Origin of the sequence: Trichocoleus sp. DQ-A3 (assembly GCF_039961975.1) — a bacterium.
In the GTDB taxonomy this organism is placed as follows: domain Bacteria; phylum Cyanobacteriota; class Cyanobacteriia; order Cyanobacteriales; family FACHB-T130; genus FACHB-T130.
Window position 1 is genome coordinate 1 of the sequence record NZ_JAMPKC010000032.1, and the last position, 51,864, is coordinate 51,864.

Genomic DNA, 51,864 nt, shown 5'->3' on the forward strand with positions numbered 1-51,864 from the left:
ACTGCTTGGTGAATGTTGTTTGTGGACTGATTGCCTATGCTCACCAACCGAAGAAGCCATCCATTGCGATTGATTACAATTTACTCCCGCCCACTTAACCCGAACTCACGTTAAATAGATTATTGGCTGCTTCCTTTCCCTACTTCATCGGGAAATTTGCTGGATATCTCATTAACTGGCATTTGGCTCTCAGTGCGATCGCGGAGTTTCCACCTTCTCAAACACCGTTACTGTCCGTTAATCAACCTAAAATTAGGCTGCATATCAGAAACCCGGTTTCTTAAAGAACCGGGTTTTCAACCACTTCCATCACTTCTGCGTCACCATACTTCACCGAATCGTTTCAACGGGTGAAGGTTGTCGATTGCTCAATACCGCAGCCGAGGCACCATAAAGTTCCTAATAGTGCTGAGCTTTTGGCAACAAGGGCAGCAGCCAATCAAGATGGCTGAATTAATTTCCCCCTATCAACCCAAAGCAATTAATTTAGCCATTCTTGTTGTCTTAGTTGCCGGTTTTAGTAACGAATTCGAGGGTCAATGTAAGCATTGATGATATCAATCAAAATGCTAGCAACTACAACAATCGACGCAAAAAATACCATGATTCCCTGCACCGTAGGGTAATCTCGTAAAGAAATGGCTTCATAAAGTCGATTTCCTAAACCAGGCCAAGAGAAGGTAACTTCTGTTAAAACTGCGCCGCCAAGCAATGCGGCTAAAGTCAGCCCCAGGACGGTAATGACTGGAATCATGGCATTTTTCAGGGCGTGGGCAAAGAGAATCCGCGATTCTGGAATGCCTCTGGCTCTAGCAGCTTCTACATAATCTGCCTTAAGGGTTTGCTTCAAGTTCACCCGGACAATCCGCTCGAAAATCCCGCTGAGGAGGATTCCGAGGGTCAAGCTGGGGAGGGCGAGATAATGCAATGCGGTGAAAAAATGCTCAAAGTTACCGCTGAGGAGACTATCAATCGTATAAAGACCCGTGATGAGTGGCGGGGGTGCTGTAGTTAGGGGAAAGCGCGATCCTAAGGGAAACCAGCCTAGCTGAACCGAGAAAATCAACTGTAGAATCATCCCTACCCAGAATATCGGGAGCGAGTATGTGATGATGCCAAACAAACGACCGCTCGCGTCTAAAGCCGTGCCAGGGCGGGTGGCGGAAAGGATGCCAACGCCGACGCCGACTAGGAAAGCAATCGCCATACTAAATACTGCTAATTCTACTGTCGCGGGAAAGTATTTCTGAATCTCACCCCAAACATCTTGACCCTGACTGGTCAGCGAAGTCCCCAAGTTCAAGCTAAGTAGGGAACCCAAATAGCGAATATATTGCAACGGTAAGGGATCTGATAGCCCCAACTGTTGACGATATTGCTCTTTGACGCTTTCTGGGGCGCGACCGCCTAAAACTGCATCCACCGGGTCGCCTGGGGTGGCACGGAGGAGCAAAAACACTAGAGTGATGATGATCCATAGCATCAAGGGTGCTAGGAGAAGGCGGACGAAGATGTAAGACTGTAGGGCTTTGGAGCGTGACATTACTGTTTTAACGCAAAGGTTCGCAGAGGTTTACGCAAAGGTAGCGCTGTCGCGCCGCTTTCGTTACGCAGAGTTAAACCTCTGCGTAACGAAAGCGCTTCCCTTTGTGTTCCTCTGCGTTTAAAAGGGAATTGTAAAACTAAGCGATCGCTACTTTTTAATTGTCCAGAAGGCGAAATCCTGGGTGGGGTTGATGCGGAGACCGCTGACGCCTTTTTGGGTAAAGGCGAAGTCTTTACTTTGCCAGAGTGGAACGTAAGGTACGTCTTTCGCCAGTAGGTCTTGAATATCCGCAAAAATCTTCTTGCGGGCTTCGGGGTTTTGCTCTTTTCGTTCTTGGGCAATCAGCTGGTTCATGCGATCGCTGTAATAAAAGGAACCCTGATTCTGGCTTGCGCCGTCTTCACAGCCGTTTGCCGCCGATCCTTTCGGACACTCCAGAAATGGCTGAACATAGTTGTCAGGGTCGAGAAAGTCTGGATACCAATCCAGTAAGACGGTCTGATAAAGACCTTGGGAGACGCTTTTAAAGAAGGTAGCAGAGTCTACGGTGTTGACTTCAAATTGCAGCATTCCTCCTAGCTGTTGATCTGCCACTGCTTTGAGGGTACTAGCAGCGAGTCGGCGAGTCGGTGAACTAGAAGGATACCAAATTTGCAGTTTCAAGGGATTGGTAGGAGAGTATCCCGCTTGCTGCAACAGTTGTTTTGCTTTTTCGGTATTGCCGTCCCCGTATTGGTCTTTAAATACTGGCTTGTAGACATCAAAGGTAGTGGGCACCATGCTGTAGAGAGGTTCGGCTTGATTTTTGAGCGATCGCTCATTCACCAAAGGTCGGTTGACGATGGATGCGATCGCACCGCGCACGACTGGGTTATCTAGCGGCTTACTCTTGGTGTTCAGCACCAGAAAGCTAGCAGCACTCCCCTGAGACTCGATCGCTTGCCAGCTCCCTTTGGTCGCCCCATCTTTCAAGCTGGCAATCTGGTCGGGATCGAGGGATAGGTAGGCGACATCCACGCCTCCCGTGCGAAATGCGTTAAACAAGTTGGCTGAATTACTCAGCACTTGCACGTCAATTCCTTTATTTACTGGTTTCTCGCCCCAGTATTGGTCAAAAACATCCAATCGCTGCGACTCACTGCTAAACTGAGCCAACTTGTAAGGGCCAGTACCCACAAATGTGTTTGGCTTGAACTTTCCAGCGCCAATTTCATAAGCTTTCGGTGAAACCGCAGCGGCACCGGAAAATGCCAGCAGGGCGGGAAAAGCAGCAAACGGCTTTTTCAGCTTAATCGTTAACTCATAGTCGCCAGTTGCCTTCACTGAGTCCACCGCATCGCCGAGAAGAAATGACGGCTTTCCTTTATTTTCGATAAAGCGTTGCAGGGAAAATTCCATCGCTTTGGCGTTAAAAGGAGTGCCATCGTGGAAGACGACGCCCTGACGCACAGGAATGGTGTAAGTTAACCCGTCTGGACTCACTTTCGGCATTGCCGTCGCCAGTTGCGGCTTGAGTTGGGTGCTTCCCAATTCGTAGGTATACAGGCGATCGCTCAGGTTATAGAGCAAGTAGACGGCTGCTAGCTCGTAATTATCTGCCGGGTCCATCGTCCGTGGCTTCTGGGTGGTACCGATGGTAATCCGACCCGAATTGGTACCACCAGGACTGGGAGAAGTCGCTGAATCAGACGCCGGTCGCTTCCCACAGCTGATCGCGAGAAAACAACAAAGACAAAACAGACAAAAGAATTGTCCGATGAACCGCCACCGATGAATAGACAGGCGTCCCCACTTCATAACTTAACTATGCGCTCTTTCAAATCGACTTAGATATCTAATTAAAGCCGATTCAGCTGAAAGCTGAGTGTTGACGCCTGAAGTGCTAGATCGAAAAATACAGCGGGAAAGATTTCGCATCCTTTGGTTTGACGAATACTCGCTGTTGCGGCTCCAAATTTAACTCATCGAACCGCTCTCGCGTGATGTGAGCCATGACGACCTGACCATCGTCTAGGATTAATTCTGCCTGAATTTCCCAGCCGAGATGAATCAAGCGGTTCACTCGTGCGGGTACGGAGCTGCCGTTGGGATTCGTCTCTACGACGACATCATGGGGACGCAGGAATATCTCAGCTTGGGTCGAATCAAACCCGTTTGCCTCGAAAATGCGGGAAGTGCTGGGCAACACATTCACCGGGCCAATGAAACTCATGACAAACGGTGTCGTTGGGCGATCGTAAATCTGCGCGGGTGTGCCAATTTGTTCGACTCTGCCTTTGTTCATCACCACAATTTCATCGGAGACTTCCATTGCTTCTTCTTGGTCGTGGGTGACGAACACGGTGGTGACGTGGACTTCATCGTGCAGGCGTCGCAACCAAGCCCGCAAATCCTTACGCACTTTGGCGTCTAAGGCTCCAAAGGGTTCATCTAGCAGCAATACTTGGGGTTGAACTGCTAGCGCTCTGGCTAAGGCAACTCGTTGTCGCTGACCGCCGGAGAGTTGGGAAGGGTAGCGATCGCCTAGTCCGCTTAGTTGCACTAACTCCAGCAATTCTTCTACCCGCGCCTTTACTTTGCCTTTGGGAGTTTTTTGAATCTCTAAGCCAAAGGCAATATTTTTGCGGACGGTGAGGTGTTTAAATAGAGCATAGTGTTGGAATACAAACCCGATGTTGCGGTCTTGAACGCTCTGATGAGTAGCATCTTGACCAGTCAACCAGATTTTCCCGCTATCTGGCATTTCCAGACCGGCGATCAGTCGCAGCAGTGTAGATTTACCAGAACCCGAAGGTCCTAAAAGCGCGACCAGGGAGCCTGATTGAATTTCTAAGTTGACTTCGTCAACGGCTTTAAAACTGCCGAACTCTTTAGAGACGTTTTCAACAACAATGCCCACTACTTTCGACCCCTAGACAAGAATATTTTTTTAGCTATCCTAATCTGGGTTTTCATTGACCCATCAAAGTTCAGGATAGACAAATCTCCGGTTTATCGATGAGATTAACGTACATATATACCATACCTAAAATCTATTTGCATTAATTGACATTTGCTAGAAACCTGGGGGTCAACAAAACTCGCAGGCAAAATGAGAACAGTTAGATTTTGCCTGCTCTCCCCCACAGCATTCTTAAATTAAGTTGAAGTCGGGGGGTAACAAAAAGAAGGATGAATGTTTTATCCTCCGCAACTCCCGCAATCTGCGACTCCACAATCTATCCCAGAGCCACAATCTGCGACTCCACAATCTAAGGAAGCAAAATCCATTTCAGAGAAACAATCTAGCGCTTCACAGCTCAGCTCTGAGACACCTGAGACACAATCTACAGCACCATAATCATCACAGTTGCAGCCCCAGTTTCTATTTCTGCGTTCGCGCTTGGAGCGATCGCTATCAGCTTGACTGCTATACCTGGCTTGCAAAATTTGGTTTGCGATTTTACAAGCTCGGAATCGTTGGCGCACGGTGGCGATCGCCGCTACCAAACCCTGTTGTGCAATCATGCGCTTGGCGTACTGCGAGCAAGATTCCCCCTTGTAAAGCAATCGATGAGCGCAAGAAAACCCTTTGCGGGGTGAAATGTGCCTCTGATAGCCGCCGATAGAAGCGATCGCGATTTGCCGAATTGCAGAATCGAGGGAAGGAGCATTCATAGAGTTGGAGCAAAAATCTCTGGAGTGATTGGGAGTAGCTACAACCCCAGGAACCGCGATTTAGTTTTCAATGTGTTAAGCTCTGTTGCAATTCAGTCACAACCTGCACGATCCTGCTGGGACAACCGAAAAGTCCGTGATACCATCTCACCTTGTAGCCGTAAGAGAATCGGGAGAATAGCTTTGGTACTACGGGTTGCTGTTGTGGGATCGGGTCCGGCGGGTTCCTCTGCTGCCGAAACGCTAGCAAAAGCTGGAATTGAGACTTACCTGTTTGAGCGCAAGCTAGACAACGCAAAGCCTTGTGGCGGGGCAATTCCGCTATGCATGGTGAGCGAGTTTGACCTACCGCCTGAGATTATTGATCGGCGGGTCAGAAAAATGAAGATGATCTCACCTTCCAACATTGAGGTAGATATCAACATTGAAAAAGAACATGAATATATCGGTATGTGTCGCCGCGAGGTATTGGATGGATACCTACGCGATCGCGCAGCTAAATTGGGTGCAAATTTAATTAACGGCACTGTTTATAAACTCGATATTCCCACGGGCAATACTGACCCTTACACCTTGCACTACGCCGATCACTCGAACGGTAGCGCTGAAGGGGAGATGAAAACCCTGAAAGTCGATCTGGTGATTGGGGCAGATGGGGCGAATTCCCGCGTTGCGAAGGCAATTGATGCCGGGGATTACAATTATGCGATCGCCTTCCAAGAGCGCATTCGCCTGCCAGAAGACAAAATGGCTTATTACAACGACCTGGCAGAAATGTACGTCGGGAACGATGTTTCCACCGATTTCTACGCCTGGGTATTCCCCAAATACGACCACGTCGCCGTCGGCACCGGCACCATGAAGGTGAACAAAGCCGACATCAAAAATCTGCAAGCAGGCATCCGCAAGCGTGCCGCTAGAAAACTTGCAGGCGGCGAAATCATCAAAGTAGAAGCTCACCCAATTCCAGAGCATCCCAGACCCCGCCGCGTTGTCGGTCGCGTTGCTCTAGTGGGAGACGCCGCCGGAACGGTTACAAAGTCTTCTGGTGAGGGAATTTACTTTGCCGCTAAGTCGGCGCGGATGTGTGCAGAAACCATTGTCGAAACTTCCAACGGTGGCACCCGCATCCCCACAGAAGCCGATCTGAAGCTGTACCTGAAGCGTTGGGATAAGAAATACGGCATCACCTACAAGGTGCTGGACATTCTGCAAACCGTCTTCTATCGCTCTGATGCCACTCGCGAAGCCTTTGTGGAAATGTGCGCCGACAAAGATGTGCAGAAGCTTACCTTCGATAGCTACCTGTACAAAACAGTCGTTCCGGCAAATCCCTTGATTCAGATGAAAATTACTGCCAAAACGATTGGTAGCTTGTTGCGGGGTAACGCGCTAGCTCCTTAGTGGTTTCTATCGGTAAGCAGAATTTGAAAAGCAAAAAAACCTAGAACATTAACAAATGGTTTTTCAGCCAGCGTTGGATCTTAAGAATCCAACGCTGGTTTTTTTATCCTCGTAATATTCAGATAGCGCTCCTCTGAGAGTTTTGATTGACGACAGAAGAAGACCGACCGCTACTTGAACTTAGAACAGTCACAACTAAACTTAGTAAGCGACTTAGTAAGCGAACGATTGATAAACCTCAACCTCGGATTTATCGTTTACGGATTCCACAATCGGATTAAAACGCAACAAGTGACGGGCGCGTTCGGAGAGTGTATCTAGGGTTGCACGCGGAATATTAATCGATACCTCAGGACGAAACATCCAGCGGCGACTATAGCCAATTACAACCATCGGACGCGGTGTTTCTGTGTAGTTAGGAGTGCCCCGGTGCAGACCCCGAACATCCCGGATCATCACATCACCCAGTTGCATTGTGACAGGTTCTAACTTGGCTTCTCCAGACTCCATGCGGCGCAGTCCTTCCTCTTTGGAAATCATGTGCGTACTGCGCGTAATCTCCATTGGCCCGTTTTCCAGAGTGATATCTACGAGTGGAAAGTTGACAGCTAACTGGAATGGCGGCGTTTCTGTACCCATTTCGGGGAAAAGTGGCGGCGCATCTCGATGCACGTCTTGATATTCAGACCCCAGCAAAGGTGTGTCAGTTGCTAGTTGGCACATCACTGCATCTTTGCCTACTAACAACTCTACAAGTGCCAGAATATCGTCATCTTCGTAAATACTAGGATCGGCAAAAGGAGCAGTGAAAGGAAGGGTTACATAATAGCGGGCTGAACCGCGATTGCGAAGCTTGCCTTCGCGGACAATGTGATCTTCTAGCAAAGGCGTGAAAGCTTCACGCCAAGAATTAAGTGTTACCGGGGAAAAGTGATTGGGCAACACACAATAGCCATCGTTCAGAACCGCTTGGGCGAACGATTCGATTTGTTGGTGGTTATAGCGCTTTGTCATCATCTTTTGATTTTAGCGATTGAGTATAGCGAATGGCTGTAGTTTAAAGTTTTATTTATGATAATTAATAATCAATAATTAGGCGCTTTAAAACCTTGCACATGGAGGTGCATCGTATCTTTTTATAAAATTAAGTTTTTTATGAATAAACCTATCAATATAAATTAGAAAAATCTACTCATCTACTATTTTTCTAAACATCTCTTCTCCTCGAATTGCGCTAAAAGCTTCATCGGTTTTAGCAATCTCTTTATACATAGGCTCAATATCAATTGCCCATTGTAAGTTTCCGACTGCTAGATTGAGGCGGTATTGCATTGCATAGCAGCGAGCATTGTTATATCGAGCTTCCGAAAAGTTTGGTTCAATCTTAACCGCTAAGTTGTAAGATTGATTTGCCTCTAAATATCGACCTTCAGAAAAGCAAGAGTTGCCTAAAATCAAGTAATCATTGGCATTTAAATCAAGATTTTGATTGACAGATTCTGTTTCTGTCACTCTTTGCTCAGACACTGCATCGTTTGTTTGGGCTACAGGCTCCGATAGGGTATCGGAAAGCAGTTCATGATTGTGATAAGAATGCTCAAAGTTAGAGGTTTCAATTTCTCTATCTATAACGGTCGGAATTTTAACAGCTTGTGCGTACCTAAATTTTGCAATTTCTTGTTGTACACTTTCTTTCTGTTCTTTTAAGTCTTCTAATATAATCTGAGCTTGGGTTAAAATTGTATTTAATTGACTTAAAGTATCCGTTTCCAAAAAATTAGCTTCTTGCGGTAAAGCAGATTGTTCTAATTTTAAATTAGCCTTAGCGGTCTCTTCTATTTGTCTAATAAGTTGTTCTTGTAGCTGCGTGAATTCCTTTTGAGCATCTGAAATTATTTGATTTGTCATACTGCGACGAAGCAGAACTACACTAACAGCGATCGCAATCGGAAACAGCGTCAGAACAAGTACCAAAGTATTGAGCAGCGTAGTGATGCGGCTAAAGGCGCGGTCAACTTCAGCTTGGACGCGATCGCGTATTTCTTTCTCTTGCCGCAGTCGTTCTAGTTCCTCTCGTTCTTGATTCGACAAGGTTGGAGGTGAATTAGGCTGGGGTTGGGCAGTGGTAGCAACGGCAGATACTAGCAGGGAAGAAAGCGCCAGTGCAGGAAGCGCAAGCTTTGCGATCGCAACCAGATTGGGAATTTTCATTTTTCATCCTGTTAGCTTTCAGTCTTAGTATTCCCAATCCGTGCCAAAACTATCAGCCGATGTGCATTTAATTTGCAGATTAGTCGCAGAGGATTGGAAATGGGGAATGGGTAAAGACTTTTTGAGTGATAACCCTTGGCTTCGCTCAATGCCAGGGGTTTGAATTTTGAATTAAAGAATGCTCTTCTCACTCAAAACTCAGACGCGATTTATCGCGTCTCTAAAACTCAAAACGCTAATTTCCCCTTCCCAGTCCCAACCCATCGGCACATCTGAAATGTAAAGGTAGGGCGATCGCTTTTAAACCACCTGATAAATAAAGCTGAGTGTTGCCCAGCTTCTCACATCTAGAGCGTAGGAGTCAGAAGAGACAGCAATCGTTTCGGTAGGGACTGAAGCGATCGCTTCGGTTTCCCCTTCATGCCGCTTCCCTAACGTACTCGCCTGATGCAAGTCTTGCAGCACCGCCTGCGCCACATTCAGCGGCTTAAACAACTCGCCCACTCCCTCTCCCTTCAACCCGCGAATTGATGCTACAGCCGCCATCGTCTGGGTAAAGGGTGCCGAGGAGCAAATTAGAAGAGTTTCTTCTAACCCACTAGGACCGCGAATCGTCAATTCAAAAGAGCCAGCAGGTTGTGGCACGATCAGGGTAGCACCCGCCTCCACAACCAGCTCTTTGACCGTTGGTTTCGCATCCGGACTGTCCCCGATTTGGGGAAATTGCAACGGATAGAGAGCAACACCAGCACCGCCGCTATCAACGCCGATAAGCATCAAATAGATCGGGTGATCGCTATAATTTTGGACTCGGTACTGGATGCGGCTACCGATGGGGATGGTGGGGATGCCTGCATCGGAAGGAATTTTTGAGTCGTCAAGACGCGATGACTCGCTTCTAGAATTAGAATCCACAATGGCGTCCCCTGTCATCCGCAGCGTTTCTCGTTTTAGCAGCACCTTTTGATTGGGATAAATCATCTCCAACGTTGCTCCCACTCCCAAGCGGGAAGACTCTTCATTGACCGTCAGACGCAATAATTTCGCTGTCAGCAACGTTTTCAGTTTGGGCACTAACCGATTCACAGCCGCCTTCACCGCCTCACCCGATTCCCCAACGGTATTGGGAATCAAATCCCGACCGAGAGAAAATAACCCATATCCCCCCTGATAATCGGGTGTCTGCGCCTTGCCAAACAAATAATCGGCGGGTTGCTCTCCTGCCGTTACCACGGATGATACAGAGCGAACGCTGGCAAAAGCACTGGTGGCATCCACCCGTTCAATTCGCTCCAGTCCGGCGTCTAAGGCAATCGTCAAGCCTATATTTTTGGGCAACACCCGGACGGATTCGTGAACCAGTTGCCCCACTTGGAGGCTAGAGAGGCTAGAAGTGTCTGTGCTGCCGATAACTCGCGCCTTGGCGGTGAGACCCTCCTTGGAACGAATGTGGAGTTGCAGTTGAGTCGGAACTGAGGAAACTTCACCTGTCGCGTTGCTGTCTGGAGTCTGAGCTTCCGACATCGGTAGGGAAGCACTCAGCTGAGAATTCACTCCGTAGTATTCCAAAACGGGTGCAGGTAATCCTGCTAGCCACAGATGTACCGTTTTACCGCCCTCTTCCACCGCTGTAACGACGCCATCCGCACCGATACTAATTTCCGGCTGATAGGGTAACAAGGAAGGCTGGTTACTTTTTTGACCGCTCAACTGGGGTTGTTGCTCTTTCCCCGCCAGCTGCTCGACGATCCCAGCTGCTCGACTGAAACTGACTTGAACCGTAATGGGAGGAGTCGCCTGCCAGAGATGTTGCGTCAGGGCATAGGTGAACAATCCAGCGCTGAAACCGCCCCAAGGAGCCTCTGCCGCCAGTTGACTGGGTCCAGCCGCTGCCAGCACGATTCCAGGCATTTGACCGGGCTTATACTGCTTATTGAGCTGTTCCCGCGAAGATTTGAGACGCAGCAGGAGTTTTTCCTGAAAAGCGAGTTCCTCGTCACTCGCTTGCTCTGCTAGCGGTTGTCGGGCAGAACGAATCCGCAAGTTGCCGTGGAGGAGAGTATCGGCGTCAGTGTAACTGGTATCCAGTACCGTTGTGACTTGGTCTGTGGGAAGCGATCGCAACAGCAACAGCAGTGTCTCTTCCAATAAATCATTCGCCGGTGCCCCTTTTGTCGGCAGCACTCCATCTACTGGCACTAAACTGTTTTGAGTGTTGATTTGAGTGTTCAAGACTGTAGGCGCTAGCTGTGCAGCCGCAACGCTTTCCCCTTCCCCAAGGGTAGACTCAGGACTGAGTGAAGATTGATCGGCACCCAAAGTCCTCAGTCCTTTCTCCTCAGCCCCAATTCTGACGCGGCTACCGCAGCCGCTGAAGTGGAACAAAACAACATCCCCCGCCGCCGCCTGCTCTGTGAGATGCTCCAGAAAAGCAGTTTCAATATTCTGCCGCGTTGCTTGGCTATCTGTCAGCGTCAAAATATCGCTAGGGTGAAAACCAAAGCGATGAATCAAAAGTTCCCGTTGCAGTTCCACATCTGTGACACAACCTTGTAGAGACGGAAGCGATCGCGTCTCTGTCCCACGCGGGTACTGATTAATTCCGACCAGTAGCGCCAACTTTCGCCCACTCGGTTGTGCCAGCGCCTGATAATAGCGATCTAGCAGAGGCACCGCAAAGCTTTGATCTCCCAGTAGAGATAGGGCCGTTTCGCTCACGCCCAGCGCCGCTAGCGCCAACCCCGCCCGTTGCAGAAAACTTCGCCGATTCAATCCCATATCAGCCATTAGCCATTAGCCATTACTCGATCAGCCTACCAGGGGCTAGGCTTTAGAGAATAGAAAGAATGGCAAGTTTTCAAATTTAAGTCGCCTCCCCTCTCAAATTTCAAATTTGAAACTTGCAATCTTAAATTTGCTTGCTTCCTCTGGCACCTGCATCGCCCTTGCCAATTCTGCCGCAACTTCTGGGCGAGAAAACTCTGGTGGTGGCAATTCACCCCGACGTAGCATTTCTCGCACCTTCGTTCCCGATAGATGAATGCGTTCAGCGGGAGTGCTGGGACTCGTCTTTGTCGTCGCCATTGTCTGCGTGCGCGTGCAGTAGAAGGCGTGTTCAAACTTCATCGGCGTGATGCCCAATTCACCCGGCTCAAACTCATCAAAAATGTGCTGAGCATCGTAAGTTCCATAATAATCGCCGACACCCGCATGGTCGCGTCCAACGATGAAGTGCGTACAGCCGTAATTCTTGCGAAGCAGGGCATGGAAAATTGCCTCTCTAGGGCCAGCGTAGCGCATCGCGGCGGGATTAATTGCCAAAATTACCCGGTCTTGGGGGTAGTAGTGTTCCAGCATAATCTCGTAGCAGCGCATCCGAATCTCTGCCGAGATGTCATCATCTTTGGTGACTCCCACTAAGGGATGCAAGAACAAGCCATCTACGGTTTCTAAAGCGCACTTTTGGATATATTCATGCGCCCGGTGGATGGGGTTGCGAGTCTGGAAGCCGACAATCGTTTTCCATCCCCTTTCTTTGAACATGGCGCGAGATTGAGCGGGATCGATCTGGTAATTAGGGAATAAAGGATGAGAGTCGCGTTGCAACAGCCAAACTGAACCCGCGAGATTAATTTCCCCTTGCTTGTAGACAACCTTAACGCCTGGGTGCTTTTCATCATGGGTACGATAAACATTCACCGCCTCGCGGGTTTTGTCGTAGCGATACTTTTGTGTGAGTTCCATAACCCCCACAAATCTACCTGTCGGGTCATCCAGACGCACCAAACTGCCTTCTTTGAGATTCGCCGCAATCGACTCATCCACCGAAAGCGTGACGGGAATTGCCCACGGTAGCCCATTGGCAAGCCGCATTTCAGTCACTACGCGATCGTAGTCTGCTTGTTCCATAAAGCCAGTCAGCGGACTAAATCCACCAATGGCAATCAACTCTAAATCCGATGTTGCTCGTTCGTCGAGTTGCACTCTGGGCAGAAAGTCGGCTTTATCGAGAAATACTTGTCCTTGTTCTGGTGTTGCGATGCGATTAATTAGCTGACCGCCGTGAGGTGCTATGCCGTCTGGACGCTGACTCATATCGAATTGTTAATTTTAGCTGCAAAAAACATCGTACCAATATATAGAACCGGACGGTGAAAAACCTAACCCCCCAGTTCCCTTCTCTTGGGGTTGAAGAGGAGCGATTTTTCAACTAATGTGTTTGCGCTCATTATGCGATCGCTTCCCATTCATCCCAGGTAACTTGAAACTCTTTATAGACTTGTTCCATCGCTAACTCCTCTGTTTCAAAGTAACCTTCTTCGGAAGATCCCCGCTCCTGCGATATTTGGAAGAGATAGAAACCAGAGTCAGTTGTGTATTGCACAATTCTAATTTCTTGAGGTGGAGATAGCTCTATTTTTTCCCCATTTACATAGCGATACCGACGCACGACTCTGGTAGATGTATGCTGCGAACTTAGAAACACACGATGCTTTAAGATGGGCAATCGTTGTTTGAATAATTCGAGTAGCTCAAAAAAAACATCTAGATCTTTGGCTTCGTCTCCAACTTCTTGCAAAATAATGTTATTCCATCCTGCTGTTGATGATTCCCAATTGTAATATCTAGCAATCCAATCATGAAATTGTCCAAATGGAGGAATTTCTTCTAGAATAGCAACATTATTTGTTTGTCTAGCAAAATAGTACCCGGAAATAAATGCCTTTAATAAGGTAATAGACTTCTTTCCCAAGTACATACCAGGTCTAGGTTTTATTCTTTCCAAAAGCTCATAGATAGGCATTTTTGAAGGGATATAAAGGTACCAGACAGTATCTTGCTTTACCTAGAAACAGGACAGAATTTTGAATTCAACCGTTTTCAAGAGTCGATGCAGGAAATGTATAACATTACGGCACGGATAGAATAATATAATTAGCTTCTATTCTGCGGCTGCAAGAGATGCCTCGGATAACTTTTTGGTGCTGTTTGAATAATTTTAGAATCTGTAATGGCTTCACTTATCCAGTTTTAACCAGAAAAAAGTCTAAATTAAATTCATGATTTTCCCACAAAATTACCTCTGTAGCTGATTAAATATGGATAAAAAAGAGGCAAAAGACTTTATCTTTGCCTCCAAATAAATTATCTATTTCTTGCGGAGGACGCTAAGTATAATTCCCTTTGCGTATCTTGGCGAGCCTTTGAGTTTCTAATTACTCAAACCTGTCGATGATGCCACCGCCGAGTACAATGTCTCCATCGTACAAAACCGCAGCTTGTCCAGGGGTAATCCCGAACTGAGGTTCATCGAAGACAAGCTTGATTCGCGAATCTTCCAGAGGAATTACGGTGACTGGCACTGCCTTTGAACGATAGCGGACTTGCACTTCGGCGCGGATGGGACTGGTGGGTTCTGGGATAGAAACCCAGTTTAACCGCGCTGCGGTGCATTCAGGCTTGTGAGTGCTAGCGCGATCGCCTACAATCACTCGATTCCGTACCGCATCCAACGCCACCACATACAGCGGTTCCGCCGCCGCAACACCAATTCCCTTCCGCTGTCCAATGGTGTAGTGATGGATACCCGTATGCTGACCCAACACCTTCCCGGACTGGTCAACAATGTCACCCGTTTGCTGAGAAATGTACTTGTCTAGAAACGTTTGCATGGAACCGTGGGATTCAACCAAACACAAATCCATACTTTCTGGCTTATCAGCGGTTTTTAAGCCGAATTCTGCGGCGATACGCCGAGTTTCTGTCTTGTGTAGTTCTCCCAACGGAAACATCGATCCCGCTAGCATTTCTTGGCTCAAATCGTACAAAAAGTACGACTGATCCTTAGATAAATCTACAGCCCGACGCAGCTGATAACGTCCGGTTTCTGCGTCATACCCGATCCGCGCATAATGACCCGTGGCAATTTTATCAATCCCCAACTCTTCACGGGCATAGCGCAGCATCGGGCCAAATTTCACCGCCTTATTGCACTGAGAACAAGGCAACGGAGTAATCCCCGATTCGTATCCCGCAACCAGGTAATCGACAATATTTTCCTGGAAAACATCCCGGCTATCAACAATGTGATGGGGAATGCTCAACTGTTCGCAAAGAGAAGCCGCATCGACCATTCCCTCAGAACAGCATTGACCTTTACCCTTCATTAGCCAGAGGGTAAGACCAACAACTTCATATCCTTGATGATGGAGGGTGGCAGCTGCGACGGAACTATCAACTCCACCGGAGAGGCCGACGACGACTTTATTCATAGAACGAAAAAGTGAATTACTGAATTATCAGTTTTTTCTTTTCTAGACTAACACTTTGATAATCGTCATTCGTCTAGAGTGATTAGTCCTTTGTCTGTAGGCGTTATCAAGTTAGAACGTTCCAACCTGACAATATTCCAACGTTTTAATCACTAATGATGAAGGACTGATGACTAATTATGCTAGATTGACTACAAATTTTGTCCGCACAATTCCTGGAAGATCGCCGAGGAGAGCTGATTTTAAATGAGGAGCAATCAGCAGCGTTTACTCACTCATGGCAACAGAGAAAGAAAAACCTGTTGGCTGTTGTCCCTTGCCTCGTGCTTGTTCTGGGGTGGATATTTGCTCATTCCACACCCGATTCCAGCAGCAGCCAGACCTCTCCCTACACCACCTGATGTGCTTCCTGGCTTACCTACATCACCAAATACTCCGCCAGCGTTTCCTCAAGATACTTTGCCCTCGATTTCACCGAATCCTTCGGGCAGGCGTGAGATTGAATTTCAGGCACCACCACCAATTACACCTAGCAGAAGGACACCCAGCAGAAGTAGAGATGAGAATTCTCCCCCGGTGCGTCGGAATTCTCGTCTCTTTGGGGTTTTTATTAATGGGGATAGCCCGCTGTTGTTAGCCCAAGTCCGAAAAATAGAACCCGAAGCTTTTGTGCGGTACGGCGGGGGTGTAATCCAAGCGGGAGTATTTGCTGATGAAGTTAAAGCCCAGCAGCGGATTCGGGATCTGGAAGAATGGGGCATTCGGGCGAAAATTAGCGCTTATTCTGAGGAGAATTTTGATGCTGATGCAGAGAATTTCGATTCTCGTCCAGTCACCCGTAGGGAAGAAGTGGAGGAAGTTACCTATTTCGTTGTGATTCCAGGGAGTCAGGAGTATTTACCTGACATTGCTGCCCACATGATCCGGCTGGGGTTCCCCAAGGATGAGGTGTTTCAAAGAGAAGTACCACGCGGACCCCACGTTGCGGTCGGCCCTTTTGAGAATCAGTCACAAGCAGAACGCTGGAGTCGCTTTCTTCGCTCTAATGGTATGGATGCGCGGGTGGTTTATTTTGGTCAATAGCGTGCCCCTGCTGTAGGGGCGGGGAGACTTTGCCCATGCTCATGCTGAGTAAGATAAAACTTAGAACTCACAGAAATCAGCACTGAAATTGGCACAGATGCAACAGAGGCAGGAAAAGATTCAGCAAATCGTGGTGACTGCCCAGCAGATGCGCGAGATTGAAGGGCGCATCTTTGCGGCTGGAATGCCAGTGGCGGCTTTGATGGAAAAGGTCGGGGGTCTGATTGCTAGTCGAGTTCAAGCGCTTTATCCTTGTTTGCCCCCCTTATTCCCCCGGTCAACGGGGGGAGGTAAGAATAAACTGCGTGTAGGCGTTTTGGTGGGACCGGGTCATAATGGGGGCGATGGGTTGGTAGTCGCCCGTGAGTTGCATTTTCAGGGTTATGAAGTTGTTATCTATTGTCCGATTGCCAAGCTGAAGGAATTAACTTCGCAACACGCCCAGTATGCTGAGAGTTTGGGCATTCCCTGTGTTGAGCAAATTGAGCCGTTGCAAGGGTGCGATCTAATTATTGATGGTTTATTTGGGTTTGGGTTAGAAAGAGCGATCGCTGAACCGATATTTTCTGCGATTCATCAACTTAATCAGTGGTCTAAGCCTGTTATTAGTATCGATTTGCCTTCCGGTTTGCACACCGATACTGGGGAAGTTCTGGGAACGGCCGTTCGTGCAACTCACACGTTTTGCTTGGGCTTGTGGAAATTAGCATTTCTGCAAGATCGAGCCTTGGAATCTGTTGGAAAAGCCGAACTGATTGATTTTGGTATTCCGGTGGCGGATATCTCGGCGGTACTGGGTGAGACGCCCAACATTCAGCGGGTGACACCGGCAGTTGCGATCGCGCATCTTCCGATTCCTCGCGCCGCCGTGACTCACAAGTACAAACAAGGTCATCTGCTGCTGATTTGCGGTTCTCGCAAGTATGCGGGAGGGGCAATTTTATCCGGTTTGGGAGCCAGATCCAGTGGCGTCGGGATGCTCTCAATTGCGGTGCCAGAATCCCTGAAACTTTTGTTGGTGGCTCAATTACCGGAAGCGCTGATTATCGGTTGTCCGGAGACAGAGACAGGTGCGATCGCATCTTTGCCAGAAGAAATTGATTTGAGTTCCTATAATGCGATCGCTTGTGGTCCCGGTTTGACAAAAGATGCCACGTCAGTCGTGGAAAAAGTATTAGAAAGCGATTTGCCGATTGTTTTAGACGCTGATGGCTTGAATATCCTCGCCCAGTTCAATACAATTTCAACCCTATCTAAACGACAAGCACCCACTGTTCTCACGCCTCATACAGGTGAGTTTAAGCGTTTGTTTCCAGATGCACCCGATGCCATGAAAGATCGGGTGAGTGCAGTTCGGGAAGCATCCCAGCAGAGTGGGGCAGTGGTACTCCTGAAGGGGGCAAGGACTGCGATCTGCCATCCTGGTGGCTCAGTATGGATTGTTCCCGAAAGCACTCCCGCTTTAGCCCGTGGCGGTAGTGGAGATGTGCTAACGGGGCTAATGGGTGGATTGGTCGCAACGGCATCTCAGCAAGAGTTACCCATCGCAGAGATGGTGCAAAGTGCGGCTTGGTGGCACGCTCAAGCCGGAATTTTGGCAGCCGAGGAGCGGACTGAGTTAGGAGTTGATGCGTATACTTTGACTCAGTATTTGATGGCAGTTGTGCATAGAGCTTACGGCACTGCGATCGCCACGGCGTTCTAGTATTCTTGGCAACAGAAGGAAACAGCGCGAAATTTAGCCGTATCGCAGCGGTATTGCTTTTAGCAAATGGCTTCTTGTCACTGCAATTCTTCTCTGTTATCAGCCGAATTTAGTTGAAAATATTGTCGGGTGGTTGTGGGAAATGATGATGGAAGATTAGAGAAATCGCCGTTGTTTTTTATGAAGCGCTTGGAAGGCGATCGCTTTCTCCTTACTCTTCTCCTAACGTCAGCAAACCTGCTTTTCTATCTACTACTAACCGCCGATTTTCTAGCCAGGGTAAACCCAGTAAAACCTCGGTAATTTCTTCACCCCCTAAAACGGGAATAGTAAACTCTTTACCCTCCATAACAACAGTTCCTCGATAAAGATTAAACGTTGCTTCTCCCCTTGCTGTCTGCATTTGCTCTTTCTTGACAAATGACCATCCCAAACTCTCTACATCTTGGATATCCATTACCAACCAGTCAGTGAATCCGGTGTCTAGCAACGCATTCACTGTAACTAATGAACCATCATCCGCGATTAAGTCAATCTCAAAAAATAGCTCGCCCTTCTCGCCAAAATAGCCTTGGATCATATTTTGCCGCAAGTCCCGGTTTCATTCAGGCGCATTGCCATCAGCACTGCTGTAGGGTGCTTCTGCTTGGCTTTTTGGAAACTGACTTCTTCATCGGGGTCAATGAAATAGTCTCCGCTTTCTGGCTCAATATGTATGAACCAGTCGTAATGCTCCGCGACTAATTCCGGGTAAACTTGGTTAAAAATTTCCCGACATCGCTTGCCAAATGCTTCATCCTCAGCCTTGCGTTTTGCTATCTCTTCTGGAGAAAGCGGGGGGCGATCGGGAAAAATTCGGCTGCCACGCGGTACTCGTCTGTGGGTTTTCTGGGTCATGATTACCGTTCCGTAGTCGTGTAACTATTTAATAGTATATCTTTATGTAGGTGTGGCGATTTAATGGGCGCGATCGCTTAATTTCAATTATTTAAAATCGACAGGATTATGGAAGCGATCGCATTTTAAAATAACTGAAACGGATTAGTAATAAAAAAGTGATTATTCTCGTCATGGGCGTATCTGGTAGCGGCAAATCTACCGTCGCCCAGCTACTCGCACAAGAACTAAACTGGGATTTTAGCGACGCCGACTGCTTCCACACGAGCGCTAATATTGAAAAGATGAGTCGAGGCATTCCCCTCACCGATGCCGACCGAATGCCGTGGTTGCAGGCAATGCAACACGCCATCGACCAATGGCTACAGGAAGGTAAGAATCAGGTACTCGCGTGTTCTGCCTTAAAAGAATCCTATCGTCAGATGCTGTGGCGAGATCCCCAACAGATGCAACTTGTTTATCTCAAAGGGAGTTTCGAGGCGATCGCGCAGCGGCTGGAGGAGCGTCAAAGTCACTTTATGACCAAAACACTCCTGCAAAGCCAGTTTGACACCCTTGAGGAACCACAGAATGCCCTCTGGGTGGACGTTTCCGAGCCGCTGGACGTAATTGTGCAGCAGATTCGCAGGCGTCTAGAAATCTAAAGCGAGCGATCGCATATCATTTCAAATCCACTGTCTCGCCACAGGCAATCCTAAAATCTCAAACCCACACCACCCTGGACTGAAACAGCAGTACCACCGCCATCGCGGTAGGCATCAAAAGCAATAATCGCATTGCCAAAAAGAACAGCATTGCTGTTGGGAACGACGTAATCAATCCCCGGTTGAATCGCAAAACTGGTTTTATCCCCTACCGGCGAAGGCGTCCGATTCCCACTGCCAAAAGCAACGCCTGCACCCACATAGACATCTGTTTGCCAGTTAAGGGGGATATCATAGGAAATCGTTGGCACAACCGCTGGACTCGCCCCAATTAGCGCTTGTGCCCTTAAGGAAAGGGGAGCTTGCAGGAGTTTGTAGCGTACAGCAACCACCCCACCGATTTGGCGACCTTCTCCAAAATCATTATCATTAATCCCCACCGTAGCACCAACACCCACATAGCTGCCGTATGCTGCTTGAGCCGATGCTGGCTGACAAAAAGCAAACCCTATCTTACCGGAAGCCGAATCGGTTACGGGAAGCAAAAAGTAAAACGCAAAAAATAAAAAGTAAAAAAGGCTTTTTTTTACCTTTTTCCTGTCACCTTCTAAGGCGACTCCTTCTTGCAGAAATAAATCCTTGAAACGCTCCATTTCCCCACTCCTCAGCGCCCATGAAGCAAAATGCTCCATGTTTGTGTCGATTGTATTCTAATTTATCCTGAATTTCCTCAGTACCAAATTATTCATAGCCAGAGATAAAAAACACCGCCCCAAGCTTTCTCGGAACGGTGTTTATTCTTTTGAAACGTTAGCGTTACAAACGATGACTCTGTTTCACATCTACTTGGTCGGCATCGGTGGCATAATCACCTTGTCAATCGCATGAATGATGCCATTAGTGGCTTCGATGTTAGCCTGAGAGACATTGGCGTTGCCCACCATCACGCCATCGTTTCCAACCTTAACGGTGACTGGGCTGCCTTCAACTGTCGTCACTTCTCCAGATTTCAACTGGGAAGAACTCACTTTGCCGGGAATGACGTGGTAGGTCAAAATCTGAACCAGCATCGCTTTATTTTCTGGTTGCAGTAACTTTTCGACAGTGCCTTCGGGTAAAGCTGCAAATGCTGCATCAGTCGGTGCAAAAACCGTGAATGGTCCTTGTTGTTCGAGGGTTTCGGTCAAACCTGCGGCTTCCAAAGCAGCAGTCAGAATTTTGAATGAACCATTTTGGGCAGCAAGCGCAACCAAATTGCTACTTGAGGGCATCGTCCCTTGTGTAGCAGCCGGGTCAGGACCTTCGCCGGGGGCTGGCATCATCCCTTCTGTGGCAGGGGGCTGAGTGCTGTTGCTGGGGGATTGCATCATCCGGTCGGTAGAAGACGGCTTCGGCTGAGCGCCTTGGCTAGGGATAGCGGTAGGGGATGGTACAGTTCTTGGGGTTGACTGAGCGCTGCGATCGCGATTGTAGGGCGGCTTGCTGAAAACGTCTGATTGAAGAATTTCAGGGTTGGGATTCACCTGGGCACCAGCTGGCAGACCCATAAGGGTACTAGCACCGATAACTCCCATCAGGCTAGCCAGTTGTTTAATCAAACTGTTGCGTTTTTGATTGGTCATTGCTAAGGGTTTCCCTAAAAACTTAGACTTAGTTAAGTTCACATTTTGTTACATATGTTTACCTCTGCCTAAAGTGTGAGTTCCTCTGCGAACCGATGGGGAAACCGGGACAACACAGGGGGATTGAACAATCTAAGTAGCTAAATAGGCGAAAAGGTGCAACTTATTTCTTATTAAGAATGTCAGCGTTAGCTTTCTTCGTGGCGGCTTGTTAAGAGTTAGAGGTTGCAAGGCGGCTGGTATGCTCTTCAGACTAAAAGGAGAATTTTGTTGCGATCGCGCCTACGTTTACCTACGCTCATCTAGGCAGAAACCATTCCTGTCTCGGAGCGATTCCGACTTTTCTCCCTCCTGCCTACTTTCTGTTAGGGGAGTAAAAAGTTCGCGCGTCTGACTAAATAAAGCTTTGTTCTCCGCTTTGCTGAGGCTAGCACCGCCCTCTCCACTGGGCGAGTTGAGTCATGATTGCCGTTTCTGGCTTCAACCGCCCTCAGTCAGCCAAAATTTATTGCAATCCGGTTAATTAACTGGAAATACTACTTCTTTATATATAAACAAACTTAAGCAATAGCTTCATTATCTATGCCTTTTGATTATACCCTCTGATAGAGGTGGACAATTAAGCCAGCTTGTTATTCTAATAACAACAAAAAGATAACAACATCAACAAAAAACATTAATAAGAACGGAGCAAAAAAATGGGAATTATTGCTTGGATTGTTTTAGGTCTGATTGCAGGTGCGATTGCTAAAGCCATTTATCCCGGTCATCAAGGTGGCGGTATTCTCGCCACAATGGTATTAGGTATTTTAGGTGCCCTGGTTGGTGGTTATTTAGGACAAGTTTTACTGGGGTCATCGGGAGGCGCAGCCTACGGAGCGTTGACAGTACCGAGTATTGCTTTTGCTGTTCTAGGTGCAATGGTTCTGCTATTCCTGTGGGGCTTGTTAACTCGCCAGAGAGCTTAATTAAGGGTTCCCTTTTATTACCATCTAGCATTTAGAAAGCACCCCAGCTTAGCCTGGGGTATTTTTATTGGATCTATTTTGTGTTACAGCCGTCGTTATTTGGCTGCATTTAACAAAGCCGATTCGCTCATTTTTTATTAAAAAAATAAAGCCATTTGAACTCAACTTTTAATTTGGCAAAGTTGTAATTTTTCAAGCTGTATTTTTTATAAGCAAAAATAAGTAATTTAATAAGTACATCTGCCCAAAAACAATAATTTTTGCTTTTAGTTCCACCGATGCAAATAATAACAATAGTAGGCTAAAAGCGTTAGATTAACAGTGTTACTTAAAAATAGAAGGAGATAAAAAATGCTGGAGTTGTACCAATTTGAGCTATCCCACTACTCCGAAAAAGTGCGACTGCTGCTGGATTATAAAGGTCTGCCCTACCGCAAAATTGAGGTAACACCAGGAGTGGGACAGGTAGAATTGTTCCGGATGTCTGGTCAACGACAGGTACCTGTCCTGAAGGATGGCAACACAGTAATTGCTGATTCGACAGCGATCGCTAAGTACCTCGATAAGCAATATCCCGACCGACCCCTAATCCCCGTTGACCCGAAACAAAAGGGACTGTGCTTACTGATTGAAGCCTGGGCAGATGAATCTATCGGTCTCAAAAGTCGTAAGGTGTTGTTTGGGGCACTCAGCCAAAATCAGAGCTTCCGCACCTCGATTTTACCCAGCAACACGCCAGATGCTCTCAAGACTCTCGTGGGGGCACTGCCTGGTGAAGTGCTGAATCTCCTGGGTCTTGGCGTCGGATACGGCCCCGATGCCGTACAAGCGGCGACAGAGGATCTTCAGCAAGACCTAGAGAGCCTATCCCTGCTACTATTGGAAAGCCCTTACTTAGTCGGCGACTATCCAACCTTGGCAGATTTTGCCGTCGCTGGGCTGAGTATGCTGATTAAATTTCCCTCTGGCCCCTATCTTGACCTTCCCGAAACCCTTAGAGGCAAAGGAATCCCTGGTTTGGCTGACCGTAGCGCTTACGAGACATTTTTCAACTGGCGCGATCGCCTTTATGCCGATTATCGCAAACCCCTAAGTGCCAACACAACCGCCGGAGCCACAGGCTCAACGCCAACATCAATTGAGATAGATTAGGAAATCCATTTTAGATTTTAGATTTTGGATTGGTTGAAAAATCCAAAATCTAAGATTGAGCGAATAGTTAGGCTCCGAGAATTAGGGTAAACTTTGGATGCCTAAGTGTTCTGAAGCAACACTAAAAAGACTCCAGAAGCGATTATGGAAATGCCATTAGGGTCGGTAATTCAAGGCTCCCTCAGTCAGGGACTAGAAGTAAGACTACATCCCGATATTTCTGTAGAGGATATGCGGGTTGGCAAATTTCTGGTAGTCAAAGGTGCCCGTTCAGACTTCTTCTGTATGCTCACAGACGTTTCGCTGGGCACCTCCAGTCAGCGAATTGTTGCCAATCCTCCCAGTCCAGAGGACACTTTTTTGCAAGCGGTTTTAGCAGGGAGTGGCACCTATGGCACCATCAATCTGACGCCGATGTTAATGCTGACACGAGAAGCAACAAAGTCAGTAGGCGCTTATGTGGTGGGTGCCGAAAATCCTAACTCCAACGGCAAATCCAACGGTGCAACTCTGGGATCGTTTCAACTACAAAGCAGTGCTGATACTGAGATGGAGTTGATGCCCGTTAAGACAATTCCCAGTCATTTCAGCCAGGTTTATGATGCGACGGAACGCGATTTTCGCGCCGTCTTTGGCTGGGAAGATGACCCCACTCGGTGCAACTTCGCCATCGGTCAACCTTTAGATATGGATGTGCCCGTATGTCTAGATTTACACCGATTCGTGGAACGCAGCAATGGCGTCTTCGGAAAATCTGGCACCGGCAAATCCTTTCTCACCCGCTTACTCTTATCTGGCATCATCCGCAGACAAGCAGCGGTCAATTTAATTTTTGATATGCACTCGGAATATGGCTGGGAAGCTGTCCGCGAAGGCAAACACTTCAGCACTGTCAAAGGCTTGCGACAGCTATTCCCAGGACAGGTGCAAATTTACACCCTTGACCCCCAATCTACCAAGCGGCGGGGGGTGCGTGACTCTCAGGAACTGTACCTCAGCTACGACCAAATCGAAGTCCAAGACATCATGCTGGTGCGGAATGAGTTAGGTCTTTCCGAAGCAGCTTTGGACAATGCCAATATTCTGCACGCCGAGTTTGGCAACTCCTGGATTGTCCAACTGTTGAATATGACCAACGAGGAAATCCAGCTGTTCTGCGAGGAGAAGAAGGGTCATAAGGGTTCAATTATGGCGTTGCAGCGCAAGCTGATGCGCCTGGAAAATCTCAAATATCTGCGAACTGCCTGTCCCCACAACTACGTCAATCAAATTTTGCAATGCCTTGATGCAGGTCAGCACGTGGTGATTGAGTTTGGTTCTCAGTCAGATATGCTCTCCTATATGCTGGTGACGAATATGATCACCCGCCGCATTCACAAAGCTTATGTAAGTAAGTCTGAATTGTTTTTGCAGACCAAAAACCCCATCGATCGTCCTCAGCAGCTAGTCATTACGATAGAAGAAGCCCACCGCTTCCTTGACTCCGCCATCGTGCAAAGTACCATTTTCGGTACGATTGCCCGCGAGATGCGAAAATACTTTGTCACCCTTCTGGTGGTAGATCAGCGTCCCTCTGGAATTGATAATGAGGTGATGTCCCAGATTGGCACCCGCATCACTGCTTTGCTAAACGATGACAAAGACATCGACGCCATTTTTACTGGCGTCTCTGGCGGCATGAGTCTGCGTTCCGTTCTAGCAAAATTGGATTCCAAGCAACAAGCTTTAATTTTGGGTCACGCGGTTCCAATGCCTGTGGTGGTGCGGACTCGTCCTTACGATGAAACGTTCTACAGAGAAATTGGCGATACTTGCTGGGAAGAGATGCCAGACGATGAAGTGTTCGCTGCGGCTGAAGCCGCTAAAGCTGATATTGGTTTTTGATCGTGGTTTTTAATTCGTAGTCAATAGTCCAATGACTATTGACTACGGACTTCTAGGCAAAAATAGTTCGGTTATCCCACAAGGACTAGAGTACCCGTTGAAGGGTTTTCCGTGGATGATTATATGTATAGGACACAGATAGGACGCTTTTAGCTAATGATTTTCCGGGTGGTACTCAAGGGTTAACAGGAATTTGCCAGAGCAGCAAGTTTAACCCAATCGGATGAACCTTTCAACCTGGAGCGTCGTCTATCATTAGTGATACGATAGAAATGTAAAACAAACTCATACCGACTTTGACTTTTTAGCCTTGATTACTTATCAGGAGTGGCTAAATGGGGGTGATACCAGCTCTTTAAGGCATCCCCCAGCCGAAAGGTTTGACGATTAGCTTTTTGTGTGTTATGTTTGCCTATTCAATTGGGTAGGCGATCTTTACAACTTTTGCAGGATGTGTTCCACTAATTGACCTAGCTACTCTCATTGTAAGAGCTGGCAATCTCCCGCTAAGGTCAACCCCTGCTACAGAATTGTTGCTTGTTTACGGAGTCACCACTCACTCATGCCCACTGCCAACACCCTAAAAAAGACGACTAAACAACCCACGTTTACGGCTGATATGGTTCGCACCTATCTGCATGAGATTGGGCGCGTGCCCCTGCTGACCCACGAACAAGAGATTGTCTTCGGCAAGCAGGTGCAGCAAATGATGGCGCTGCTGGAGGCGAAGGAGACCTTGGCTGAGACATTGCAGCGAGAACCAACTCATCAAGAGTGGGCAGACCATGTTAGCTTGAGTGAACCCGAACTTGACCGGATAATCAAACTGGGAACGCGGGCAAAGCGCAAGATGATAGAAGCTAACTTGCGTCTAGTGGTCGCGATCGCGAAGAAGTACCAGAAGCGTAACATGGAATTCCTGGATTTGATTCAGGAAGGTACTCTCGGCTTGGAACGCGGCGTCGAGAAATTTGACCCGATGCGCGGTTACAAGTTTTCGACCTACGCCTACTGGTGGATTCGCCAAGCGATTACTCGCGCGATCGCTCAACAAGCCCGTGCGATTCGTTTGCCCATCCACATCACCGAAAAGCTTAATAAAATTAAGCGGGTGCAACGGGAACTAGCTCAGACGCTTGGTCGCAGTGCTACCCCCGGTGAAATCGCTAAGGCGCTGGACTTAGAACCCGCGTTGATCCGCGAGTACTTGAATATCGCCCGTCAACCGATTTCTCTGGATGTGCGCGTTGGCGATAACCAGGATACCGAACTGCAAGACCTTCTGGAAGACGAAGGCCCAACCCCTGACCATTATATGACCCAGGAGTCGCTGCGGCAAGACCTAGACGATCTTCTGGCAGAACTAACCCCACAGCAGCGGGAAGTGCTAACTCTGCGCTTTGGCTTGGAAGATGGTAACGAGCTATCTCTAGCAAAAGTCGGCGAACGCCTAAGCCTCAGCCGCGAACGGGTACGCCAGCTAGAACACCAAGCCCTCGCCCATCTGCGCCGTCGTCAGGCGAATGTCCGCGAGTATATCGCTGCTAGTTAATTGTAAAGGCGGGATCGACCCGCTATGCTCCTGCCTCCCACATCATCCTATAGCGATCGCTCCTAAAACCCGTCCTTACAGCTAAGTAAGGGCGGGTTTTTCAGTCATTTCAATCCCCGCTTTTAGCCCCTGTCGAGTAGATCTGTCTACCTGTTGAAGTTTTTTGTAGACATCTAAAATCTGTTACTGCTCTTTTTTTATATTTTTGTAAAGTTTCGTAAAGCAGTTCGGGAACTCGAACGGGTGCCAGTGAAGTCATCCACAGTTAAGGAACAAGTACTACAGACAAGCCCACACTGACCCGATTTGGGAAAGCTCATAAAACGGGTGAATAAAGTGAGTATAAATACGCATTTTGATTTTAGAAGGCAATTTAATAACCGGGAATCAAAGATGAATGCGTTGCTTGTCTTAACAAAAAAAACTCCTTTCGGATGACCTACGGTTCATTCAAATGGGTGAAGCTTTACACCTAAGGAATTAGGTACTTTGTAATTAGATGCTTGAGGGTGTCTGCTCGTAATTGCTAGGGGGGAAAAAACGGTGCTTAACAAGTTTTATCAGCAATTTATGTCTCGGCTTCCGCTTGAAGTACCTGCCCTAGGATTACTTCTAACGATGAGCTTCGCAACCAGCACAGTTGCATTGCAAGCACCAACATCCTTTAGTAAGACGGGAATCGTTGGCACAAATTCCGTTTCCCTTGCACAAATGCCAGCATCAGACACTTCAGTGGCTGACGGTATTTATTTGTATGGTAGCTCCCAAAAGACAGAAGAGATTGGTCAAGAATATATAGTATTTGAGGCGCGTCAGGGAAAGGTAAGGGGTGCGTTTTATATGCCTTCCTCAGAATATAGTTGTTTTTCCGGCAAGGTTGGGGCACAGCAAATCAATCTAACCGTTCAAGATCCCTACGACAGTACAACATATTCTCACTCAATTGCCCTCAGCGAAGCCCCCCCAGTCGCCTCTGCCGATAGTCGGTTGCCCATTGAAGATAGTTTACGGCTCCAGGGGTATCACCCAATTAACAAAATTAGCGCTAACGACCAGCAAATCTTGAACGCTTGTAAAGTTAACTTCTAACTAGAAGTAAGCTTTGGCGGTGCAAATCAAGGTAGTTGTCAGTAGTTTGTTGCTACTAACCCATGACTAATCACCAGAAAAACAATTAGCTCCTCCAAAAACCCGTTTTCTTGAAGAAAACGGGTTTCTTTATTTTTTGAACTTCAAAACTCGATTCCTGGCTGCGCTTTGACGCCCTGTTCCCGGAACGGATGCTTAACGAGGGTCATTTCCGTTACCAAGTCGGCTCGTTCAATTAGGGCTGCTGGGGCACCTCTGCCGGTGAGAATAACGTGAGAATCCGCAGGCTTTTCCTCCAACCCAGCTAGCACTTCCTCAACGCTCAAATAGCCGAGTTTTAAAGCTACGTTGATTTCATCCAACAGCACTAGCTTAAATTCAGGATTGCGGATAAAGCTGAGTCCAGTTTCCCAAGCCTGATGCGCTTTCTGGATATCTCGCTGTTGGTCTTGAGTTTCCCAAGTGAAGCCTTCTCCCATCGCGTGGAACTCTAGCTGACCTTCCCAGCGACCGAGGACAGCTTTCTCAGCGGGTTCCCAGGCTCCTTTAATGAATTGTACGATCCCGACTCGATAGCCGTGACCAAGCGATCGCATTACCATTCCCAAAGCAGCAGTGGTTTTTCCCTTGCCATTGCCTGTATTAACAATAATTAAGCCTTTCTCTTGAGAAGCCTTGGCCACCCGCTGCTCTTGAACTTCCTTGCGCCGCTGCATCTTGCGCTGGTATTGTTCTGGAGTTAGTGATGATGTTTCTGTCTCCAGTAAGTCAGCAGATTCTAAATTTTTATTTAAATCAGTCGGGGTAGGAGTTGTCATCAAGTCTGCCTAGAAAAAACTTTCACACCTATTAAAATAGCCCCAAAGGGATATGCATCAGGATAAGCCATCGGCAATTCCTTCTAATTGCAGGGAATCGCTCCCAGTCATCACTTCAAGACAGAGGGCATAACCCCCCTTCCATTTTGCCTATAGATTCAGCAACACTGATTTCAGTATAAATTTACTTACCTTCTTTTAAGATTTATGTCTTTAACCTTATCAATCTCTTCTGAACAAGGTGCAGAGCAACTTAATCTGAATTTGGAGTCTACATTGCAGGGATTAACCCTGTATGAGGCTTGCATTGAATACAACCACACAGCCGCAGAGGTTCTCAGGCTTTTCGAGGAAAAACCGCTACTACCGGGTTTAATCCTCATGGATAAAAACCAACTAGTCGGGATGATCAGTCGCAGGCGTTTTTTTGAATATCTGAGCCGTCGTTACAGCTTGGAGTTACTGTCGAAACGAAGTTTGCGATCGCTCTATCAATTTAACCATACCGAAATTCTAGTTTTTCCCAGTTATACTTCCATTACCGCAGCGGTGCGGGAGTCTTTGAAGCGCTCGCCTGAATTGATCTATGAACCAATCATCGTACAAACAGCACCCGGAATTTATAAATTGTTAGACGTGCATCAACTTCTGCTGGCTCAGTCAGAGGTGCATGAAATTACAATGGCAGCCTATAAGCAAATGGGATTGGCGCTGCAACAGGCAAAAAACCAACTTTTAGCCGTCTTAGATGCCGTGCCTGGATTTGTCTCCTGGATTAGCTCGGATTTACAATACCTGGGCGTCAACCAGCATTTAGCTGCATCCTTTAACTTGTCTTCAGAGGAATTTGTCGGTCAGGAACTTAGCTGTTTTGACAGTAGCCCCAACTTTAGTGAATTTGTGGAGCAATTCTTTGCTTCCCCGACGAAAACAACTTCTCAGGAAGTGACCGCAGAAGTTGACGGCAATATCAAAAATTATCTTATGGTGGCGCAGAAATACAACCAAGATCAAGCGGCTGTCACAGTAGGAATTGATATTACCAAACGAAAGCAATTAGAAGAAGAACTGCGAGCATCGCTTGAGCGAGAAAAAGAACTCGGCGACCTAAAATCCCGCTTTATCTCCATGACTTCCCACGAATTCCGCACTCCCCTGAGTACGATCCTCTCTTCTGCCGAATTATTGGAACATTACAGTAACAATTGGTCTGAAGAGAAAAAACTCATCCACCTGCATCGCATTCAAATCGCTGTTAAGCACATGATTGGACTGCTTGATGATGTATTAATCATTGGTAAAGCCGAAGCCGGACAGTCGGACTTCAAACCTGAACCGCTGCATCTGGAAGAATTTTGTATTGAATTAGTGAAAGAATTGCAACTGAATGAGGGCAATTCCCGTGCAATTAACTTGATTAATCATTGCAAATCTACCTCCTTTAGTCTAGATGAAAAATTGCTGCGACATATTCTTAGCAATCTCCTTTCAAACGCGATAAAATATTCGCCTGAAGGGAGTCCAGTCAGATTTGAAATTACCCAACAAAAAGATGCAATCGTCTTCCAAATTGAAGACAAAGGAATTGGGATTCCTCTGCAAGAGCGTCAGTGCTTATTTGAAGCATTTCATCGATCCGCGAATGTCGGCAACATCCCTGGAACTGGTTTAGGATTAGCAATCGTTAAGAAGTGTGTGGATCTTCACGGGGGTGAGATTACCGTTAAGAGTAAAGTGGGTGTGGGCACTAAATTTAAAGTAAGACTACCCCTGAAGAGTGCTGTAGAGGCAAGGTCTACCCGCCCGTGCTAAGGTAAGCTTTCTTGCAAGATAAAGTCTAAAGTCTTTATTTAAAAGGAAAGTTTGGGTGTATAGAAGAAAGTGCCCCGAACATACTCAAACCTTATTAAAGCTGCTCGGTTGTTGTGCATTGAATTTGGACAATCCTAGCGAACATCTTGTTTGCAGTCCTGGGAGCTGACATTTTTAATTTTTAATTGCTTACCTGCTAGGCGATCGCTGATATGGCAAAGATTCTGGTAATTGAAGATGAAATATCTATCAGAGAGAACATTCTGGAGTTGTTAGAAGCAGAGGGATTTGACGCTATTGCAGCCGAAAATGGTCAAATAGGGTTGCAGTTAGCTCAAGCAGAAATCCCCGATTTAATTCTCTCCGATGCGCTAATGCCGGAACTCGACGGTTATGGCGTTCTGAAGGCACTTCGCTCTAACCCTGTCACGGCAACGATTCCCTTTATCTTTCTCACTGCTAAAGCAGCGAAAACCGATTGGCGTCAAGGGATGGAATTGGGTGCAGACGACTACCTCACCAAGCCATTTACGAGAGCGGAATTACTGGGAGCGATCGCAGCGAGGATGGAAAAACAGGCGGCGATTGAGCGACATTCGCAAAAAAAACTCGATGATTTACGCAGCAATATCTCTTTCTCCCTCCCTCACGAACTCCATACTCCCCTCAATGGCATTTTGTGTTGTTCGCAAATGTTAATTGATGAAGCCGACTCCCTAGAACCGCAAGAAATTCTAGAAATGGCAGTCGATATTCGTACCTCTGCGGAACGTTTATCTAAGTTAGTCCAGAATTTTTTACTCTTCGCTCAATTAGAGCTAATCGGAACCGATCCGCTTCAGATAGCGGATCTTAGACAAAACAGCCGAACTGATTCAGCGAAGAGCGCGATCGCAGAAGCGGCGATTAAAAAAGCCAAGCAAGTTTGCCGGGAAATGGATTTGGAATTAGACCTCCAAGAAGCTGCCGTCTTAATTTCAGAGCCAAAATTGCGAAAAATTGTGGAAGAACTAATCGATAATGCCTGTAAATTTTCGTCTCCCAACACCGCAATTCGCGTTGCCACTCGATGTAAAAATAGCACTTTTGTACTGTCCGTGAGCAACTTCGGACAGGGGATGACACCAGAGCAAATTGCGACAATTGGAGCCTATATGCGATTTGAGCGCAAACTCGCTTCACAGCAAGGCTCTGGTTTGGGCTTGCTCATTGCTAAACGCCTAGCCGAACTACACGCTGGCGAATTATCAATTGAGAGTATTCCCACTCAAAAAACCATTGTGCGTGTTGCCCTGCCTATGTGAACGAATTTAAAACTATGTGCAATTTGTAGCACAACTATTATCAGTAAATAGATATAAATAAACTGCTAAATTAAATCTCTCCCCTTGCTGAGGAGAAATCAAAGTTTTGATTTTACATATCTAATTGAGAGCCGATCGCTAATCGCCCATAACTATTAACAATTAGCCACGAGCGATTAGCCATTAGCGATTATCTGGTCTTAATTCAACCACGGAAACTGGCTGGAAGTAGCATCGGGTTCTTCAACTAAATGAGCCATATCGCCCTGATAGTTCTCGTTAATGAAAACCGCTTTACTCTTCAAATGTTCGGGTACATAGCGGAGGTTTACAGGGATACCATGCGCCAGCAGAAATTCTGCCAGATGATCGGGATGAATGTACAAACCTTCTGCATGAAGCCGTTGCAACATTTCCTCAAAGTTAGACCAATGATTATGGTGCTGGCTCTGAGATGCTGATTGAACTCTAAGTGGATTGCGAGAGGAAAGATTGCTTGCCATCTTGTCATATTGACTGGACTGAGACAAAATCCTTCTCTGGATTAAAGCCACGAGAATGACCTTTTTCCAGTTTACAAAAATTTGAGATTTATCGAATTGTGGCGATCGCTTTTGCGATCCCCGCAGGGAGCTTTGCAACACCCCTATGATGGCAATTATGACTCAGCCGGTCTTGGTCAGTTTTTTGTGCTAAGGGAAAAATCCCATGATTTTAGGCAAAATTGCAATCGTTCAAGGCGATATAACTCAGCAAAAGGTAGATGCGATCGTCAACGCAGCGAATACCTCCTTACTCGGTGGTGGCGGCGTCGATGGGGCGATTCACCGCGCCGCTGGACCAGAATTGTTGTCAGAATGTCGCCAGTTGAAGGGCTGTGCCACGGGTGAAGCAAAGATTACAAAAGGTTACAATCTCCCCGCCAAGTGGGTAATTCACACAGTTGGTCCAATTTGGCGAGGGGGCGATCGCCAGGAAGATGAGCTGCTAGCTAGATGTTATCGCAATTCTCTGGCTTTGGCGGAGCAATACGAGATACGCAGCATTGCCTTCCCAGCTATTAGCACGGGTGTCTATGGGTTCCCGATAGAACGCGCCACTAGAATTGCTGTAACTGAAGTGAAGAAGTTTCTGGAGCGCACTACCTCGATAGAGCAGACGATTTTCGTTTGCTTTGGGGATACTGCCTATAATTCTTACTCGGCTGCGATAAAAGAAATTATTTAAGACAAGGTAGCGCTCGCCTGAAAAAATCCTAAGTGCTGTAAGGGCAAAAAGACCCCACCGATACTGAGTAGAATTCAATCAGATAAGGGATGGCGCTAGAGCGATCGCTGCTTACCCGACAAAATTATCTGCGTGAGGATGCAACGAGTGCGATCGCTCTCGCTCTCATTTATCTTTTCCCCACACTTATATTTTTCCTGCTCCAGTTGGGTTTCTGACTCGCTTTTGCTGGTTATAGTTGACAATGCGGTTCATTCTTTTAAAAGTAAAAAATGTCACAACTGCCCGGTAACAAAATCGCACCCGCCCCCATGCCGACAGCAATTAATGTTGTCGATCTAATTGATGGTTACTTCAGCGCCTACAACTCAGCGCGTCTGCGGGAAATGTGTCACTTGCTCAGCCGAGAGGTCATGCGTGAGGGCGTCACCGTCGGAGTCAGTCTATCAGGCGCGATGACCCCCGCTGGGATGGGTGTGGGAATTTTGGCTCCCCTGATTCGCCACGGTTTTATTGACTGGATGATCAGCACGGGTGCCAATCTTTACCACGATATGCATTTCGGGCTGGGTTTCGACCTTTACGCAGGGAATCCGTTTGCAGATGATGTGAAACTGCGCGAAGAAGGCACCATTCGCATTTATGACATTATCTTTGGCTACGATGTGCTGCTGGAAACTGATGCCTTCATCCGAAAGATTTTGCAAGCAGAACCGTTCCAAAAGCGGATGGGAACTGCTGAATTTCACTACCTGCTTGGAAAGTATGTTCGGGAAGTGGAAAAGCAGTTAGGAGTGAAAAATTCCTGCTTATTGGCGACAGCTTATGAATGTGGTGTGCCTATTTATACTTCTTCGCCGGGGGATAGTTCGATTGGGATGAACGTAGCAGCATTGTCCTTGGAAGGCTCAAACTTAGTGCTAGATCCAGCCATTGATGTGAATGAGACAGCTGCGATCGCCTACTGCGCTCGTGAAACCGGCAACCCAGACGTAGAAGGCAAAAGCGCCGCCGTGATTATTGGCGGTGGTAGTCCCAAAAACTTCCTGCTGCAAACTCAACCGCAACTTCACGAAGTGTTGGGATTAGAGGAACGAGGTCACGATTACTTCGTACAAGTCACCGATGCGCGTCCTGATACCGGCGGACTCTCTGGTGCAACACCCAGCGAAGCCGTTAGCTGGGGCAAGATTGACCCCGAAGAGTTACCTAGCACCATTGTCTGTTACACCGACAGCACAATTGCCCTACCTCTCATCGCCGCCTACGTGATGAACCAATGTCAGCCCCGCCCCCTGAAGCGCTTGTACGATCGTCGAGAAGAGATGTTCTCAAAATTGCGGACGGACTATCAAGCAGCAAAAACCCAGCCTTCCGATGAAATTCCTGCCGCTGTTGTCGAAAATGCTTCTGAACAACCTGTAGCAACTTATCCCTGCGGCAGGCTAATTCCTAATACCCAATAGCAGGCTGCTTTTGGATCAAATCCCCCAAGTTGCATCAACCTGGGGGATTTTTTATTCCGTTTTATGCTCAATAAACTATCTTAATTGTTTACTCAACTAAGACTCAGTTTACTATTATCAAAGCGAAATCAAATTGTTTGCTCGTATCTTAATAAAAATTATTAAAATAGGGGGTTTTCGTAAATTTACGGAACGCCTAAAATTCTAAAAATATTTCAGTAAAATTACTGAGACTTGTTATTTCTATATAGTGCTATTAATTAAATTAATAGGCTTTTTTATCAGAAATATTTATAAATGTAAACTCTGGTTTTCGCTAAAGTCAAGCGAACTTTGCAAGAAGGAATCAAGAATTATGACCGCCCAACCTATGACGATTACTGCTTTTGCTAGCAAGCTGACTACTTTGAAGGAAGCTCGCTTTAGTGGGCGGCTGTTCCTGAAAGGTACTTTGGGGCGAGAGTGGATTCTTTACTTCTACCTGGGTCGGATTTTGTACGCAACTGGAGGAACTCATCCAGTTAGAAGGTGGCAAAGACATTTAGGAATAAATTGTTCTAATGTTAGTCCGAATCAACTTAGTTTACAAACTGATATTTCTGAAACTTCTTCCGATCTTAGCAAAAACTGTCGAGAATATTATTTGTTATGTTTATGGCTGAAGCAGCAAAAAATTACCCGTGAACAAGTTGTAAAAATAATTCAAGGCATTGTTCTTGAATTATTGTTTGACATTACTCAAGAAGTACCAAAAGCATTACAAATCAAGCAAGAAAATGCCTTAGCCCCCCAGTTGTTATTGATTGATGCCGAACAAGCGATCGCGAAAACTCAAGAAATTTGGCAAGCCTGGAAAATCGCTAAAATTTCTGATGTGCTTCCCAATCGAGCGCCATCGATCAAGCAACCAGAACAACTCCAACAAAAAACATCGCCTACCGTTTATAAATCTCTGACATTGTTATTAGATGGGCAAAGAACCTTACGAGATATTGCAGTTCAAACTAAGCGCAATGTTGCGGAAGTAACCCGCTCTCTATTGCCTTACCTTGAAACTGGATTAGTAGAGTTAAATGATATTCCTGATTTAGCAAATCCGGTTTCCCCGACTTCTTCAGAATTAACTGCTAAAAATCCTCCGACTTCTTCAGGCAAAACACCCGCTCAAGCGGCAACTCGAAAACCACTCATTGCTTGTGTGGATGATAGCCCGTTGGTTTGCAAAAATATGGAAAAGATTCTTACGTCAGCCGGGTATCAATTTTTGGCAGTACCAGATTCGATGCGAGCGATCGCTACTTTATTAAACCGCAAACCTCATATCATCTTTTTAGACTTGGTAATGCCCAATACGAACGGCTATGAAATTTGTACCCAATTGCGTAAAGTTTCTGCTTTCCGAGATACCCCAATTATTATTTTGACAGGAAATGACGGTATCATTGACCGAGTCCGAGCTAAGGTTGTCGGAGCTTCAGATTTCATGGGGAAACCAGTCGATGCAGAAAAGGTGCTAGCGATAACCAACAAGTACCTCAAGCACCTCAAAAACAGTTCCCTCGTGGTCAGTTGATTTTTGTTTTTCCTAGGAGCCTTAATACAATGCATACTGCTTTAATCGTTGAAGATACCCTAACTGAAAGGGAAACTTTTGCTAGCTGCTTGCGACGAGGTGGGTTAAATGTTTTAACAGCCAATACTGGAGAAGAAGCCTTAGAAAAAATCAGTAGCCATAAACCTGATGTGATCATTTTAGACGTTGTATTGCCCGGTCGTAGCGGCTTTGAACTCTGCCGCGAACTCAAAGCAGATGCAGAAACCAGCAAAATTCCAGTCGTGATGTGTTCCACCAAAAGCACTGATATGGATAAATTTTGGGGCATGAAACAAGGAGCAGATGCCTACATTCCAAAACCAGTCGATCAAGAGGAACTACTGCGTACTGTTAATCAATTAATTAAAGGTTAGGAAAAATCTTCGTCAGCACCGTCAAGAGACAAGCAATGGAATCTGAATTTTTGTCTGGAAACAAAGCTTTAATTCAACAACTTGAAATCCCAACCGCAGAACATAAAGCAGTCGTGGAAGAGCAATTTTTGCGGTTTCATCTTTTTCCTGACATTACCGCACTATTCCCCATGCACCAAATGACAGAGGTGCTGACAATTCCAGTTAGTCAGATTGTCCCCATTCCTCATATGCCAGCTTGGGTGATGGGAGTTTATAACTGGCGCGGTGAGATTTTATGGATTGCGGATCTCGGTCATTTGGTAGGGCTGACTCCCTTATACTTACAGGCAATTAACCGATCAACCTACACAGTCATTGTGATTCATGGGGAACAGCAAATCCTTGGGAAACAGCGAACTGGTAGCCAAATCACAGGAAAAAAGATGCTGGGATTGGTAGTGAATCGAGTCGAAGACATCGAAAGCTGCGATCCAGATTTAATTCAATCTCCTCCACAATCATCTGTCACCCCGGAATTGGTGCCATTTTTACGGGGATATTGGCTGAAATCAAATGGTGAAATACTGGTGGTTCTAGAGGGAGAATCCATCATGGCTGGAATGCCTAAGCCAGAAGTTTGAATGGCTGTTTGAATATCCAGATGTCTTTCTTTGGGTCTGGAATTTCAATTTTTTAACCTCTATCTGTATCCCTTAATCAACTCAACTCGCCACACTCATCTACCTTTAGCAAAGTTTAAACTATGAAGACGCCTTCCGATCCTCAATCAGATACAACAAAAGCCAATATTAAGCGTCGTCTCCGGGGTCGCAAGACAGGTGTTAGCCATCAACCCCCTCCTCTTAAGCTCATTCCGAACCAACAAGATTTAAACGGATCTCAAAATCTTGAACAAAAGGTAGAGAACAAGGGAAAAGAGCAGCTAGAGCAAACAGAGCAAGACCAGCTTAACCCGCCGTCTCCACAACTGAATCTATCTAAAAGTCCCACGCTCCGCAGCCAATTGTTGAGGACAATCTTACCTGTGGTACTAGCACCGCTAGCGATCGCAGGTATCGTGAGCTGGGGGATGACGAATTATCAAGCATCTGGGCGCACCGAGACGAAATTATGGAATGACGCGATGCTATCCTCCAACTTGGCTGGCGTAAAGGTCAAGGATGCTTTGATTTCGTCGTCTTTGACAGAAAATTCCTTAACTATTGATGTTGCGCGTGCTGCTAACTTTGACGAACTAGCGGTGCCGTTGGAGCATGTGGGACTGAGTAACACTGAAAAAATTCAGATTTTGGCTCCGGCAAGCAAAGCCGTTATTAGTACCATTACATCTAACGGAGCGATCGCGCAGAAAGAAGTGTTGGGTGGCGATGCGGTTTTACAAACAGCCACCGCTCTGTTAGCCGAACTAGAAGTACAAAAGGCTAATTTTGGGGAAAACGCTCCCCTTGGGAAAAAGCCAAGCTACGTTGCCACGACAGGTCAACTCCAGGGACTTACCATTATCCCTTACGTTCACCAAGAGGGACAATTAGTTCTGAGTACTTCATTCGATCGGGACGGCAGAAAGTATAGCCTTGCCGCAGTTCCAGGCATCGATTTGGTCAGTGTCACCTCAATTGAGCTTTCGGAAATTGCTGCGGCTGGAAATGAGCATGGACTAATTTTTGTCCTAATTTTTCTTTCCTTGGGAGCCGTAGGTGCAGGCATTGTGGTGAGTTTAGCACGTCGCTGGTCTGCTCCTTTGAAAGAATTGACGGGTACATCAGAGCAGGTTGCTGCTGGAAATTTGGATGCCTACGTTGAACCTCGCGGGACTACTGAAACCCAAACTCTAGCTGTCAGCTTCAATAACTTGGTGGCACGAGTTAAAGACTTATTAAGCAAGCAAGAAGTTGAAGGCAAGCGATTACAACTGTGTGCCGATATTGCTACCAGTGCCAGAGAATCTCTCGATATCCATGAAGTATTCAAGAAAGCAGTTCAAGGCACGCAACAAATCCTGAATGCAGAACGAGTATTCATCTATCGCTTCAATCCAGACTGGAGTGGCTATGTTGTTGCCGAAGCCGTAGCGCCCGGATTGCCGACCTGCATGAAAATCAAGGTAGCTGATACCTACTTCACCTCTTCCAAGGTGGGAGTAGAACTCTATCGGAAGGGCCGCGTTTTTGTCATTGATGACATCTATAAAGCCAATCTCACACCTTGCCACATTGAGTTGTACGAGCGATTAAAAATCAAAGCCAATGTAATTACCCCGCTGATTAGCGGCGACAAACTACTCGGCTTGATGTGTACGCAGCAGTGTTCTAATCCTCGGACTTGGCAGCAGTCTGAAGTCGATTTCTGTACCCAGGTGTCCACTCAATTAGGGCTAGCCATAGATCGGATTGGCTATTTGCAAAAGCGGGAAGTTGAAGCTAAACAACAAGAAGTTGAAGCCAAGCGATTACAGTTGTGTGCCGATATCGCCACCAGCGCTAGAGAATCGTTAGATGTCAAAGAAATTTTCGAGAAAGCCGTTCAAGGAACTCAACAAATCCTCAAAGCAGAACGGGTGTTTTTGTATCGCTTCAATCCAGACTGGAGTGGAGATATCGTCGCGGAATCTATTGCTCCAGGTTGGCCTTCCTGCTTAAAAATGACCGTCACGGATACCTACTTCACCGACTCTCCCGCAGGGGTAGAACGATACCGCAATGGTCGCGTGTTTGTCATCAATGACATCTACAAAGCCAATCTTACGGGTTGCCACATTGAGTTGTATGAGCGATTAAAAATCAAAGCCAATGTGATTACCCCGATTGTCAGCGGTGATAAACTATTAGGTTTGCTATGTACGCAGCAGTGTTCAAATGCTCGGAATTGGCAGCAGTATGAAGTCGATTTTTGTTCGCAGTTGTCTACTCAAGTCGGCTTAGCTCTAGACCGAATCAGTTTCTTAGAACAGAAGGAAGCTGAAGCAAAACAGCAAGAAGTTGAAGCTAAGCGCATTCAACTGTGTGCCGATATTGCTACTAGCGCTCGTGAATCTCTCGATGTCAAGGAAGTATTTGAAAAAGCCGTTGTTGGCGCTCAACAAATCCTGAATGCGGAACGGGTGTTTTTATATCGCTTCAACCCAGATTGGAGTGGGGATGTAGTTGCTGAATCAGTAATGCCGGGTTGGCCTTCCTGTCTAAAAATGACTGTTACCGATACTTACTTCACCGACTCGAATGTGGGGGTAGAAAGATATCGCAATGGTCGAGTATTTGTCATTAATGATATTTATCAATCTGGTTTGACTTATTGCCACGTTGAGTTGTATGAGCGATTAAGAATTAGAGCCAATGTGATTACCCCGATTGTCAGCGGTGATAAACTATTAGGCTTGCTGTGTACGCAACAGTGTTCTACTCCTCGGAATTGGCAGCAGTATGAAGTAGACTTTTGCTCGCAGTTATCTACTCAAGTCGGCTTAGCTCTAGACCGAATCAGTTTCCTAGAACAGAAAGAAACTGAAGCAAAACAGCAAGAAGTTGAAGCTAAGCGCATTCAACTGTGTGCTGATATTGCTACTAGCGCTCGTGAGTTGCTAGATGTCAAGGAAGTATTTGAAAAAGCCGTTGTTGGCGCTCAACAAATCCTGAATGCAGAACGAGTGTTTTTGTATCGCTTTAACTCGGATTGGAGTGGAGATGTTGTTGCGGAAGCGGTGACAACTGGCTTACCTTCGTGCCTGAAAATGACCGTGACCGATACTTACTTCACCGACTCGAATGTGGGTGTAGAAAAGTATCGCAAGGGTCGCGTATTTGTCATTAATGACATCTATCAAGCCAATCTTACAGGTTGTCACATTGAGCTGTACGAGCGATTAAAAATCAAAGCCAATGTAATCACCCCGATTGTCAGCGGTGACAAACTATTAGGCTTGATGTGTACGCAGCAGTGTTCTACTCCTCGGACTTGGCAGCAGTATGAAGTAGATTTTTGCTCGCAGTTATCTACTCAAATCGGCTTAGCTTTAGACCGAATCAGTTTCCTCAAACAGAAGGAAGCGGAAGCCAAACAGCGAGAAGTCGAAGCCAATTTGACACAATTGTTTGCAGATATTGCCAACAGCGCTCGTGAATCTCTCGATGTCAAAGAGGTTTTCGAGAAAGCAGTGATTGGCGCTCAACAAATCCTGAATGCGGAACGGGTGTTTTTGTATCGCTTTAACCCGGACTGGAGTGGGAATGTAGTTGCGGAAGCGGTGACGCCCGGATTACCGACCTGCATGAACATGAAAGTAGCAGATACCTATTTCACCGACTCAGAGGCGGGGGTAGAGTTGTACCGCAAAGGTCGCGTGTTTGTTATCGATGACATTTATCAAGCGAATCTCGCCCCTTGTCACGTTGAGTTGTACGAGCGATTAAAAATCAAAGCCAATGTGATCACCCCGATTGTTAGCGGTGACAAACTACTGGGCTTAATGTGTACCCAGCAGTGTTCAACCCCTCGGACTTGGCAGCAGTCTGAAGTCGCTATCTGCACGCAGTTGTCCACTCAAGTTGGTTTGGCGATAGACCGCATCAGCTATCTGGAACAGAAAGAAGCTCAAGCCACGCGATCGCAACTTTTGTCGATGATTACCCTCCGCATTCGGGAATCTCTGAAGCTGGAAGACATTCTGAATACAGCGGTCGAAGAGGTGCGACGCGCATTTAAAACAGATCGCTTAATCGTCTATCGCTTCGATGCGAACTGGGATGGGACGGTAATTGCAGAATCTGTAGCGACGGGTTGGATGCCCACTCAAGGAGTCAAAGTTGAAGATACCTGCTTGAAAGAGACGCAGGGGGGAAGCTACAACAAAGGGCGCATTCGTGCCATTGAGGATATTTATCAAGCGGGTCTGAACGAGTGTCACATTAAAATGTTGGAGCGCTTTCAAGTCAAAGCCAACTTGGTCGTGCCCATCGTAGTAGATAACGAGCTATTCGGCTTGATGATTGCTCATCAATGTTCGGGGACTCGCATTTGGCAGAAGGGTGAAATCGATTTGTTCACCCAGTTGACAACTCAAGTGGGTATTGCCCTCAACCAAGCGACGCTGCTGGAACAGATTCAAACTTTGCTGGCGGCGCAAGAGGAAGCGACCCGCCAACAATCTGCAAATGCCGAACAGCAAAGGTCAGCCAAGGAAGCCCTGCAAAAACGAGCGCTGGAACTGCTGCTGGAAGTCGATCCTGTCAGTAAAGGAGACCTCACCATTCGGGCGCAGGTGACTGAGGATGAAATTGGCACGATTGCTGACTCCTACAATGCCACGATCGGTAGCTTACGGAAAATTGTTAGCCAGGTGCAAACCGCCGCCAAACAAGTGGCAGCAACCACCAGCAGCAATGAAGTCTCTGTTCAAGAGCTATCGGCAGAAGCTTTACGGCAATCAGAGGAAATTTTAGCTGCTCTGGATCGAATTCAGGAAATGTCCACCTCGATTCGAGCGGTTGCTGCCAATGCCGAACAAGCGGAAGCTGCGGTTCAACAAGCGACGCAGATTGTGAAGGAGGGTGACGCTGCCATGAACCGCACGGTGGACGGGATTCTAGCGATTCGGGAAACTGTCGCAGAAACCTCTAAAAAAGTCAAGCGTTTGGGCGAATCTTCGCAAAAGATTTCCAAAGTGGTGAACCTAATTGGCACCTTTGCCGCTCAAACGAACTTGTTGGCGCTCAATGCTTCAATTGAGGCGGCACGCGCTGGGGAAGAGGGTCGAGGCTTCGCCGTCGTTGCGGATGAAGTGCGATCGCTAGCGCGGCAATCGGCGGCAGCAACGGCGGAAATCGAAAAGCTGGTTGCAGGCATTCAAGCAGAAACTAATGAGGTGGTAGCGGCGATGGAAGCGGGCACTGAGCAGGTCGTTACAGGGACGAAACTGGTGGATGAAACCCGCCAAAGCCTGAACAAAATTACGACTGCCAGCGCCCAGATCAGCGCCTTGGTGGAAGCGATCGCCCAAGCGGCTGTCGTGCAATCCAAAGCTTCCGATGCAGTCACCAAAACCATGACCGACGTAGCAGCGATCGCCACCAAAACCTCAACGGGAGCCACCGATGTATCGGCATCCTTTAAGGAATTGCTAGCGTTGGCGCAAGAACTGCAAGCAAACGTGGGTCGATTTAAAGTTAGCTAATGGGTAATTGGTAATGGGTAATTGGTAATGGGTAATTGGTAATGGGTAATTGGTAATGGGTAATTGGTAATGGGTAATTGGTAGGGAGAAGAATCCAGCCAATTATTAATTACTAAACCCCTTTTCCCCAATTATCAATTATCAATTCCCAATTCCCATACGCCTCTTCCCCAATTACCAATTACTAATTACCAATTACCAATTCAGTATTATGGCGCTCGACTCTGATATCCGCGACCAAGCCTATCAGTTCTTCATTCAAGAAGCTCCAGAGCTGTTGCAGGTCATCGAATCGGAACTGCTGACGCTCAAGACAGAGCGGACTACTGCTAAAATTCACAGTCTCATGCGTGCGGCTCACTCGATTAAAGGGGGATCTGCTTGCGTGGGACTCGAAACAATCAAAACGATAGCTCATCGCCTTGAAGATATCTTTAAGGCGCTCCACAACAAAGAGTTAGAGATTGATGCCGAACTAGAAAGCTTATTGCTGCAAGCCTATGATTGTCTCCGCCTCCCTTTAACGGAGCAGATTCTGGCGGGTCATTTCAACGCAGAACAGGCGATCGCGATCGCCGAACCCGTGTTTGCCAAAATTGAGGCACAATTAGGAGATTTCCTCACCGGAGAGGAAGTTTTACCCAATGCGGTGGAATTGGGAATTGATATCACCTTATCGATATTTGAAGTGGACGTGGCGCAAGAACTAGAGCGCCTCACTCATGTTTTAGCCCATCCTGAAAGCAATCAAGTAGCCGGAGAATTGCGGGCACTCGCTGATGTATTTACCGGCATCGCAGAATTATTAAGTTTGCCAGGATTTGGAGCGATCGCGCAAACTACTTTGGCGGCGCTCGATGCTCATCCCGAACAAGCCTTGCAGATTGCTAAACTGGCATTAGCTGATTTTCTGGCAGCGAGAGAAGACGTACTCGCAGGCGATCGCTTGCTTGGCGGTTCTCCCTCTACCGCTTTAACAAAACTTGCTGCTACTTCTCCAGTTCAAACTTCCCCTGGATCAACGGTTACAGGCGTCCAACTGGCTCCCGAATTAGAGCTACTGACACTGACTGAAGATGAAGAGGAATCAGCGCTCTCCTTTTCCTTTTCTTCTATTGAAGATATTTTTGGTAGCTCTGTCCTCCCTTCTGAAATCAATGAAGATTTCTTAGACGTTTCGGCACTATTCACATCTGAAGAAATTTCCGAAACCGAGTTAGGCATTCCAGGGGAAACGCTAACTTCTATCGCTGCTTTCGACGAAATTCTTGATTTCTCAGATTCCAGCCTATCAACTCAAAATCAACTCCCTCTTCTCAAAGTTGATGAACCTGAGCATCTAACCTTAACTACAGATGAGGAAAGTCTCAAACCAAACTTAGACGAGCGAAAACAGAAACAAACTTCAGATAAAATTTTTAAGGATTCAAAATTAACAGCAGAAATTACAGATTTTTATAATAATTCATCTTTCAACGGGCTGAAACTTCCGGCGCTACCAGCAGCTAATCTAAATCAAGAATTTGAGTTAATCGCTCAAGAAGAAATCCTCGCTTCCCCTCCTTCTCTAGATGAAGTTTTTGGTAGTTTTGCCTCAAATTTACCAGAGATAGAAATTGAAAACTCATCTTCTTTTGAAGTAGCTGAGCCGATGGCGCTGATTGAGGAAATTCCTGAATTAGAGCTAGCTGTTGAAGAAACTAACCTAGTTACTATTTCTCCCCCAGCTCCAGAACTACACTCAGAATTAATTGCAACAAAATCCTCAACGAATATTCAAGCAGTTGTTCAGGAAATCGAGCAATTATTTGATAGTTTGCCTTCCGTAACCGAGCTTCCGGTCAATCTAGTCAACACAGAAAATTCGCCTCAGATAATTCAGTCTGAAATCGACAAAGCAGCGCCTAAAACTTCTAGACCCGCTAAATTGCCTGCTGCCAAAGACAAGAAGAAAGAAACCATTGTCCCTACCAATTCTACTCCCCAACTTTCTGTTCGAGTTGACTTAGATCGACTGGAACGAATGAATAACTTGGTGGGTGAACTTGCCATTAACCGAAACGGTCTTTTCCTCCAAAACGAACAACTGCAAGCAACGGTACAAGAACTGCTGCGGCGGTTTACTAAATTTCAGGAAATCGCCAATCATCTGCGCGATTTATCAGACCAGATGATAGTGGCTCCAGAACGCCATTCTATTGCGTCAGACCAGCAAATCGCATCTCGAAAAGCAGAAAAGCCGGATGTAAAAACGCGATTTCCTGCGTCTGAAACCGAGGAAAATATAGAGCAAAATCTCCTGTCTTCTAGCACCTCTACACCCCTAACTTCTTCGTTTGACTCCCTAGAGATGGACAGCTATGGAGCATTGCACTCAATGGTGCAAGAGAGCCTCGAAGAGATGGTGCAACTCGAAGAAATCGTCGGGGATGTGGCACACTTAGCTGGACAGTCAAGCCAAACTTTAGAAAGTCAACGTCAAATGATCGCCCACTTGCGGGATGATTTGATGTGGGCGCGGATGCTTCCCCTGCGCGAAGTGTTGAGCCGCTTTCCTAGAGTTTTGCGCGACCTTTCCACAAAATACAAAAAGCCAGTCGAGCTGAAATTAAGCGGGACGGGAGTTTTAGTTGATAAAGCCGCTTTAGAAAAACTCAACGATCCTTTACTGCACTTGCTCCGCAATGCCTTCGATCACGGGATTGAGCCACCAGAAGTACGCCGTCAGCAAGGGAAACCGGAGCGGGGTCAGATTGAAATTCAGGCTTATCATCAGGGGAGTCACACGATTATTGAAGTACGGGATGACGGTCAAGGAGTCAACCTAGAACGCATCCGTTTGAAAGCACTAGAGTTGGGGTTGCTTTCACCAGAACAAGTGGTTACAACTTCAACCACTCGACTTTTAGATTTACTATTTGAGCCAGGATTTTCCACTGCGGCTCAAGTCAGCGAACTGTCGGGTCGAGGTGTGGGATTAGATGTGGCGCGATCGCAACTGCGATCGCTCAAAGGTACCATCACGGTCACGACCACGCCTGGAAAAGGTACCACCTTTACGTTACGCATCCCGCTGACGCTGACGATTGCTAAATTACTCGTCTGCTTGGTTGGTTCCACTGCTTACGCCTTCCCCGCTGACAGCATTGAAGAGATCGTCATTCCGAAAACTGACCAGATGAAGCACTCTGGAAAACAGAGATTCTTGCACTGGCGCAAGCGAATCGTTCCTGTCTATCACTTATCAGAATTACTGGACTATAGTTGTCCGTTGCCTGAATCAATTCCCAGCCAAGCTTTAGTCGCCGTTCCCACTCCCGAAGCTTGGGCACCACCGATGCTGCTAATCCGCCGAGATAACCAAATTCTTGCCTTAGAAATCGATCGCTTGGTCACAGAGCAAGAATTGGTGATCAAACCCTTTGGTGCAGCGATCGCGCCTCCAAGTTATATTTACGGTTGCACGATTTTAGGAGATGGGAGCCTGATTCCGGTAATTGATGGGGCAACGCTTCTCACCCAGATGGTTGGGCAAAGTAAGAACGCGATCGCTACGACTACTTTCACCGATCTGCCAACTGCTTCCCCCATCCAAACTGCATCAATTGACAAAACTAAAGTATCCGCAAACACAGCTAAATCGCCTTTGATATTAATCGTAGATGACTCGATTACCCTCAGACAAACTTTAGCTTTAACACTCCAAAAAGCAGGATACCGCGTCTTACAAGCAAGAGATGGACGGGAAGCCATCGAACAGTTACAGCAAAATTCCAACATTCAAATGGTGGTTTGCGATGTAGAAATGCCGAATCTAAATGGCTTTGAATTTCTCAACCATCGTCGTCAAGATCCGCAGCTATCAAAAATACCCGTAGCGATGCTGACTTCCCGTAGTAGTGAAAAACATCGACAATTAGCAACTCACTTGGGAGCCAGTGCTTACTTTAGTAAACCTTACTTAGAGCAAGAATTCTTAGCAGCCCTCAAAGCCCTTTTTGAAAAAAGTGGATCTTTAGGAGCTGCCGTTCGTAGCTCATAATAATGAGAGCATCTCAATGTTTTTAAAGACATCAATTACAGTCCAGAAACCCACCCCAACCCTCTGGGTGAATCGGGAGGGATGAATCCTACTTTCCCCTGAAAAAAAAGGCATGAACAGCACTTTAATCAACTCAACCCCCCCGGATTTCGATCGGTTAGATGTTTCCGCGTCTGTACCCGCTATTAAAGTGCTTGTGTTTAGCATTGGTAGCTTAAACTTGGGTTTGCGGATTGAGTCTATCTACAAAGTGCTGAATTCTACCCAAATTTTTGGCAGCGGACTGAATGGAGTCGGTATTGCTCATGTAGGCGATCGCGAAGTGACTGTTTTGAATCTACAGCAGCGGTTATTTTCATCCAACTCAACCCACGAAACCCCTCAGGGAGCCTACCTGATCGTTCTTCAAAATACCGAAAGAGAGTTGTATGGTATCCCCGTTGAAACCGTTCCCGCTTTGATAGATGTACCCTTATCCACGATTCGAGTCTTACCCGAATCCTTTCGTCACGCTAACACTCTGGGGATAGCCAGTCACGTTGCTGTCATTTCTCAACCAGAAACTTCTCTAACCTTATTTCTGTTAGATATTGATACAACAACGAAACTTTCTTGGGGCAATTTCGCTCTGCCACCTGCTACGGACGAGGAGACACGGCAGCCTCAATAATGCTATGTTTATTACCCTATAAAGGCGATCGCTAGCTCATCTGGATCGCTTTGGGAATTTAGCTCTATATATCTACTCATCAATTAGAAGATGAGAGCGATTGCGCCTTTCAAACCCCATCATATTGAAAGGTGAACTGAAAGAGATCGCGCCTATCACTCACTGTTATATAGAATACAATCATCGCAAGCCTTGGCAGGTGAAAGCAGCCCAGTAGTGAAGAGGTGAGAAAGGACATTCATCTTGTGAATTCTTGAGTGCGTGAATCTGATTCGTAACTCCCGCGTACTTCCGATATTCACAATTCCATTTCAAAAAGTCTGCTGAACCTGGTTGGTATTGGCTGCGCTTGCTTCTAGCTTCTTTCCGTCCAGCTTCTGCTTGTGTAGATAGTTCTTGTATATCCTCTCTTTTCAAGAGTTCCTCTTTTCTTAATTCACGCAGTTTAATTTGAGCTTGTCGCAGAGATTCGGGGCGGCTTTTATCTGGTTGTCGGTGCTGATAGTAGAAGATGGAAAATAATGCTGTGGCTAAGTCATCGACTGACCAAAGAGTGCTGACAACACTTCTGGCACCAGAACATAAAAAGCCGGTGGAAAGTGTTAGAATATCATCCGTTATTTCTGGCAAACCCAAACCCGTTTCGCAACAAGAAAGAAACACATCAGAAAGATTAGGCAGCCGCCAGCCTGGAGTCATCAACTGCCCCAAGGTGATATTACCATCAGCCAATTTCAACTGGGAGTTAAGGGGATTATCGAGGCAGAATTCAGCATGATGGCTGGAGTGAAGCACTTGAACTCGTGAAGCCAGCTGACGATAGTTGCTTGTTGTAGCTTGGCTGCGACCTCTTAAGCGAGCGCTTTCAGGAATGTTGTAAACTTTCGCAATTTGTTCACCCTCAAAATTTGCAAAGGGCAGGTCTTCGGTAGCATCTTCCACGGTGCCGTAGGTGAGATTTCCTTCTACTTCGCCCCGTTGTTGGCAAAATTCTAAAACTTGGCAACTAGGAGTATAGCGAATGAGAAACTTATCTCCTAAATATTGACCCTCTCCAAGGGGCAGAGCAGCAAAGGGAATTTGATGCAGCGCCAAGTGAGGCACTAAAATCAGTTCGGTAATGTCCTGTAGATGCTGAGAAATAAGGTCATTGATTTGCAAGCGTTCAGCCAGTTCGGCTAAGAAATTAATAATTTGGGACTTCCAAGTGTTTTCCTCTTCGACGTAGAGTTTTAACCATTTCTGGGAAATCCAGTTTTGTAGAGTCTCAATTCCTTGCCCAGTACAAGCGTGGCAGGCGAGCTGGTTTTTCCGCAGTACAAATATATGAGTATTGTTACTGGTGCTATAGAAGCTGAGGATAGCAGTAGTCGGTTGGTCGATGAGCTTCTGCATCGCCGAAAAGTCAGGAGCTATAACTTGAATCTCACCAGCTAGTACTGGGTCTAAGCGTCTGAGTTGTTCCCAAATTTGCTGTTTCTCAGCTTCTAAAGATGCGATCGCTTGCGTTTTAGCTTGGAAAGAAGCGCGATCGCTTGTTCTACTTCCCACTCCTATCAGTTCTCGATTATTACCAGAGCTGTTTTGAGAGCGCTCTTGGTCAATTCGCTGTTGCAAGTCATCAAACTGCTGCAATAACTTCTTAACTTCTAGGGGGATTTCGCCGCTTTGGTAGAGGTCATTACTTGCCATCAAGTCTACAAGGCGTTTGGAACGCGATCGCTCGACAGTCTCAAGGGCTTTTTCCAGTTGCCCATCATTTATGCAGGCTTGCACCATGTTTTCGTAAACATCAAAAGCCTCTGCTAAAATCTCTTGACGGCGAGATTCAGAAGCTGCCCAACTGCGACTGGTTTCCACAGCTTCTATCACAGCTCCAAAGCCCTCAATAGCTTCTTGCCACAACGCTCCCTTGAAAGCGGCGTAGCCCAAACCACGTCCAGTCACTATACATGAGATAGGGTCTGCTGCCGGAGTGTAAATTTTCAGTGCTTGTTGAAACGCTTGGACTGCCTGTGGAATCTGTTGTAGTTTGAGGTAAACATTACCAAAATTGTGTTGGAGCATTGCCCAATCTCTGGGAAACGCCTCACAGGTAAGAACTTGTAGTGCCGCCTCGTAGAAGCGAATCGCCAACTTTAAATTCCATATTTCACCTACCATTGACCAAGCGATCAGTTCACCTAGTGTTCCTTGGGGAATTGCTAGTTCCAGCTCCTCCGGCAATCCTTCCGAAATACGATAAGAATATGCAAAGCCCAAATTATGTTGGAGCATTGCCCAATTTTGAGGAAACCCTTCGGGGGTGAAGACTTGCAACGCTCGGTCGTAGCAGCGAATTGCTAACTCCAGATTCAGCTCCTTATCACCATAGATGCGGTCAGTGTAGGCAACGCCCAGATTATATTGAAGCATTGCCCAGTCTTGGGGAAACACCTTGCTGGTATAGACTTCCAATGCCGCCTCGTAGCAGCGAATCGCTGACTCTAGATTCTCCGCTTGGTTGCCTAAAATACGGTTACGATAGGCAGTGCCTAAATTGTTGTGGGTCAATGCCCAGTCTTGAGGAAAGGTATCACGGATGCGGATTTGCAGCGCTGCTTCGTAGCAGCGAATCGCCTGTTCCTGATTTTCTGCTTTATCCCCCAAAATGCGGTTGGTGTAGACATTTCCCAGATTGTTTTGGGTAGCAGCCCAATCTTGAGGAAAGGTGTCACGGGTAAGGACTTGTAGCACTGCTTTATAGCAACGAATTGCCTGCTCTAGATTATCCGCCCGATTCCCCAAGATACGGTCTTTGTAAACATTCCCTAAATTGTTTTGGGTCATTGCCCAATCTTTTGAAAACGCCTCACGAGTGTAGATTTGCAGTGCTGCTTCTAAGTATTGAATTGCCGACTCTAGATTCTCCGCTTTATCCCCCAAAATACGGCTGCGGTATGTAACACCCAGATTGTTTTGGGTATCTGCCCATTTTTCGGGAAAGGTGTCACGGATGTAGATTTGTAGCGCTGCTCCATACCAATGAATTGCCCGTTCTAGATTATCCACCTTGTCTCCGAAAATGCGGTTGAAGTAGGCAACTCCCAGAGCATTTTGGGCCATTGCTAATACTTCCGGAAACGTATTGCGTGTAAAGATGGTGGTGATAATTTCATATCCAGTAATAACAATTTCCAGGTTGCTGGCTCTGCTGCCCAAGGGGAAGTTCTGAATTATATTGCTGAATAGAAAGATATCTAATGCAAGCCTTTGCGCTTGCTTAGGCTCCACTGTTGACAACTTATCCCTTGCCAAATTGTGCAGCAACTGAGCAAAGTTATCATCTAATTTATCCAAGTTTGCTTGTAGCAGTGGGTATATTACTTTGGAATTGCCGTTACTCTCTTGGGTTGCTTGCAATACCTCAAGTAAGAAATTTACATAGGATTTTTGATATTGTTTACTCTTTTTTGGCTTTCCAGTACCGAATCCTTTTGCCATATCGTTCACTTAACCTTGAAACCTTAGTTATCTCAGGCACTTTGACGGGAGTGCCATCCCAATACTGGCTGCCACCCAACAGTTACTAACTCTTGAGTGGGGCGCAAAATGCCTCTACTGAAGTCAATTCCCACGGCTTCTAACTGCTCAAATCCATTTTTGTGGAACGGATGGCGAGGGCTGGTAACTTGATTTCTCATCCACAAATAGGGATTATTCCGACTACGACCTTCCCAGTCATTAGAAGCAGGCCATTTGCCGCAATCCAGGGGACTGACCCAGCCGTTGAATTCCAAAGCTAACAGACACCAAGCTCTCGCTCCCCATTCATCCGGTGTCGGGTCATCTGGCTTAACAACCCCATTACTGTTAAACCAATTCATCTGAGGAACTCCCAGACCTCCATTCTGCCGCCACAGGGCGATGTAACCATCTGGCTTGACCGCAAAATGACCAATTTCATGCAGGACATTCCACCACTTCTCATACCCAGGCGTGATAGTAATTCTACTAACGCCAATGCTATGACAAAACGCCTGAACATCAGCAACTGTGGGGATAATCAAATTACCCTTGTCTCGCGTCATATTCTTTCCTTGTGATGCTTTTTATCTAAAGTTTAGAATCCAAAAAATATAGCTTTATAAACAGAGAGTTAGCAGATTTTGCTCTGAAGATTATTGCAAAACATCGGCTAATTTCTCTAGCAAACTTTCTGCTAAATCTAGTAGTTCGATTTCATCATTTTCATCGCTGGAATTGCAGTTAATACCGACCGCCGCAACGCTACCAGCTAAGAGATTCTTGACAGCACAGAGTCGGTCATCTTCTTCTGGGATGGTCAGGCATTTTTCCAACTCGGCGGCAATTTCAGAAAGCGATCGCGCTCCCAATCTCTCCCGTACCTGTACAGCCACCGAGTCATCACTCTCCAGAAACGCCGTCACAAATTTGATGACCGAGACATCTTTGTGCGAGAAGTGCCGAACCGCCGCCTGCACATATTCCCGCAGACTCATCCCCTCTGCCTCAGCTAGCTGGACAACTTCCGCGCCTAAGTCTACCAGCACCACCTCTTCGTTATCGCTTACCTGATAGAGTTCGTCTCCCTGCTTGACAGCCACCAATAAATCCGCACCCAAAGTATGTAGGTAGTGCAGCACCGACTCCAACTCATGATCCTTCAGTGCCGACTCCAGCTTAGACACCGCCGCTTGCT

General features: G+C 46.8%; 39 protein-coding genes and 1 pseudogene. 19 read left to right on the forward strand and 21 right to left on the reverse strand.

Features of this window, described 5'->3' with window-relative positions; translation table 11 throughout:
* Window positions 1–339: 339 nt before the first annotated feature.
* From NDI44_RS25390 to yidD, 5 genes and pseudogenes are all read right to left on the reverse strand, one after another.
* Window positions 340–435, reverse strand: a pseudogene (locus tag NDI44_RS25390) (DNA adenine methylase); the annotation flags it as partial.
* Window positions 436–517: 82 nt separating this feature from the next.
* Window positions 518–1,543: an ABC transporter permease gene (locus tag NDI44_RS25395; protein ID WP_190412954.1), complete on the reverse strand. Its 1,026-nt coding sequence runs from the start codon at window positions 1,541–1,543 to the stop codon at window positions 518–520.
* Window positions 1,544–1,693: 150 nt separating this feature from the next.
* A complete protein-coding gene (locus NDI44_RS25400) occupies window positions 1,694–3,343 on the reverse strand; it encodes an ABC transporter substrate-binding protein (protein WP_190412955.1) in 1,650 nt (549 codons plus the stop codon).
* 85 nt (window positions 3,344–3,428) lie between these two features.
* Window positions 3,429–4,445, reverse strand: coding sequence for a TOBE-like domain-containing protein (locus NDI44_RS25405; RefSeq protein WP_190412956.1), 1,017 nt, complete (start codon window positions 4,443–4,445; stop codon window positions 3,429–3,431).
* A gap of 281 nt (window positions 4,446–4,726) precedes the next feature.
* Window positions 4,727–5,203: a membrane protein insertion efficiency factor YidD gene (gene yidD / locus NDI44_RS25410; protein ID WP_190412957.1), complete on the reverse strand. Its 477-nt coding sequence runs from the start codon at window positions 5,201–5,203 to the stop codon at window positions 4,727–4,729.
* A gap of 183 nt (window positions 5,204–5,386) precedes the next feature.
* Between yidD and chlP the strand changes: the two genes are divergently transcribed.
* On the forward strand, window positions 5,387–6,607 hold the full coding sequence (chlP, locus tag NDI44_RS25415) for a geranylgeranyl reductase (RefSeq protein WP_190412958.1): 1,221 nt from the start codon (window positions 5,387–5,389) through the stop codon (window positions 6,605–6,607).
* 213 nt (window positions 6,608–6,820) lie between these two features.
* Here the strand turns inward: chlP and NDI44_RS25420 are convergent, their stop codons facing one another.
* The 6 genes from NDI44_RS25420 to mnmA form a co-directional block, all read right to left on the reverse strand.
* Window positions 6,821–7,624, reverse strand: a complete 804-nt coding sequence (locus NDI44_RS25420; protein ID WP_190412959.1) for a phytanoyl-CoA dioxygenase family protein — start codon at window positions 7,622–7,624, stop codon at window positions 6,821–6,823.
* A gap of 171 nt (window positions 7,625–7,795) precedes the next feature.
* Window positions 7,796–8,818, reverse strand: coding sequence for a hypothetical protein (locus tag NDI44_RS25425; RefSeq protein WP_190412960.1), 1,023 nt, complete (start codon window positions 8,816–8,818; stop codon window positions 7,796–7,798).
* Between the two features lie 300 nt (window positions 8,819–9,118).
* Entirely contained in the window at window positions 9,119–11,596 is a 2,478-nt protein-coding gene (locus tag NDI44_RS25430) for a caspase family protein (protein ID WP_190412991.1), read from the reverse strand.
* Window positions 11,597–11,698: 102 nt separating this feature from the next.
* Window positions 11,699–12,913 (reverse strand): sulfate adenylyltransferase, encoded by a 1,215-nt coding sequence (sat, locus tag NDI44_RS25435; RefSeq protein ID WP_190412961.1) that lies wholly within the window; start codon window positions 12,911–12,913, stop codon window positions 11,699–11,701.
* Window positions 12,914–13,046: 133 nt separating this feature from the next.
* On the reverse strand, window positions 13,047–13,622 hold the full coding sequence (locus NDI44_RS25440) for a hypothetical protein (protein ID WP_190412962.1): 576 nt from the start codon (window positions 13,620–13,622) through the stop codon (window positions 13,047–13,049).
* Window positions 13,623–14,034: 412 nt separating this feature from the next.
* The gene (gene mnmA, locus NDI44_RS25445) at window positions 14,035–15,090 is read right to left on the reverse strand and encodes a tRNA 2-thiouridine(34) synthase MnmA (protein WP_190412963.1); all 1,056 of its coding nucleotides are present in this window, start codon (window positions 15,088–15,090) and stop codon (window positions 14,035–14,037) included.
* A 246-nt stretch (window positions 15,091–15,336) separates the two neighbouring features.
* Here mnmA and NDI44_RS25450 point away from each other — a divergent pair, with 246 nt between their 5' ends.
* Together NDI44_RS25450 and NDI44_RS25455 are read left to right on the forward strand one after the other, a co-directional pair.
* On the forward strand, window positions 15,337–16,173 hold the full coding sequence (locus tag NDI44_RS25450; RefSeq protein ID WP_190412964.1) for a hypothetical protein: 837 nt from the start codon (window positions 15,337–15,339) through the stop codon (window positions 16,171–16,173).
* A 97-nt stretch (window positions 16,174–16,270) separates the two neighbouring features.
* Window positions 16,271–17,878 carry an NAD(P)H-hydrate dehydratase gene (locus NDI44_RS25455; RefSeq protein WP_190412965.1) on the forward strand — a complete coding sequence of 536 codons (1,608 nt, stop codon included), beginning with the start codon at window positions 16,271–16,273 and terminating at the stop codon, window positions 17,876–17,878.
* Window positions 17,879–18,089: 211 nt separating this feature from the next.
* Here NDI44_RS25455 and NDI44_RS25460 read toward each other — a convergent pair whose 3' ends face one another.
* Complete coding sequence (locus NDI44_RS25460) at window positions 18,090–18,458, reverse strand: aspartyl protease (protein WP_190412966.1); 369 nt, start codon at window positions 18,456–18,458, stop codon at window positions 18,090–18,092.
* On the reverse strand, window positions 18,455–18,775 hold the full coding sequence (locus tag NDI44_RS25465) for a hypothetical protein (RefSeq protein WP_190412967.1): 321 nt from the start codon (window positions 18,773–18,775) through the stop codon (window positions 18,455–18,457). Before NDI44_RS25465 ends, NDI44_RS25460 begins: the two co-directional genes overlap by 4 nt.
* 158 nt (window positions 18,776–18,933) lie before the next feature.
* On the opposite strand from NDI44_RS25465, the gene NDI44_RS25470 reads away from it, so the two are divergent.
* Window positions 18,934–19,419, forward strand: a complete 486-nt coding sequence (locus NDI44_RS25470; protein WP_190412968.1) for a gluconokinase, GntK/IdnK-type — start codon at window positions 18,934–18,936, stop codon at window positions 19,417–19,419.
* A gap of 50 nt (window positions 19,420–19,469) precedes the next feature.
* Here NDI44_RS25470 and NDI44_RS25475 read toward each other — a convergent pair whose 3' ends face one another.
* On the reverse strand, window positions 19,470–20,072 hold the full coding sequence (locus tag NDI44_RS25475) for a hypothetical protein (protein ID WP_242028977.1): 603 nt from the start codon (window positions 20,070–20,072) through the stop codon (window positions 19,470–19,472).
* A gap of 189 nt (window positions 20,073–20,261) precedes the next feature.
* Window positions 20,262–21,041: a fasciclin domain-containing protein gene (locus NDI44_RS25480; protein ID WP_190412969.1), complete on the reverse strand. Its 780-nt coding sequence runs from the start codon at window positions 21,039–21,041 to the stop codon at window positions 20,262–20,264.
* Window positions 21,042–21,739: 698 nt separating this feature from the next.
* On the opposite strand from NDI44_RS25480, the gene NDI44_RS25485 reads away from it, so the two are divergent.
* The 5 genes from NDI44_RS25485 (at window position 21,740) to NDI44_RS25505 (ending at window position 27,686) form a co-directional block, all read left to right on the forward strand.
* Entirely contained in the window at window positions 21,740–22,009 is a 270-nt protein-coding gene (locus NDI44_RS25485) for a GlsB/YeaQ/YmgE family stress response membrane protein (RefSeq protein ID WP_190412970.1), read from the forward strand.
* A 351-nt stretch (window positions 22,010–22,360) separates the two neighbouring features.
* Window positions 22,361–23,161 carry a glutathione S-transferase family protein gene (locus NDI44_RS25490; protein ID WP_190412971.1) on the forward strand — a complete coding sequence of 267 codons (801 nt, stop codon included), beginning with the start codon at window positions 22,361–22,363 and terminating at the stop codon, window positions 23,159–23,161.
* A gap of 144 nt (window positions 23,162–23,305) precedes the next feature.
* Complete coding sequence (locus NDI44_RS25495; RefSeq protein WP_190412972.1) at window positions 23,306–25,045, forward strand: ATP-binding protein; 1,740 nt, start codon at window positions 23,306–23,308, stop codon at window positions 25,043–25,045.
* A 562-nt stretch (window positions 25,046–25,607) separates the two neighbouring features.
* On the forward strand, window positions 25,608–26,597 hold the full coding sequence (locus NDI44_RS25500) for an RNA polymerase sigma factor, RpoD/SigA family (protein ID WP_190412973.1): 990 nt from the start codon (window positions 25,608–25,610) through the stop codon (window positions 26,595–26,597).
* A gap of 570 nt (window positions 26,598–27,167) precedes the next feature.
* Window positions 27,168–27,686: a hypothetical protein gene (locus NDI44_RS25505; RefSeq protein WP_190412974.1), complete on the forward strand. Its 519-nt coding sequence runs from the start codon at window positions 27,168–27,170 to the stop codon at window positions 27,684–27,686.
* Between the two features lie 143 nt (window positions 27,687–27,829).
* On the opposite strand, the gene cobO is transcribed toward NDI44_RS25505, so the two are convergent.
* On the reverse strand, window positions 27,830–28,504 hold the full coding sequence (gene cobO / locus NDI44_RS25510; protein ID WP_190412975.1) for a cob(I)yrinic acid a,c-diamide adenosyltransferase: 675 nt from the start codon (window positions 28,502–28,504) through the stop codon (window positions 27,830–27,832).
* Window positions 28,505–28,711: 207 nt separating this feature from the next.
* Between cobO and NDI44_RS25515 the strand changes: the two genes are divergently transcribed.
* Together NDI44_RS25515 and NDI44_RS25520 are read left to right on the forward strand one after the other, a co-directional pair.
* Window positions 28,712–30,316 (forward strand): ATP-binding protein, encoded by a 1,605-nt coding sequence (locus tag NDI44_RS25515; RefSeq protein WP_190412976.1) that lies wholly within the window; start codon window positions 28,712–28,714, stop codon window positions 30,314–30,316.
* A 212-nt stretch (window positions 30,317–30,528) separates the two neighbouring features.
* A complete protein-coding gene (locus NDI44_RS25520; RefSeq protein WP_190412977.1) occupies window positions 30,529–31,620 on the forward strand; it encodes a response regulator in 1,092 nt (363 codons plus the stop codon).
* 200 nt (window positions 31,621–31,820) lie between these two features.
* Here the strand turns inward: NDI44_RS25520 and NDI44_RS25525 are convergent, their stop codons facing one another.
* Window positions 31,821–32,261, reverse strand: coding sequence for a hypothetical protein (locus tag NDI44_RS25525; RefSeq protein WP_339380689.1), 441 nt, complete (start codon window positions 32,259–32,261; stop codon window positions 31,821–31,823).
* A gap of 67 nt (window positions 32,262–32,328) precedes the next feature.
* On the opposite strand from NDI44_RS25525, the gene NDI44_RS25530 reads away from it, so the two are divergent.
* Window positions 32,329–32,847 (forward strand): O-acetyl-ADP-ribose deacetylase, encoded by a 519-nt coding sequence (locus tag NDI44_RS25530; protein ID WP_190412979.1) that lies wholly within the window; start codon window positions 32,329–32,331, stop codon window positions 32,845–32,847.
* Window positions 32,848–32,942: 95 nt separating this feature from the next.
* Here the strand turns inward: NDI44_RS25530 and NDI44_RS25535 are convergent, their stop codons facing one another.
* Window positions 32,943–33,092 (reverse strand): hypothetical protein, encoded by a 150-nt coding sequence (locus NDI44_RS25535; RefSeq protein WP_190412980.1) that lies wholly within the window; start codon window positions 33,090–33,092, stop codon window positions 32,943–32,945.
* A gap of 27 nt (window positions 33,093–33,119) precedes the next feature.
* Here NDI44_RS25535 and speY point away from each other — a divergent pair, with 27 nt between their 5' ends.
* From speY to NDI44_RS25570, 7 genes are all read left to right on the forward strand, one after another.
* Window positions 33,120–34,313 carry a deoxyhypusine synthase gene (gene speY / locus NDI44_RS25540; protein WP_190412981.1) on the forward strand — a complete coding sequence of 398 codons (1,194 nt, stop codon included), beginning with the start codon at window positions 33,120–33,122 and terminating at the stop codon, window positions 34,311–34,313.
* Window positions 34,314–34,668: 355 nt separating this feature from the next.
* Window positions 34,669–35,886 carry a response regulator gene (locus NDI44_RS25545; RefSeq protein WP_190412982.1) on the forward strand — a complete coding sequence of 406 codons (1,218 nt, stop codon included), beginning with the start codon at window positions 34,669–34,671 and terminating at the stop codon, window positions 35,884–35,886.
* A 29-nt stretch (window positions 35,887–35,915) separates the two neighbouring features.
* Complete coding sequence (locus NDI44_RS25550; protein ID WP_190412983.1) at window positions 35,916–36,281, forward strand: response regulator; 366 nt, start codon at window positions 35,916–35,918, stop codon at window positions 36,279–36,281.
* A 35-nt stretch (window positions 36,282–36,316) separates the two neighbouring features.
* Entirely contained in the window at window positions 36,317–36,904 is a 588-nt protein-coding gene (locus tag NDI44_RS25555; protein ID WP_190412984.1) for a chemotaxis protein CheW, read from the forward strand.
* Window positions 36,905–37,026: 122 nt separating this feature from the next.
* A complete protein-coding gene (locus tag NDI44_RS25560) occupies window positions 37,027–42,450 on the forward strand; it encodes a GAF domain-containing protein (protein ID WP_190412985.1) in 5,424 nt (1,807 codons plus the stop codon).
* Window positions 42,451–42,661: 211 nt separating this feature from the next.
* Complete coding sequence (locus tag NDI44_RS25565) at window positions 42,662–46,492, forward strand: response regulator (RefSeq protein ID WP_190412986.1); 3,831 nt, start codon at window positions 42,662–42,664, stop codon at window positions 46,490–46,492.
* A gap of 112 nt (window positions 46,493–46,604) precedes the next feature.
* A complete protein-coding gene (locus tag NDI44_RS25570) occupies window positions 46,605–47,162 on the forward strand; it encodes a chemotaxis protein CheW (protein ID WP_190412987.1) in 558 nt (185 codons plus the stop codon).
* A gap of 180 nt (window positions 47,163–47,342) precedes the next feature.
* Here NDI44_RS25570 and NDI44_RS25575 read toward each other — a convergent pair whose 3' ends face one another.
* The 3 genes from NDI44_RS25575 to NDI44_RS25585 all read right to left on the reverse strand — a co-directional run.
* Entirely contained in the window at window positions 47,343–50,645 is a 3,303-nt protein-coding gene (locus tag NDI44_RS25575) for a CHAT domain-containing tetratricopeptide repeat protein (RefSeq protein WP_190412988.1), read from the reverse strand.
* A 32-nt stretch (window positions 50,646–50,677) separates the two neighbouring features.
* On the reverse strand, window positions 50,678–51,232 hold the full coding sequence (locus tag NDI44_RS25580; RefSeq protein ID WP_190412989.1) for a hypothetical protein: 555 nt from the start codon (window positions 51,230–51,232) through the stop codon (window positions 50,678–50,680).
* Window positions 51,233–51,322: 90 nt separating this feature from the next.
* A partial coding sequence (locus NDI44_RS25585; protein WP_206755318.1) for a transcriptional regulator occupies window positions 51,323–51,864 on the reverse strand: 542 nt, incomplete at its 5' end.

Coding starts and splice junctions, on each gene's coding strand:
- NDI44_RS25395 (WP_190412954.1), bottom strand. CDS start 1,543: ATGTCACGCTCCAAAGCCCTACAGTCTTACATCTTCGTCCGCCTTCTC.
- NDI44_RS25400 (WP_190412955.1), bottom strand. CDS start 3,343: ATGAAGTGGGGACGCCTGTCTATTCATCGGTGGCGGTTCATCGGACAA.
- yidD (WP_190412957.1), bottom strand. CDS start 5,203: ATGAATGCTCCTTCCCTCGATTCTGCAATTCGGCAAATCGCGATCGCT.
- NDI44_RS25420 (WP_190412959.1), bottom strand. CDS start 7,624: ATGATGACAAAGCGCTATAACCACCAACAAATCGAATCGTTCGCCCAA.
- NDI44_RS25425 (WP_190412960.1), bottom strand. CDS start 8,818: ATGAAAATTCCCAATCTGGTTGCGATCGCAAAGCTTGCGCTTCCTGCA.
- NDI44_RS25430 (WP_190412991.1), bottom strand. CDS start 11,596: ATGGGATTGAATCGGCGAAGTTTTCTGCAACGGGCGGGGTTGGCGCTA.
- sat (WP_190412961.1), bottom strand. CDS start 12,913: ATGAGTCAGCGTCCAGACGGCATAGCACCTCACGGCGGTCAGCTAATT.
- NDI44_RS25440 (WP_190412962.1), bottom strand. CDS start 13,622: ATGCCTATCTATGAGCTTTTGGAAAGAATAAAACCTAGACCTGGTATG.
- mnmA (WP_190412963.1), bottom strand. CDS start 15,090: ATGAATAAAGTCGTCGTCGGCCTCTCCGGTGGAGTTGATAGTTCCGTC.
- NDI44_RS25450 (WP_190412964.1), top strand. CDS start 15,337: ATGAGGAGCAATCAGCAGCGTTTACTCACTCATGGCAACAGAGAAAGA.
- NDI44_RS25455 (WP_190412965.1), top strand. CDS start 16,271: ATGCAACAGAGGCAGGAAAAGATTCAGCAAATCGTGGTGACTGCCCAG.
- NDI44_RS25460 (WP_190412966.1), bottom strand. CDS start 18,458: ATGATCCAAGGCTATTTTGGCGAGAAGGGCGAGCTATTTTTTGAGATT.
- NDI44_RS25465 (WP_190412967.1), bottom strand. CDS start 18,775: ATGACCCAGAAAACCCACAGACGAGTACCGCGTGGCAGCCGAATTTTT.
- NDI44_RS25475 (WP_242028977.1), bottom strand. CDS start 20,072: ATGGAGCGTTTCAAGGATTTATTTCTGCAAGAAGGAGTCGCCTTAGAA.
- NDI44_RS25480 (WP_190412969.1), bottom strand. CDS start 21,041: ATGACCAATCAAAAACGCAACAGTTTGATTAAACAACTGGCTAGCCTG.
- NDI44_RS25485 (WP_190412970.1), top strand. CDS start 21,740: ATGGGAATTATTGCTTGGATTGTTTTAGGTCTGATTGCAGGTGCGATT.
- NDI44_RS25490 (WP_190412971.1), top strand. CDS start 22,361: ATGCTGGAGTTGTACCAATTTGAGCTATCCCACTACTCCGAAAAAGTG.
- NDI44_RS25495 (WP_190412972.1), top strand. CDS start 23,306: ATGGAAATGCCATTAGGGTCGGTAATTCAAGGCTCCCTCAGTCAGGGA.
- NDI44_RS25500 (WP_190412973.1), top strand. CDS start 25,608: ATGCCCACTGCCAACACCCTAAAAAAGACGACTAAACAACCCACGTTT.
- NDI44_RS25505 (WP_190412974.1), top strand. CDS start 27,168: ATGTCTCGGCTTCCGCTTGAAGTACCTGCCCTAGGATTACTTCTAACG.
- cobO (WP_190412975.1), bottom strand. CDS start 28,504: ATGACAACTCCTACCCCGACTGATTTAAATAAAAATTTAGAATCTGCT.
- NDI44_RS25515 (WP_190412976.1), top strand. CDS start 28,712: ATGTCTTTAACCTTATCAATCTCTTCTGAACAAGGTGCAGAGCAACTT.
- NDI44_RS25520 (WP_190412977.1), top strand. CDS start 30,529: ATGGCAAAGATTCTGGTAATTGAAGATGAAATATCTATCAGAGAGAAC.
- NDI44_RS25530 (WP_190412979.1), top strand. CDS start 32,329: ATGATTTTAGGCAAAATTGCAATCGTTCAAGGCGATATAACTCAGCAA.
- speY (WP_190412981.1), top strand. CDS start 33,120: ATGTCACAACTGCCCGGTAACAAAATCGCACCCGCCCCCATGCCGACA.
- NDI44_RS25545 (WP_190412982.1), top strand. CDS start 34,669: ATGACCGCCCAACCTATGACGATTACTGCTTTTGCTAGCAAGCTGACT.
- NDI44_RS25550 (WP_190412983.1), top strand. CDS start 35,916: ATGCATACTGCTTTAATCGTTGAAGATACCCTAACTGAAAGGGAAACT.
- NDI44_RS25555 (WP_190412984.1), top strand. CDS start 36,317: ATGGAATCTGAATTTTTGTCTGGAAACAAAGCTTTAATTCAACAACTT.
- NDI44_RS25560 (WP_190412985.1), top strand. CDS start 37,027: ATGAAGACGCCTTCCGATCCTCAATCAGATACAACAAAAGCCAATATT.
- NDI44_RS25565 (WP_190412986.1), top strand. CDS start 42,662: ATGGCGCTCGACTCTGATATCCGCGACCAAGCCTATCAGTTCTTCATT.
- NDI44_RS25570 (WP_190412987.1), top strand. CDS start 46,605: ATGAACAGCACTTTAATCAACTCAACCCCCCCGGATTTCGATCGGTTA.
- NDI44_RS25575 (WP_190412988.1), bottom strand. CDS start 50,645: ATGGCAAAAGGATTCGGTACTGGAAAGCCAAAAAAGAGTAAACAATAT.
- NDI44_RS25580 (WP_190412989.1), bottom strand. CDS start 51,232: ATGACGCGAGACAAGGGTAATTTGATTATCCCCACAGTTGCTGATGTT.